This is a genomic window from Mycobacterium sp. E183 (assembly GCF_001667735.1).
GTDB lineage: Bacteria > Actinomycetota > Actinomycetes > Mycobacteriales > Mycobacteriaceae > Mycobacterium.
Genome location: NZ_LZJN01000201.1, coordinates 1 through 57,671 on the forward strand (window position 1 = coordinate 1; position 57,671 = coordinate 57,671).

Sequence of the window (57,671 nt, forward strand, 5' to 3'; positions counted from 1 at the left end):
CGCTGCGCACCGAATTCGATGGCGGCTTCGATCAGGACATCGCGATCGACGAAGTACCGGTACACCGTGCCCCGCGAGACCTTCGCCATGCGCGCCACGTCCTGCACACTGGTGCGCTGGATGCCCAGCTGGGCGAAGCATTCGTTTGCCGCGTCGAGAATCTGGTCACGGCGGTCGACGTCGGCGCGGGCCGCCGATTCGCTGGTGACCGGATCAGTCAACATCTCACTCCTACGAGGCCAAGGGCGGTGATCTCAGCTCTTCATGCTACGCGACGTGCGGCTTTGCGCCCGGGAGCCGCACCGGCCCTGCGAAGACGGCCGCACCCCCGGATCGTTCGCACGCGGGGGTCGAGGCGGGTGTACTAGGCACCGCCGCGGCGATCTGCAATCATTGGATAATTGAACGCTTAATGTTCCATTGTTACATCGCAGCAAGGAGTGGTCTTGTCTCGTCTCGAGGACAGATACGCGCTGGTTACCGGCGGGGCTCAGGGGTTGGGCGGGGCCATCGCCGAGGAGTTGGCCAGCCTGGGCGCTCACGTTTCGATCGTCGATCTCAACGGGGAGAAGGGCCTTGAGCGCGTCGAGCGAATTCGGGGCAATTCCGGGCGGGCCTCCTTCATCAGGGCCAACGTCGCCCACCGCGATGCGATTGAAGCCGCCGTTCAGGAGGCGGCGGAAACCGGGGGCGGCCGCATCGACGTCTTGGTCAACGCGGCGCAGTTCTTCGCGATGCCGAAGGCGCTGGAATTGGTCACCGATAAGGATTGGGAGCTTTCCGAGGCCACGGGGCCCAAGGCTACGTTCCGGTTCATGCAGCTCTGCTTTCCGTTCCTGCGCGAGTCGGGGCGGGCGTCGGTGATCAACTTCGTGTCGGGCTCCGCCCTCGCCGGCATCGCCTACACCGCTCCGTACTCGGCGGCCAAGGGCGCGGTGGCGGCGCTGACCAAGGTGGCCGCCAACGAGTGGGCTCGCCACCGCATCCGCGTCAACGCGGTGTGCCCGTTCGCCCTTACGGAGGCCCAGGAGAAACTGATCGGCACCGAATGGGACAACTACACGCGGACGGCCGCGGCTTCGCCGATGAAGCGCGGCGCCAGCCCCGTGGAGATCGCGCCCGCCGTGGCCTTCCTCGCCGGGGACGACGCGGCGTTCGTGACCGGCACGGTGCTCCACGTCGATGGGGGCATGACCGAACTGTCGACGGTGGACTACTCGCAATCGCCGGGAGTGTTTGGCTAGCAGTCGAATCGCCTATATACCCCATGACTCACATACCAGACACTTCCCGGCCGGTTCCGGCGCTGACGGCTCTAAGTCGGCCCTTCTGGACCGCCGGCGCCGACGGAGTGCTGCGCATGCAACGCTGCACCGACTGCGGGCGGCTGTGTCACCCGCCCGCGCTGCTGTGCCCTGCCGACCACGCGGCGACCGAGTATGTCGACCTCAGCGGCCGCGGGTTCGTCGAGTCCTGGACGGTGAATCGCCATCAGTGGTTCCCGGGGTTCGCGCCGCCCTATCTGATCGCATTCGTCACTCCGGTCGAGGACAGGAGGGCACGCCTGCTGACCAACCTGGTGAACGTTCATCCCGCCGAGGTCACCGCGAACATGCCCGTTCGCGTCACGTTCGATCGATGCCTAGACGGTGAAGACGAGGTGTTCATTCCATTGTTCGAGCCGGAGCGCTGGTGAATAACGGGGTGACCGATCGGGCGGTCATCAGCGGTATCGGTCAGTCGGCAATCGGCCGCCGGCTGGGGCGGGATCCGCTGGAGCTGACCGCCGAAGCGTGTCTGGCCGCGGTTGCCGACGCGGGTCTGTCGTTGGCCGACATCGACGGGCTCACAACATATCCCGGGTCGTCGCAACCGGGCGTCGGGTTCTCGGGGGCGTCGTTGCGGGACATCCACGACGCGCTGGGAATCCAGCCGAACTGGGTCGCCGGGGGAGTGGAATCCCCCGGGCAGCTGGGCGCCGTGGTGGACGCAATGCTCGCTGTCGCGGGCGGGCTTGCCGACCACGTCCTGTGTTGGCGCAGCATCTGGGAGGGCACGGCTCAGGGCGCCGGCCGGCGCAAGGGGTACGGGTCTGGCGGCGGCCGCCCCGCCGGGATGCTGGGCTGGCAGATGCCATTTGGTGCGACGGCGGCCAACCTGGCGGCGCTGCAGATTCGCGCGCGAATGCTGCGGTACGGCCTGACTCGGGAGCAACTCGCGTCGATAGCCATCGCGCAACGGGCCCACGCCGCCCGCAACCCCACGGCGATCTATCGCGACCCACTCGACCTGGACGCCTATCTGGGCGCGCGCATGGTTTCCGACCCGTTGTGCATGTTGGACTGTGACATCGCCTGCGACGGGGCGACCGCATTCGTCGTTTCGCGTGCCGAGCACGTCGCGGGGCTGGACCACCCGGGGGTGGCGGTCGAGGCCCTCGACTGCGCCCACCACGACCGGTTCACCTGGGAGGGAGGTGAAGACATCACCCGCATCAGTTCGCGCTGGTCCACGATCTGGGATCGCACCGACTTCACCATCGCCGACGTCGACGTGGCCTCGTTGTATGACGGGTTCAGTGTCTTTGTGCTCTGCTGGCTGGAGGACTTCGGCTTCTGCCCGGTCGGCGAATCCGGCGCGTGGGTCGCCGATCCGGGGCGCATCTCGCTGGGCGGACAATTACCCATCAACACTGCCGGAGGGCAGCTATCCGGAGGACGTCTGCACGGCTTCGGGCATCTGCATGAAGCGTGCCTGCAGATCCGTGGCGAGGCGGCCGCGCGACAGGTCGACGGCGCGAAGCTGGCCGCGGTCGGTGTCGGGGCGGCCAACAGCGGCACCACCGCGATGCTGCTGCGGCGGGCCTGAGCATGCCGTCGTGCACAATGATCATGCGACTCCGAGGAGGCAGTTGATGGCCGAAGATCAGGCGCCGAAGTTGGGCTTCATCGGGCTGGGCAATCTTGGTGCGCCCATGGCCAAGCGGCTGGTCGGCTGGCCGGGCGGGTTGATCGTTTTCGACGTAAGGCCGGATGCGACAACGTCATTCGCCGACGCGGGAGTGCAGGTCGCCGGCACCGTGGATGATGTGGCGGCCGCGGACATCATCAGTGTCATGGTGCTGAACGACGAGCAAGTGCGCGACGTGGTGGCACGGCTCGCCCCGCGAGCCAAGCGCGGCACCGTCATCGCGATCCACTCGACGATAGACCACAGAACCGCAGTCGAACTCGCGGCCGAACTGGAGCCGACCGGCATTCACGTCATCGATGCACCGGTCAGCGGCGGCGTGGAAGCGGTGAAGACGGGTGACCTGGCTGTCATGGTGGGTGCCGAACGGGACGTCTACGAGCGCGTCAAGCCGGCCTTCAAGCAGTGGGCGTCGATGGTGGTTCACGCGGGAGCACCCGGCTCGGGGACCCGGATGAAGCTGGCGCGCAACATGCTGACTTTCACCTCTTTTGCGGCCGCCTGCGAAGCGATGAAGCTCGCTGAGTTGGCGGGTCTTGATGTGCAAGCGTTCAGCCGGGTCGTGCGCCACACTGACGCACACAGCGGCGGCACCGGAGCGATGATGTTCCGCGACGACATGAGCAGGCCGCTGGCCCCGGATCACTTCCTCTACCAGCCCTTCCTGCACACCCGGGAATTGGGAGAAAAGGATCTCAGCCTGGCGCTCGGCCTCGGCGGCGAGGTGGGCGTCGACCTGCCGCTGGCGCAGATCGCTCTGCGGGATCTCGCCGAAGGGCTCGGCGTGCCCCACGCCGCTGCGACCGAGTCTCAGTGATCAAGACTTGGCGAGGCTGGTCGACGCGACCTATCCACCGATCCATCACGGCCTGATACCTCTGCTCGGCCACGCTCAACTCCCTCATCCAGGGAGTGTCACGGATCAACCGAAGTAGGTGTCACGCATCAACCGAAACACTGTCACCCATCAGCCGAAGACGAAATGTCACACATCAGCCGAGGTCATAGCAGGCCTTGAGTGCCCCCGGCAGGATTCGAACCTGCGACACCGGCTTTAGGAGAGCCGTGCTCTATCCCCTGAGCTACGAGGGCGGACCGCCTGAGCTTACCGGCCGCGTGCGCACCGACGGGCTCAGCGCAGCTCCGCGATGACGTTCGCGAAGTTCTTGATGTGGTTGTCCTGCACTGTGACGGACGTGACCCCGTACTTCTCGCGGTAGAAGTTCAGCCGGTCGGCCATCTCACGCGGCGTCCCACTCAGCACCGAGGTCTGCTCGAGCAGCTCCTCGTCGGACAGCTCCGGGGCATATTGCCGGGTCATCCTCAGGTCAGGCATGGTCTCACCTTCGGCCGGCAGAGCGGTGATCGCCAGGTTCAACTCCAGCGAGTCGAATCGGTCGCCGGCGGCGCTGCGGACGAACTCGATACGTTCGGTCAGCGGATCGTCGGCCTCCTTCACCCGCGAACCGGTCAGCCCGATGAGGTGGGCGTGCTGGGCGGCGATGGTCAACACCCGGTCGCCATTGCCGGCGATGAGGATCGGCGTCTTCGGGTGATGCTCTTCGAGATAGACCGTCATGTGTTTCAGGTAGTCGACCCGCGCGCCTGCGCTGGGATACGGCAGCTCGGCCGCCTCGAATTCCTCTCGCACGTAACCGGTTCCAAGCCCGATCTCGAGACGGCCGTCGCTCAGCTTGTCCACGTCGCCGAGGTCCCGGCTGAGCAGGGCCGGCTTGTAGAAGGCGGCGTTGAGCACATACATGCTGAGCTTGAGTCGTGTGGTGACCATGGCGGCCGCGGTCAGCGCGGCGATCGGGGAGGCCGCCCCCAAATGGTCCGGCACACAGAGAATGTCGAATCCGACGTCTTCGGCACGCTTCACCTTCTCGACGAATGCCTCGCGCGATTTGATGAAGCGCATGCTCATTCCGAAACGAAAATCCTTGGCCACCAACAACTCCATTCAACAGATGAGGACAATTACCAGCTACGAGCCGCTTCCGCCAGGCCGTGCACCAGGGCGCTGGTCACCGGTGACAGCCCGTCACCGCCGGGCAACGGGCTGCGCGGGCTGATGCCGCGCACGCGCGGGGACAGCTCCAGCTGGGTACCGCCGTCGCGCACCCGGTTCACCGGGTTGCCCGGATGCAGCCCGCGCAACTCCGGCGGGATGTCCTCGAGGTCGGTGATCACCTGATAGCCGGTCAACTGGATGTGCCGGGCCAGGTGCGCGGCCAACTCACGGTTGCGCCCGCCGGCCAGCAGCTGGGTGCTCCGCCCGATGCGGCCGTAGCCGTGCAGCGACACCGCAACGTCGACGTGGTCGAGGAATTCGGCGAGCCGTGGTGACTCGGCCGGGTCGAATCGCGCCGACGGCAGGTGGTGCGGGTAGTGGTCGGGGTGACGCAGGACGTACACTGACGCGTCGGCGGCGTCGGCCGCGCGTTCGGCGATCACGTCGGTCATCTCCTCCAGCCCGCCGCCGTGGATGGCGAGGAAGCCGAAGCGCGAACGCAATTGGCTGGCCTCGCTCACCCCGGGTTCACTCAGCAACGCTGAAAGGGATTGCGGCGCAGGCCCGGACGCCAACGCACGCCGCGGCCAGCGTGCGGGATCCCAGCGGCGCAAGAAGTCGATCCAGCGTGGCGGCAAACCATGCTCAACGGCACCGTCGATGATCTTGGGCAGGTAGCCAGGCCGGGGCGGACCCGGTGTCACGCGATGGTCGATGTAGACCCACGCCGGCGCCGGCCCGACGTCGCTGTGCACGGTCAGCCGGTCCCGCCGGTAGCGCACCGGCACGCCTTCGGCGCTGTCGAGGGTCGCCAGGTCACCGTCGGAGATCTGCCAGATCACGCCATGCACCTGATTGCCGGCGCACGGTTCGACCGTGGCCACACCGCGCTGGTTGATCAACCAGTCGTGATCGGACAGGACGGCCGGCCGCGGATCGGCGGCGTCGGGACACCGCAGCGCCATCTGCCTGACGCACAGGTTCGAGCCATATGCGAAGTAGGCATGCCGGCGGGCCGGCATTTAGCCGGTCACCGTCAGCCAGATGAGCACCACGTTAAGCAGACTAATCATTACGCCGACGGCCCAGCCAATAATCGTCGTGACGCGATGATTGGTGTCGTCACCCATCAGCGCGCGGTCACTGGTCAGCTTCACCAGGGGAAGGACCGCGAACGGTATGCCGAACGACAGCACGACCTGAGAGAGCACCAGGGCGCGCGTGGGGTCGAAGCCGAACGCGAGGATCGCCAGGGCGGGGCACACGGTGATCAAGCGGCGCAGCAGCATCGGGATCCGGCGGTGCAGCAGGCCTTGCATGATCATGGCGCCGGCGTAGGCGCCCACCGACGACGAGGCCAGCCCGGACGCCAGCAACCCCACGGCGAACAGCACCGCGATGGTCGGGCCCAGCGTGTGGTGGATCGCGGAGTAGGCGCCCTCGATGGACGCGCTGATGTCGCGGTGCTGCAGGTTGATCGCGGCGACCAGCAGCATCGCGGCGTTCACCGTTCCCGCGACGGCCATCGCCAGCACGACGTCCAACCGGGTCACCCGCAGCAGCAGGCGTCGATGCGCGCCCTCGGCGGGATGCCCGTGCCGGTCAAGCACCAGGCCCGAATGCATGTACACCGCGTGCGGCATCACGGTGGCGCCCAGGATGGCGGCGGCAAGCAGGACGCTCTCGGTGCCCCGGAATCGCGGCACCAGCCCGCCGAGCACGGCGTCGGGCGGCGGGGTCTTCACGAAGAAGCTGGCCGCGAACCCGATGGCGATGACCAGCAGCAGTCCGGTGATGACACGCTCGAAGATGATCTGCCCGCGCCGGTCCTGGATGGCCAGCAGCAGCAGGGACACCACCCCGGTGATGACCCCGCCGAGCAGCAGCGGCAAGTCGAACAGGATCCGCAATGCTATTGCGCCGCCGACGATTTCGGCCATATCCGTCGCGATCGCCACCAGTTCGGCCTGAGCCCAGTAGACCAGCCGGACCGGGCGGCTCATCCGCTTGCCGATGGCCGCGGGCAGCGAGCGTCCGGTCACCAGGCCGAGCTTGGCCGACAGGTACTGCACCAGGCCGGCCAGCGCGTTGGCCACCACGATGACCCACAGCAGCAGGTACCCGAACTGGGCGCCGGAGCTGACGTTGGCGGCGACGTTGCCCGGATCGACGTAGGCGATCGCGGCGACGAAGGCAGGCCCGAGCAGATACCAGCTGCTCTTGAGCGTGGCCTGGCTGCTCTGCGTCAACGTGCACCCTCGATTCATACGGCCGAATAAGAAAGTGAGGTTAGCCGAACACTGTGGGCACGCCGAAGGACACCCACTGGTGGTCCACGTCTCGCCGGGCGCCGGTGACGCCCTCGTCCCACGTGCACCCTGCTATACCCGCGGGTGCGGCCGCCTACTCGGGCAGGTAGAGCCCCTTGCCGGTGATCAGCGGCAGGTCGAGCGTCGTCACGATTCCCGGCTCGGCGGCCACCACGGCCGGAATCGCGTTGACCACCCGCATCGCGGTGGCGACCAGCCCGGCGTGGTTGTGGTCGCCCTTGCGGCTGCTCAGGCAGATGTCCATGGCGTAGGACGGTTCGCCGGTGATCTCGATGCGGTAGGACCCGCCGTGCTGGGCGGGCTGTGGCCACTCGGGGCACAGGTCCTCGCGCAGCCGGGTGACGTGTTCCAGGACGACGACGGGGTCGCCGTTGACCATGCCGAACACCTCGAAGCGCAGCGCGGCGGCGCTGCCCTTCGGGATATGCCCCGACGCGATGTCGAAGTCCTCGGGCGCCGGCACTCGCACGTACTCCTGCGCGACCGAGTCGAGCGAGATGCCCAGGCCCGCCGCCAGCTGGCGCACCACCGAGCCCCACGCCAGGCTCAGCACGCCGGGCTGCAGCAGCATGGGGATCTCGTCGAGCGGCTTGCCGAAACCCATCACGTCGAACATGACGGCGGCGCTGTCATAGGTGGCGTAGTCGACGATCTCCATGCAGCGAATCTGCTGGATGTTCTGACAGGTGCCGGCCAGCGCCATCGGCAGCAGGTCGTTGGCGAAGCCGGGATCGATCCCGTTGACATAGACGCTCGAATTGCCTTCGCGCGCAGCGTCTTCGATGGGCTTGATGAGCTCCTCGGGGATGACCTCCCAGGGGTATTGCAAGAAGACCGGGCCGCTTCCGACGATGTTGATGCCGGCCGCCAGGACCCGCCGGTAGTCCTCCAGCGCCTCGGGCAACCGGTTGTCGGCGAGCGCGTTGTAGACGGCGCATTGCGGTCCGGTGGCAAGCACGGCGTCGAGGTCGGCGCTGGCCAGCACGCCGGTCGAATCGGAAAGTCCGGCAAGCTCCGCCGCGTCCTTTCCGGCCTTGGCGTCCGATGACACCCAGACGCCCTTGAGGTCGAACGCCGGGTTGGTGATGAGCGCTCGCAGCGCGTGGACGCCGACGTTGCCGGTGCCCAATTGGACGACGGGGATTCCCATGACGGGCTCCTTAGTGGGTGGTTGGTTCATGACCGCGAGCAGACGCAAAGTCGCATGAACTGCGGGGCGCGCATGCGAGTTTGCGTCTGCTCGCGCGTCAAGCGGTCACAGATCCGGGACGGGGATGTCGAGGTTGGGATAGGTGAGGCCGCCGTCGACCTCCAGCGTCTTACCGGTCAGGAAGCTGCCGGCCGGGGACGCCAAATACACTGCGGCCGCCGCGATGTCGACGGGATCGCCGAGCCGGCGCATGGGGGTGGCCTTCTCCATCGGCGCGCGCAGCTCGTCGTTGGATGCGACCACGTCCAGCGCGGAGGTGAGGATCGATCCCGGCGCGATCGCGTTCACCCGGATGCGCGGGCACAGGTCCAGGGCGGTCAGCCGGGTGTAGTGGGACAGCGCGGCCTTGGCGGTGCCGTAGGCGGCGAAGCCGCGGCCGGCCAGCCGGCCCATGGTGGAGGTGATGTTGATGATGCTGCCCTCACCGGAGTGCTCGAGCATGAGGGGCACCGACGCGACGGTCAACGCGTGGGCGGTGGCGACGTTGAAGGTGAACGCGTCCTTGAGGTCCTTGGTCGAGGTGGTCAGCAGCGTGTTCGGCATGGTTCCGCCGACGTTGTTGACGACGATGTCTAGTCTCCCGAAGGCCTCCACCGCCTGGCCGGCCAGTTCCGCGGTGGCCTCCGGGTGGGCGAGATCGGCGGCGACGATGTGCGCCCGCCGGCCCGCGGCGCGAACCTGTTCGGCGACGCCTTCTAGTTGCGATTCCGTGCGCGAGGCGATGAGGACGTCGGCGCCCGCCTCGGCGAAAGCCAGCGCGATGGCCGCCCCGAGGCCGCGGCCGGCACCGGTGATGACGGCGACTTTGTCGTCGAGACGAAATCTGTCCAGGATCATTGCGGCCTCTCTTCGCCCAAGTTGTCAGCCGACACGGTAGCAAGCCGCGCCGTGTCGGATGCGGCATTTCTGGAACAGGTTCTACTTTTGCATATGGGCGAGGAGGCGCAATGCCCCACGCCCATTCCCGGCGGCCGGAACCGGCCGGTCGAAATTGTGTGTGAACACCGTGCCGGGACGGGCTCGGCGCATCTCGCGTCCACTGCGAGAACATTCACCCGGCGTTAGCCTCTTAGTGCCGACCGTTTGGCCGGCGCGCACGGCTATCGAATGGTGGCGATCATGTCCGAGTTTTTCCGTCGGGGAACATATTGGGGCTGAATCGATTTGGCGCCGCGCTGAGCGCCGCGACCGTCCTGGTGCTGTCCGGCTGTGGGAGTAACGACAACGCGGCGGGCGAACGTCCCGCGCCGGGCACGTCGGCCGCCAAGGTGACCTGTGGCGGGGCCAAGTCGCTGAAGGCGAGCGGGTCGACCGCCCAGGCCAACGCGATGACCCGCTTCGTCAAGGCGTTCGAGCAGGCCTGCCCGGGCCAGACGCTGAACTACACGCCCAACGGCTCGGGCGCGGGAATCGGTGAATTCACCGGTAACCAAACCGATTTCGCGGGGTCCGACTCGCCGCTGGCCCCCATCGAATACTTCGCGGCGCGCCAGCGCTGCGGTTCGCCGGCGTGGAATTTGCCGGTGGTGTTCGGTCCGATCGCGATCAGCTACCACGTCAACGGAGTGACGTCGCTGAATCTGGACGGTCCGACGGCCGCCAGGATATTCAAGGGGGACGTCACCGCCTGGAACGATCCGGCCATTGCGGCGCTGAACCCGGGCGTCGCTTTTCCCGCCGAGCCAATCCGGGTGATCTTCCGCAACGACCAGTCGGGCACCACGGACAATTTCCAGAAATACCTGGATTCCGCGGCCAACGGCGTCTGGGACAAGGGCGTCGGCAAGACGTTCAACGGCGGTGTCGGTGAGGGGGCCAAGGGCAACGACGGCACGTCGGCGGCGGTCAAGGCCACCGAGGGGTCGATCACCTACAACGAGTGGTCGTTCGCCCTGGCGCAAAAGCTCAACATGGCCAGGATCGTCACCTCGGCGGGCCCGGACGCGGTGGCGATCAGCGCCGATTCGGTGGGCAAGACGATCGCAGGCGCGGACTTCACCGAGGAGGGCAACGACCTGGTCGTCGACACCTTCTCCTTTTACCGGCCGACCCAGCCCGGTTCCTACCCGATCGTGCTCGCGACGTACGAGATCGTCTGTTCGAAGTACCCGGATCCCCAGGTCGCAGCGGCCGTGAAGGCGTTCCTGCAAAGCACCGTCGGCGCGGGGCAGAACGGCCTGGCGGACAACGGCTACATTCCCGTTCCCGAGTCGTTCAAGTCCAGGTTGTCGGCGGCAATCGACGCAATTTCGTGACCCCTCCCGCCCCGGCGTGCGGCTCGCCCGCAAGCCGCCTTGGCCAGCGACAATCGGCCGACGGCAATTTGCCCAACGTTAACCTTCTTGCTGTTAGCTTCCTTGCTGCGAGAGACGGCTCCTCGCCGGACAGCGGCTAAGAGAACGTCGCCAATCACGTTTCATCCCTACCGTTAGGAAGTGACTTGAAACTCAACCGATTCGGTGCCGGGCTGAGCGTCCTGACCGCTGCTGCGCTGGCGTTGTCGGGGTGCGGAAGCGACAACAATGCCAACGGCGGGAGCGGCGGGACGAGCGGCTCGCCGTCGGGCAAGGTCAGCTGCGGCGGAAAGAAGACCCTGAAGGCGAGCGGGTCGACCGCCCAGGCCAACGCGATGACCCGCTTCGTCAACGCCTTCGAACAGGCCTGCCCAGGCCAGACGCTGAACTACACCGCCAATGGGTCGGGTGCCGGAATCAGTGAATTCAACGGCAACCAAACGGATTTCGGTGGCTCGGACTCGCCGCTCGCGGCCAAGGAATACGCCGCGGCGCAGCAGCGGTGCGGCTCCCCGGCGTGGAACCTGCCGGTGGTGTTCGGCCCGATCGCCATCACCTACAACGTCAAGGGCCTGAGTTCGCTGAGCCTGGACGGTCCCACCGCGGCGAAGATCTTCAACGGCGCCATCACGACGTGGAACGACCCGGCGATCGCGGCGCTGAACTCCGGTGTCACGTTGCCCGCCGAGCCGATCCATGTGGTGTTCCGCAACGACGAATCCGGGACCACGGACAACTTCCAGAAGTACCTTGACGCCGCCTCGAACGGCGCGTGGGGCAAGGGCGCCGGCAAGACGTTCAAGGGCGGTGTCGGCGAGGGCGCCAAGGGCAACGACGGCACGTCGGCGGCCATCAAGGCCACCGAAGGGTCGATCACCTACAACGAGTGGTCGTTCGCCGAGGCGCAGAAACTGGACATGGCCAAGGTCGTCACGTCCGCCGGCCCGGACGCCGTGGCGATCAGCGCCGACTCGGTCGGCAAGACCATCTCCGGCGCCAAGATCAGCGGGCAGGGCAACGACCTGGTGCTGGACACGCTCTCCTTCTACAAGCCGACGCAGCCCGGGTCCTACCCGATCGTGCTGGCGACGTACGAGATCGTGTGCTCGAAGTATCCCGACTCCCAGGTCGGCACGGCGGTGAAGGCGTTCCTGCAAAGTACGATCGGTGCGGGGCAGAGTGGCCTGGCCGACAATGGGTACATTCCCATCCCGGATTCGTTCAAGTCGAGACTGTCGGCTTCGATCAACGCCATCACGTGATTTGAGGTGGTCGTGACCCGAGGAGCGGTAGCCAGCCCGTCGACCACGGAAAAGCCCGCGCTCAAGGCGCTGGGGACACCGTCAGGTCGGCGGGGTGACCGGCTGTTCAAGTCAGCGGCCGCCGCTGCCGGTTCGACGATCGTGGCCGCGATCGTGCTGATCGCGGTGTTCCTGCTGATTCGAGCCGTTCCGTCGTTGCGGGCCAACCACGCGAACTTCTTCACCAGTGCCCAATTCAGCACCACCGAGCCGGGCAAGCTCGCGTTCGGCATCCGCGACCTGTTGATGGTCACGGTGCTCAGCTCGCTCACCGCGCTGGTGCTGGCGGTGCCGATCGCGGTGGGAATCGCGGTGTTTCTCACCCAATACGCACCGAAGCGGCTGGCTCGCCCGTTCGGGGCGATCGTCGACCTGCTGGCCGCGGTGCCCTCGATCATCTTCGGGTTGTGGGGCATCTTCGTGCTGGCGCCCAAGATCGAGCCCGTCGCGGCGTTCCTCAATCGCCACCTGGGCTGGTTCTTCCTGTTCAAGCAGGGCAACGTGTCGCTGGCCGGTGGCGGCACCATCTTCACCGCGGGCATCGTGCTTTCGGCGATGATCCTGCCGATCATCACGTCGGTATCGCGTGAGGTGTTCCGGCAGACCCCGCCCATACAGATGGAAGCGGCGCAGGCGCTGGGGGCCACCAAGTGGGAGGTGGTGCGGATGACCGTGCTGCCGTTCGGCCGCAGCGGCGTGATCGCGGCGTCCATGTTGGGATTGGGCCGCGCGCTCGGCGAAACCGTGGCGGTGCTGATCATCTTGCGTTCCGCCGCCCGCCCCGGAAACTGGTCGCTGTTCGACGGCGGCTACACGTTCGCCTCGAAAATCGCCTCGGCGGCAGCCGAATTCAGCGAACCGCTGCCCACCGGCGCCTACATCGCCGCGGGATTCGCGCTGTTCGTCTTGACGTTCGTCGTCAACGCGCTGGCCCGCGCCGTCGCCGGCGGGAAGGTCAACGGATGACGGTCAACGTGTTCGACCGGCCGGTCAAAGCACAGGCGTTCCGGCCCGTCAGCGTCCGGCGGCGGCTCACGAATGACGCGGCGACGGTCTTCTTCGTCGCCTCCTTCCTCATCGCCCTGGTGCCGCTGGTCTGGGTGCTGTCGGTCGTGATAGCCCGGGGCTGGTACGCGGTCACCCGGACGGGTTGGTGGACTCACTCGCTGCACGGCATCCTGCCGGAGCAGTTCGCCGGCGGGATCTACCACGCGCTGTACGGGACCGTGGTGCAGGCCGGGGTGGCCGCGCTGCTGTCCGTGCCGCTGGGGCTGATGACCGCGGTCTTCCTGGTGGAATACGGGTCGGGCCGGCTGGTACGGCTGACGACGTTCATGGTCGACGTGCTCGCCGGGGTGCCCTCGATCGTCGCCGCGCTGTTCATCTTCAGCCTCTGGATCGCCACGCTGGGATTCCAGCAGAGCTCGTTCGCCGTCTCGCTGGCGCTGGTCTTGCTGATGCTGCCGGTGGTGGTGCGGTCCGCCGAGGAGATGCTCAGGTTGGTGCCCGACGACCTGCGGGAGGCCAGCTACGCGCTCGGCGTACCCAAGTGGAAGACCATCTTGCGGATCGTGTTCCCGATCGCCATGCCCGGCATCGTCTCCGGCGTCTTGTTGTCCGTCGCGCGGGTCATCGGCGAAACCGCTCCCGTGCTGGTGCTGGTGGGCTACAGCCGCTCGATCAACGTCGACATCTTCCACGGGAACATGGCCTCGCTGCCGCTGCTGATCTACACCGAACTCACCAATCCCGAGCACGCCGGCTTCCTGCGCATCTGGGGTGCGGCGCTGAGCCTGATCATCATGGTCGCCGTGATCAACCTGATCGCGGCGGCGACCCGGTTCCTGGCGGCCCGCAGGCGCTGAGCACGCGCCCGGTCGGGTTCAGGACTTCGCCGCGGCCTTCTTGGCGGTTGTCTTCTTCGCCGCCGTCTTCTTCGCGGTGGTCTTCTTGGCGGCCGTTTTCTTGGCCGGTGCCTTCTTGGCGGGAGCCTTGCCGTCACCCGAACGCGCCTTCACGCTGGCCTCCAGCTTGGCCAGTAGGTCGGACACGTCCTCGGTCTCGTCGAGTTCCTTCGGCTGTTCCTCGGTGGTAAAGGCCTCGCCGCCTTCGAGTTTCGCGTCGATCAGCTCCTGGAGCTGCTCCTGGTAGGTGTCGTGATAGCGGTCCGGGTTGAACTCTTCGGCCATCGACTCCACAACCTGACCGGCCATTTTCAGTTCCGCCGGCTTGATCTCGACCTCCTTGTCTAGCACCGGGAAGTCGGGGTCACGGATCTCGTCGGGCCACAGCAGGGTGTGCACCATCATCACGTCGCGTTTGCCGAAGTCCTTGACGCGCAACGCCGCCAGCCGCGTCTTGTTGCGCAGGGTGAAGTGGACGATCGCCATCCGATCGGTCTCGGCGAGCGTCTTCGCCAGCAGCACATACGATTTCGACGATTTTGAATCCGGCTCCAGGAAGTAGCTGCGGTCGAACAGCATCGGGTCGACCTCTTCGGCCGGAACGAATTCCAGCACCTCGATCTCCCGGCTGCGTTCTTCGGGCAAGGTGGCGATGTCGTCGTCGGTGATGATGACCATCTGGCCGTCGTCGGATTCGAAGGCCCGGGCGATGTCTCGGTATTCGACGACCTCCCCGTCCACCTCGCACACGCGTTGGTATCGGATGCGGCCGTTGTCCTTGGCGTGCACCTGATGGAACTTGATGTCGTGGTCCTGGGTGGCGCTGTACACCTTGACCGGGACGTTGACCAGCCCGAACGCGATCGAGCCCTTCCAGATGGAGCGCATGTAAGTCAGTATGCCCATACTGTTCGCCGGCTAACAGGACGCGGGGCCGTTGCGCCCAGCTCGTGACCGCATCGAAGCCGGCCGGGAAGCTAGCGCCGGTTTGCCTGCGCCCGCAGCTCGGCGCGGTCGGGCAGCTGCGCCCCGGCGCGGCCCACGGTCGCCGCAGACGACAGCGTGGCCGCCTCGAGCGCTCCGGTCAGGGCGTCGATCGAGATGCGGCGCAGGGCGGCGCGCCGGTCGGCGCCCAACAAGTCCATCCCCCAGAGCGCGTCCAGCAGGCCGACCGTGAAGGCGTCGCCGGCGCCCACGGTGTCCACCACCTGGACCGGCCTGGCGGCCACGCGCGCCTCGCCGGCCGAACACAGCGCAACCGCGCCGCGGGCCCCCATCGTCACCACGACGATCGCCGGCCCCGACGCCAGCCACGCCCGGGCCGTCTGCTCGGGCTCGTGCTGGGGATCGATCCAGCGCAGGTCCTCGTCGCTGACCTTCACGACGTCGCTGCGCTCGGCCAGGTGCTCGATGCGCGCGCGGGCCGAATCGCGGTCGGTGATCAGCGACGGACGCACGTTGGGATCGAAGGTGATCGTGGCCGACAGGCGGTAGGCGTCGACCAACGCCGCGACCGCCAGGCAGCCCGGCTCGCGTACGGCGGCGATGGACCCGGTGTGCACCAACACCGGCGGGGGGACCTCGGGCGTGCCGGAAAGTCGCCACTGTAGGTCAAACGTGTAGGTGGCCGAGCCATCAGCGGACAGAGTCGCTACCGCGGTCGGCGTCCGGGTGGCCGAAACGCTGCCCGGGACAAGCTGTGCGCCAGCAGTTTTCACGTAGTCGGCGATGCGCCGCCCCTGTCGGTCGTCGGCGATGTGGGTCAGGAAATCGATATCGCGGCCCAGCAGGCCGAGCCCGACGGCGACGTTGAGCGGACTGCCGCCGACATGCTCGTCGCCGTTGACGATGTCGATCAGCGATTCGCCGATCACCAGGCCGCGGGTCATCGCACCAGAGCCTCCAGCGTCGCCCGAGCTCCCTTGTGGTGCAACGAATCCAGGGCCCAGCAATACGCCTCGACAAAGCGTGGTTGGTGGGCCAGATCGCAGAACACGGCGGTCACTTCGATGAACGCGGTGGGGTTCCGGTTCTGCGATCGGGCGATCGGGATGAGCGAATCCGCGAGCTGGTCCACCACCTCATACGGCTTTCCCCATTCGTCGGTGCCCTCCGCGTAGCGCGCCCAACTCGCCACCGCCGCGGCCGCCAGTTGAACCGGACCGCCGTTGGCCAGGTTGTCGCAGATGACGGGGAACAGCCATTTCGGGATGCGGTCCGACGAGTAGGCGCAGATGCGCGCGACGGTGTCGCGCACGGCCGGGTTGGCGAACCGCTCGACCAGCGTGCGGCCGAATTCGTGCAGGTCGATTCCGGGCACCGGCGGCAGGGTGGGGATGGCCTCGGCGTCGAAGTAAGAGAGCAAGAATGTGGCGAAGAGTGGATCGCGCGCCGCCTCGTGGACGAACTGGAAGCCGCACAGATGGGCGAAGTAGGCCAGGCACTGATGCCCCGCGTTGAGTAGCCGCAGCTTCATCAGCTCGTATGGGCGCACGTCGTCGACCATCAGCACCCCGGCCCGCTCCAGTGGAGGCCTGCCGTCGGCGAAGTCGTCTTCGATCACCCACGCGGTGAACGGTTCGGCCACCACCGGCCACCGGTCGTCGACGCCGAAGTCGCGCCGCACCTCCGCGGCCATCTCCAAAGTCGTTGCCGGGGTTATGCGATCGACCATCGAACTGGGGAAGCGGGCGTTCTCCGCCACCCACTCGGCCAACGCGGGATCCCTGCGTTCGGCGCTGGCGAGCACGGTGCGCTTGGCGACCTCGCCGTTGTTCTCGATGTTGTCGCAGGAAACGACCGTCGGTGCGGGGACTCCGCGATCGCGCCGCCTGGCGAGCGCCTCGGTGATCAACGCGAACGCCGGCCCGTCGGGATCGCGGTACCCACCTTCGGTGATGGTCAGCGAAATGATCCGGGTGGAGGCCGCGGCGAGCACCTCCAACGCTGATTCGGGATCGTCCGGGGCGTAGCGGTAGTCGACGATCGACCCGATCACTTGCGCGTCCCGGCTGCCGTCGGGGTTCTCCAAAATCAGCGTGTACAGCCCGTCCTGACCGTTGAGGACGTCGCGCATCGTCCAGTCGGCGGGCATCACGCCCACGCCGCAGATACCCCATTCGCGTGCCAGCCCCTGCTGCAGCAGCAGGTTGATGTACGCAGCCTGATGCGCGCGGTGGAAATGACCGGCGCCGATATGCGCGATGCCGACGGTCACGTCCCCGCGGTCATAGTTCGGCGCCTCGATCGGCAGTTCGGACAGCGACGCATTGTTCAGGTTGATCGCGCCAGCCACCATTGGCCAACTCCTCACCGGGCCACGGCCCCGATCGTTACCGGGCTCGCGGCACCTCTCGACGGTATGACGGCCCCGGGCCGAAGCCCAGCGGCTTGGACCATCCGATGCCCCTAGGTGAGCGGGGGACCCCCCGCCGGCACGGCCGACGACAGCAGGACATCGGCGAGCGCACGCCACGAATCGGTTATCGCGACTGCCCCGGCATCGATCAAATCCTCTCGGCGGCAATCCCGTTCGTCAGGTGGCACAAACATCAGGTTGCCCACCGTGGCGTAGCCGGCCGCGACCGCGGAGCTCACGCCGGCGACGGAGTCTTCGATGGCGAGGCCTTGTTCTGCCGCGACGCCCATCACCTGACCGGAATGCAGATAGACCGCCGGGTCGGGTTTGCTTGTCGGTACCGGAAGCGAATCCTCCGCGCTGAAGGTCAGCGCCTCGGGTATCAGCGAGTCGATGCCGGTGGCGGCGAAGCAGGCGCGCAGGCGCTTGGTGGCGCTGGAGCTCACGGCCGCGAGCGCGTAGCGCGGCTCGAGGTCGCGCAGCGGTTCGAGCACCCGCGGGTCGGGGGTCAGCGTGACGGCGAGATGCGCGGTGACCCGTTCGCGCTCTTCGCGCACCCACTGCTCGAGTTCGTCGGCGGACAACGCGTTGCCCTTCGCCGCGTCCTGGGCTGAGGCAACCACCGCCGCGGGAAGGCCGTGCGCCAACGTCTGATCGAGCGGCAGCCGGCACTGGGTCGCCAGGTCGAGGGCCATCGCGCGGAAGTTCTTCCCAACGGCCCGCTTACGCAACTCCTCCGAGTCGAGCGGGGCGGTCACGCCGAACCTGGCCAGGAAACGATTCATCACATCGGTCGACGCTTCGAACGCCGGCCTTTCCGAAGCGAACAGGTTGTCGTCGGCGTCACACAGCAAGGTGGTGATCGGCGCCGGGTCGAACGCGCGCACAAAGGTCAGGTGAGCGTTCATCGTGACACCAACTCTCGCTCGTCGTTGCGCATCGCGTCACGCAACGTGGGCACCACGCCGCGCGTGTCGATATCGGCGATCATGTCGCCCAGGCGCCGCGCGAAACCGGGAACGGCGCGTAGCTCAGCGAACATCGCATGCCGCAGCAGGGGGTCAGGGTTGTTGCCGGCCATGTTCGCCAATTTAGCCACCGGTATCGCCTGCGAGTCCTCGAGGCGGAGCCGGCGGCCCTGCAGGTCGTGGCCCCGCATGTACCGGGCCCACCCGGCAACAGCCAACGTCAGCAGCGTGTGCGGTCTGCCCTGCGCGATCGCCTCCTGCAGGGACGGCAGCACGAAGGAAGTGATTTTGGTCGTCCCCCGCCGGGCCAGCCGCGACAATTGGTCGCTCATGCTGGGATTGCTGAGCCGATCGAGCAGGGTGGCGCGGTACTGCGGGGTGTTCATCCCCGGCACGGCCGGCAGCAACGGCTGAATCTCCTCGCGCAGCAGTGTCTCGACGTAGTCGCTTATGACACGGTTCCGCATCGCTTCGTCGGTGCGCTGGTAACCGGCCAGCGTCGCCAAACACGCTAGCGCGATATGGGTTCCGTTGAGCAGGCGCGTCTTGATCAGCTTGTGGTCGCTGACGTCGGCAACGAATTCGGCCCCGACCTCCTCGAGCGGCGGCCGACCGTTGCTGAACGAATCCTCGATCACCCATTGGCGATACGGTTCGGTCACGACCGGACACTTGTCGGCCACGCCGAACGTCTGCTCGACGAACTCGCGCTCCGAAGTCGACGTTTGCGGGGTGATGCGATCGACCATCGTCGACGGGAACGCGACGTGCCTTTCGATCCAGCGGGCAAGCCCCGGGTCCTTGCACGCCGCGAACGAGATCAACGCGGTTCTCGCCGGCCGGGTGTCGCCGGGAATGTTGTCGCAGCAGAGCACGGTGAACGGTGCGAACCCTGCGCGGCGGCGCCGGTCGAGAGCCTCGGCCAGGTACCCCCACGCGGTGGCGTAGCCACCGGACGCGACCAGGTCGGCGCGCACGTCGGGATGATCGGCGTCGAATTGGTCGGTGACCGGATCCAGGAAGTATCCGTTGTCGGTGATCGTCAGGCTGACTATTCGGGTTTGCGGATCTGCCAGCGCCGCGCGCACGGCCGCGCCGTCGTGCGGCGCGAAATGAACCGACCCGATCGAACCCACCACGCGGGCGGTCTGGCCGTCGTGGCCGCGCTGAACCACTGTGTAAAGCCCGTCCTGTGCCGACAGCAGGTCTTTGGCCCCCGGCGAGTGGAGGCTCACACCGGTAACGCCCCAACGGTGCGAAATCCCCGAGCGGGCAAGGTCGTCGAAGTACACGGCTTGATGGGCGCGATGAAAGTTGCCCGCGCCGATGTGAACGACACCGCGCTGCAGGGCCGACCTCTCGTATGTGGGTACCGCGATTCGCTGGGAGTGCAGTCGCAGGGTGGCATTGCTGAGGGGGACGCCGCTTGCTGGACGTCTGGACGTTGTGCGCATCGCTATCCCGTGCCCGTGGTGCCCGCGGGTCTAACGTCTTCGTAACCGATGTCACAGAAATTTACGTTTGAGACATAATCCGTGGTGGGTAACGATGATCACTGGTCAGACGCGTAAGTTGACAACATGGCACCGCGGGTGAAACTCACCAACGCCGACAAGGTGCTCTACCCCGCCACCGGGACGACCAAGCGGGACGTCTTCGACTATTACACCCGGATCGCCGAGGTGATGATCCCGCATATCGCGGGGCGCCCGGCCACCCGCAAGCGCTGGCCGAATGGCGTTGAGGAGTCGTCGTTTTTCGAAAAGCAGCTGGCTTCCTCTGCGCCGGAATGGTTGCCCCGCGCCAGCGTCAAGCACCGTTCGGGAACTACGACGTACCCGATCATCGACAGCCCCGACGGGCTGGCCTGGATCGCGCAACAGGCCGCGCTGGAAGTGCACGTGCCGCAATGGCGGTTGGTCGCCGAGTGGACGCGAAGCAAGGCGGAAGAGCTCAAGCCCGGGCCGGCGACCCGACTGGTGTTCGATCTCGATCCCGGTGAAAGCGTGACCATGGCCCAGCTGGCCGAAGTGGCCCACGCCGTTCGCGACCTCATCGACGGCATCGGGCTGACCCTGTTCCCGCTAACCAGCGGCAGCAAGGGCCTGCACCTCTACGCCCCGCTGGCGGAACCGGTGAGCAGCAAGGGCGCGACCGTGTTGGCGAAACGTGTTGCCCAGCAATTGGAAAAGTCGATGCCCAAGCTGGTCACCTCGACCATGACGCGAAGCCTGCGCGCGGGCAAGGTGTTCCTCGACTGGAGCCAGAACAACGGCGCCAAAACCACGATCGCGCCGTATTCGCTGCGCGGACGCGAACACCCGACGGTCGCGGCCCCGCGCACGTGGGAGGAGATCGACGACCCTGCGACGCTGCGGCAGTTGCGCTACGACGAGGTGCTGGACCGGGTCGCCCGCGAGGGCGATCTGCTGGCGGCGCTGGACAACGACGTCGCCGTCGCGGACCGGTTGACCAGGTACCGCAGCATGCGGGACGCGTCGAAGACCCCGGAGCCGGTTCCGCGGACGAAACCTCGTACCGGCCACGGCAATTCATTCGTCATCCAGGAGCACCACGCCCGCCGGCTGCATTACGACTTCCGGCTGGAGAAAGACGGCGTGCTGGTGTCGTGGGCGGTGCCGAAGAACCTCCCCGAAACCACATCGGTGAACCATCTGGCGGTACACACCGAGGACCATCCGCTGGAATACGCCACGTTCGAGGGCAACATCCCCAGGGGAGAGTACGGCGCCGGGAAGGTGCTCATCTGGGACGCCGGAACGTATGAGGCGGAGAAATTTCACGACGACGAGGTGATCGTGAATCTGCACGGCAACAAGGTCACCGGGCGCTACGCGCTGATCCAAACCAAAGGCGACCAGTGGCTGGCGCACCGCATGAAGGACCAGAAGACCTTCGACTTCGACGGGATCGCGCCGATGCTCGCCACCCACGGTTCGATCGCGGCGTGCAAGGCGAGCCAGTGGGCGTTCGAAGGCAAATGGGACGGCTACCGACTGCTCGTCGAAATCGACCACGGCGGCCTGCGGGTGCGGTCCCGCCGCGGTCGCGAGGTCACCAACGAATACCCCCAATTACGTTCGTTGGCAACCGATCTGGCCGAGCATCACGTGGTGCTCGACGGGGAGGCCGTCGTCCTGGACGCCGCCGGGGTGCCCAGCTTCCACGCAATGCAGAACCGGGGGCGCGGCAGCCGCGTGCAATTCTGGGCGTTCGACCTGCTCTACCTCGACGGTCGCTCGCTGCTGCGGGCGCGTTACCAAGATCGTCGAAAGCTGTTGGAAACGCTCGCCGGCGGCAGCGAGCTCATCGTGCCCGAGTTGCTGCCCGGCGACGGGAAACAGGCGCTGGAGCACTCCGGCAAGCATGGCTGGGAGGGCGTGGTCGCCAAGAGGCGGGACTCCACCTACCAACCGGGCCGACGCTCGGCGTCCTGGATCAAGGACAAACATTGGAACACCCAGGAAGTGGTCATCGGCGGCTGGAAGGCCGGCGAGGGCGGCCGCAGCAGCGGCATCGGCTCCCTGTTGATGGGCATCCCCACCGACGGCGGCCTGCACTTCGCCGGGCGGGTCGGTACCGGGTTCACCGAACGTGACCTGGCGAGCCTGAAGAAGACGCTGGCTCCCCTGCACACCGAGCAATCCCCGTTCAACCCACCGCTTCCCCGCAGCGAGTCCAGGGGTGTGACGTTCGTCGAGCCGGTGCTGGTGGGAGAAGTGCGCTACAGCGAGTGGACGCCGGATGACCGCCTACGCCAATCGAGTTGGCGGGGCCTACGGCCGGACAAGGAACCGAGTGAGGTGGTGCGGGAATGAAATGGGTGACCTACCTCGACGCCGGCGGCGAACGCACCGGGGTGCTCGCCGACGAAGATATCTACGCGATGCCCGCCGGCGTGACCCTTCTCGACCTGATCGGCGATGGCGCGGAAGGCTTGCGCGCCGCCGGCGAAGAGGCCTTGCGTGCCCCCGCGGCGACCGTGCGGCTGGACGCGGTGCGGCTCTTGGCGCCAATCCCGCGCCCGCCGTCCATCCGCGACTCGCTGTGCTTTCTGGATCACATGCGCAACTGCCAGGCCGCGCTCGGTGCCGGGCGCACCCTCGCCGACACCTGGTATCGCATACCCGCGTTCTACTTCGCCTGTCCGGCAACGGTCTTGGGTCCATACGACGACGCTTCCGCCGCCCCCGGAAGCGCGTGGCAGGACTTCGAATTGGAGATCGCCGCGATCATCGGAACCGGTGGACGCGACCTGACCGTCGACCAAGCCGAGCGGGCCATCATCGGCTACACCATCTTCAATGACTGGTCGGCACGCGACCTGCAACAGCTGGAAAGCCAACTCGGGATCGGGCAGGGCAAGGGCAAGGACAGCGGCGTCACGCTGGGCCCCTACCTGGTGACACCCGACGAGCTCGCGCCGTACCGTCGCGCCGGCCGACTGGACCTGCGGGTGACCGCCCTGGTCAACGACGCTGTGATCGGTTCGGGGTCGACTGCTCAAATGGATTGGAGCTTCGGCGAAGTCATCTCCTACGCCTCGCGCGGCGTGACCCTCGCCCCCGGCGACGTCATCGGCTCAGGCACGGTCCCGACGTGCACGCTCGTCGAGCACCTGAACCCGTCGGCGCCGGGCTCATTCCCCGGCTGGCTGCACGACGGCGACGTGGTCACGCTCCGGGTGCAGGGACTCGGGGAGACCCGGCAGACGGTGCGCGCCAGCGCCGCGCCCCACCCGTTGGCGGCCCGACCCAATCCGGACGCCGCGCCCGCGGCGCCGCGGGTGAACCGCGCACCCGCGAAGGTGCCCTATACCCGCGGCCTGCACCAGGTCGCCGATCGGGTATGGGCTTGGACGCTGCCCGACGGAGGCTACGGGTGGAGCAACGCCGGACTGGTCGCCGGCGACGGCGCGTCGCTGCTCGTGGACACGCTCTTCGATCTGGCGCTGACCCGGGAAATGCTTGCGGCGATGCGGGATATCACCTCGGCGGCGCCCATCACCGACGCGCTGATCACCCACTCCAACGGGGACCACACCCACGGCAACCAGCTGCTCGGCGCCTCGGTGCGGATCATCGCCGCGCGGGGGACCGCCGAGGAGATCGCGCACGGCATGGCGCCCGAGATGCTGGCGATGGCGCAGACCGCGAACCTCGGTCCCGTCGCGACCCCCTACACGCGAGACCGCTTCGGACACTTCGACTTCAGCGGCATCACTGTGCGCAACGCCGACCAGACGTTCGACCGCGAAATGACGATCGAGGTCGGTGGGCGGCGCATCGACCTGTTGAACCTCGGCCCCGCGCACACCGCCGCCGATTCGGTGGTGCACGTGCCCGACGCGGGCGTGCTCTTCGGCGGCGATCTGCTGTTCATCGGCTGCACCCCGATCGTGTGGGCCGGCCCGATCTCGAACTGGATCGCCGCGTGCGACACGATGATCGCGCTCGACGCGGCGACGGTCGTGCCCGGACACGGCCCCGTCAGCGATCCCGACGGAATCCGTGCGGTGCGTGGATATCTCGCCCATGTCTCCGAACAAGCTGAGGCCGCATACCGCCGCGGGCAGTCGTGGTCCGAGGCCGCCGATACCATCGATCTCGGTGAGTACGCCTCCTGGCTGGATGCCGAGCGCGTCGTCGTCAACGTCTATCAGCGGTACCGCGAACTCGACCCGCAGACCCCGCAGCTGGAGGTCATGGCCCTGCTGGTGATGCAGGCCGAATGGCTGGCCAAGCGGGGCTAAAGCCGCACGGCCCGCACGAATTTGATCGTGGTCGCCGGCACCTGGTCTGCGGCCTGCCCCAGGTCCGGCAGCCCGGCCGCGGAGAACAGATCGGTGAGCCGCGATTCGGTAATCTCCCAACCGTTCTCATGCAGATGCGCGGCGACATCGGTGTGCTCGCCCGGATACGTCAAGGTGCTCAGGTCCATTTCGAGTCCGTGCCGTCGCCAGCCCTCGGTCATCCGCCGCGCTTGTTCCTCGGCCGCCGGGGACGTGCCGGTCACGGTGCCGTAATCCGCGGCGAACCGGCTGCCCTCGGCGGACAGCGGGATGATGGAGTCCAGCAGCCGGATCTCGGCGTCCGGCGGGAGCCACCCGATCAGCACGCCCTCGGCGAGCCATGCCGTGGGATGGGCCGGATCGAAGCCCTGCTCCTGCAGCGCGGCCGGCCAATCGTCGCGCAGGTCGATCCCGACGTCGCGAAGCTTGGCGGTCGGCGCCGCCCCGATCTCCGACATCGTCGCCGCCTTGAACGCGATCACCTCGGGCTGATCGATTTCGTACACCGTCGTCCCGATCGGCCAGCGCAGCCGGTAGGCGCGCGCGTCGAGCCCTGACGCCAGGATCACCACCTGGAGCAGCCCGGCCTGCCCCGCCGCTGCGAAATAGTCGTCGAAATACCGGGCGCGGGCGGCGAACGTGTCGACCATCCGGTGAAAGCCGACGCTCTGCTCGAGCTCATCGGGATCGAGCTCGCCGCTGGCGAGCCGGGTGAACACCTCCAATCCCACGGCACGCACCAGCGGCTCGGCGAAGTCGTCCGTGATGACCGGCTGCGGACGCTTGCTTGCGGCGGCCCGGGCGGCGGCGACCATGGTGGCCGTCGCTCCCACGCTGTTGGCCAGGTCCCAGCTGTCACCCTCGGTTCGTGCCATGGCTTCTCCTTCAGTTGTGGCGGCCAAACCACGGTATGCCCCGCCGGTGAACACTGGCGTCGCCTACGGTTCCCCCTATGCCCGCAGTGGAATTCGAAACCCTCGAAGACGACATCGCCCGTATCACGCTGAACCGCCCCGAGCGCCTCAACGCCATCGACGGATCGCTGATCGACGGCGTGCACCACGCCCTTGACCAGCTCGGTGGCGGCGAGTTCAGGGCCGCGATCCTGACCGGCGCCGGACGCGGATTCTGCGCCGGGGCGGATCTGAGCGGCACCGGTGAACCGTGGACCAAGCCCAAACCGACGACCCCGCCCTTCAAGGTCAACTACGACTCCCAGGTTCGCCTGGCCGACCTGTTCACCCGGATCTACGAGCTGCCCATTCCGGTTATCGCCGCCGTCAACGGCGTGGCGGTCGGGGGAGGGTTGGCGTTCACGCTGGTGTCCGACGTCCGGGTCGCGTCCGAGCACGCCCGGTTCGGGTCCGCGTTCATCAAGGCGGGCTTCTCGTCGATGGACATGGGCACCAGTTACCTGCTGCCGAAAATCGTCGGCGCAGGCGTGGCGCGCGAACTGATGCTCTCCGGCCGCATCATCGACGCGGCCGAGGCCTACCGCATCCATCTGGTGCACGAGGTGGTGGCCCCCGACGACCTGATGCCGGCCGCGCTGCGGGTGGCCCGCTCGATCACCGAGAACAACGCCTACGGCGTGTGGCAAACCAAGATCGGCCTCAACGCGGCGCTGGACGCGCCCAGCCTGCGGCACGCCATCGAGATCGAGAACCGCACCCAGATCCTCAGCGGCTTCACCAACAACCCCGTCGAGGCGGCCACCGCCCACATGGAGAAGCGGGCGCCGAAGTGGGATCCGCTGTGAGGGCTAGACCTTCGCGATGACGTTTTCGGCGAACATCTCGAGGTTGCGGATCTTGTTCTCCAGCGGCTCGGTGTCCTTGCCCTTGATGTAGGGGATGCGAAAGCCGACGATGGCGTCGGTGACGCCTTTGTCCTCGAGGCGTTTGATCCCGTCGACGGTGTAGGCGTCGGCCGAGATGACGTGAATCTGGAACGGTCCCGTCTTACCCGCCTCTTCGCGATACCGCTTGAGCTTGGCGATGAGCCCGTCGAGTTCCTCCGGGTCGCCGCCCCCGTGCATCCAGCCGTCCAGGCGGGCCGCGCGGCGCAGGGCCGCGTCGGCGTGCCCGCCGATCAGGATCGGGATCGGCTGGGTGGGAGCCGGCGTCATCTTCGTCTTCGGGATGTCATAGAACTCGCCGTGGAACTCGAAATAGTCGCCGGTGGTCAGGCCCTGGATGATCTCGATGCATTCGTCCATGCGCTTGCCGCGTTTGGCGAATGGGACGCCCAGCAGTTCGTAGTCCTCCGGCCACGGGCTGGTGCCGACACCGAAGCCCACCCGGTTGTTGGTCAGCGCGGCCAGCGAACCGATCTGCTTGGCCACCAGCGCAGGCGGCCGGATGGGCAGCTTGAGCACGAAGAAGTTGAAGTGCAGCTTCGTCGTCACCGCACCCAACGCCGCTGTCAGCACGAAGGTTTCGATGAACTCCTTGCCGTCCAGGAACTCGCGATCGCCGTCGGGGGTGTACGGGTACTTCGAATCCGACTCGAAGGGGTAGGCGATGCTGTCAGCGATCGTCATCGCGTGGTACCCGGCCGCCTCGGCCGCCTGGGCCAGCGGGATGTAGTACCTGTGGTCGGTCATCGCCTCCGCGTAGGTGAACCGCACGTCATCTGCCTTCCTGGAAACCGGTCGTCACACGAGATTAGAACGTGTTCTAGTTCTACCCGCGGCCGGGTTCCCAGCACAATAAGGCGTCAGAGCTGGTTTTCGGGGCCGATGACCGCCCAGACCGTCTTGCCGCTTGCGGTGGGCGTGCTGCCCCACGCGCGTGACAGCGCTTCGACGATCGCCAGGCCGGAGACGTCGATCCCGGTCGTCGGCGACGGCAGCCGAACGGCCGGGGCATGGCTGCTGTCGGACACTGCGATGGTCGCCGTCGGCCCGTGGCTCTCGAGCCGCATCACGGGAACGCTCGGGGTGTGTTCGAGGACGTTCTCGACGAACACATTGACCACCACCAGGGCGACCGGGATGAGCGTGGATTGGGACCAGGTGGTGAGCCATTCGCGGACCAGGCGGCGCGACTCGCGCAGGCTGGTCAGGTCGGCGGGCAGCTGAGCGTCGGCGCGACGCACGGCGCGCCGGCTCTGCTGGCCGAGCGCCTTCAGCGCCGCCTTTTCGGTCGAGTACACCGGCATGAAGTAGGCGACGCCGCTGCGGGAGATGGCCTCGCGCGTTCCGCGGTGCGCGCAGACCAACACGATCGGAACATCCGGATTGCTGCGGACCTGCCAGTGCGCGCCGATGAAGGTGGACCACGCCAATTCGGCGAGCACCTTGAGCGCGGAGATGTTGACGATGACGGCAGCCGGCTCATCCAGCGTGGCCTGCAGGATGTGTTCGCGGAGCGTCGCGGAGTTGGTGGCGTCGAGGACACCGTCCACGGTCAGGACGGTCGCCGACTGATCGGTCCGCGTCGCGACGGCCAGCGAGCTGGGGGACTCAGCTACCGAGCTCACCACAGCAACCCCTTTCCCTGCGGGGGCCTCTGGTGTCGAGGCGCCCGGACGCCCGGCTGCGTCGCGTCGTCCGGTTCCATCCCTGCTCCTCGAATCACACCCGGGCCAACTGCTTGAGTATCCGCCCTCAGCGGCAAAAGTCTAATTGGGGGCAAGCGCCCCGGACGCCACCGGAAAGCGCAGCCCACGGGCGTGACATTGAAAACGCGCGCGGCGGGGAGCGCGGTGTGAGTGAGGCGCGTGCCCGTCCCCACCCGTGCGAGGCCCCCGCCTCTACCGCGCCGAACAGATTGTTCGTTTTCGCTGCGCAGCACGCGCATCCCCCGGGACTACCACCTTCTGCGTTCCGCCAAACGCAATGACGAGGCCGGGGAAACCGTGGGTCGGGCGGGAAAGGTGGGTGGGTCAGCGCGACGCGTACGGCGGGGCGCCAACCCCGGCGACCGAGTGCGTGCCCCACGGCGTCCGTTCCACGATGCGGGCGGCGGCGCTGCGCCGGCCCACGGTCAACGTCGCGGTCCGTGCTTGCCCGAGCGCCTCGTCGGGCAGCGGCTGCGACGGCGATGCGGACACCGTCCCCTGCCAGTGGTAGCGGCCGTCGATCGGGTCGAGGTGTCCGGTGAGCCGGACCCGGACCGGATGGCGGACGCCGGCGATCTCCAGCGTCGCGGCGCCGTCATAGGTGTCGTCGCGCTCCGGTGCGCCGGCCGACAGGTCGAAGGCGGAGGCGACCGGCGGGGCCTGGTCGGGCGACAGCTGTGCGCGCTCGTTGAACACCCGCAGGCTGCTGGCGCGCACTTCTATGCGGCTGCTGGACGTGCGCTCCATCAGGCGCAGGCACTCGGCGATGTAGCGCGCCTGCGCGCCGGTGTCGGGCCCGGTGATGAAGAAGTAGTTGGGAAAGCCGCGAACCGCCACACCGTAGAACGGCTCCATCCCGTCGTGCCAGGCCTGCCGGATGGTCAGACCGCCGGCGCCGACGAACGCTTGATCGGCCGACTCCTCGGGAATGGAGAATCCGGTGCCGTAGATGATGGCGTCGACGTGATGGTCGGCGCCGTCGCGGGTGCGGATGCCCGACTCGGTGACCGCCGCTATCGGCGACCTTGCGACCGAAGGGCGATGGGCGTCGGCCGGTCGGAGTGGGTGCCGCAGCCGGCGTTTGGCGCGGGTGGACCACAGCGGTACCTCGGTGACGACCCTGCGCGGCGAGTGGGCGAAGACGGTGACCGACGCGGCCGCCCGGGTCAGCCGGCCGATCTGGTGGCCGGCGCTCGCGTCCGTGCCGACGATGGCGATGCGCTTGCCGTACGGATCGAACTCGGGTGCCCACGTCGCCGCGTGAAATGACTGTCCCGGGAAGGCGTCGCGGCCCGCGATGTCCGGCAGCCAGGGGACGAACGGCGGCTCGGCGGTGATGACGGCCCGCGCCCGCACGGCCTCGCCGTCGGCCGTCGTCAACAGCCAGGTGTCTGTCGCGTCGTCGAACACCGACTGGACCCGCGCGACGTGCTCGTCGAGGACGACGAAGTCTGTGACGCCCGCGGCCGCCAACGCAGTGGGAGCGTCGGCGCGCGGGCCGAGGACGGCTACAAGGTGGCGGGAGTCAGCGAGGCCGCCCGGCCGCGTCACAGAAACCTGCTGCGCTTCCAGCCGCGGCGCGCGATCGGGCCGAGCAGGCCCACCTCGCTCAGGAACCCCGCCAGCGGGGCGAATCCGGCCACCTGCATCTCGCGGCGGTGCGGGCTGGTGCGCGCGATGTGTCGCGCCCGCCTCGGGTCCAGACCCGTGCGCGCGTACGGGATCGGATTGCTGAACAGGTAGTTGAAGAAATAGCCGCCCAGCCCGTTGATGTTGGCCATGAACCAGCGGTTGATCCGGGGCATTTCGGCCACGCGTTTACGGGCGCCGTCGCGGGCGAACTGGATGTGGCGCGCCTCCTCGGTGACGTGAATCCGCATGAGGCGCTGGATGATTGGCTGCAGCTCCGGGTCGTCCATCATCTGCCGCTGCAGCGAATCGAAGATTTCTTCACCGATCAGCGCGGCCACCCACAGCATCGAGCCGCGCTGAAACGCCAGCGGAAGCGCGTTGATGATCATCCGGTGAAACAGCCGCGGCCGCACCGGCTTTGCGCCGATGCGCTCGATGGCCTTGCCGAACATGACCATGTGGCGGGTCTCGTCGCCCAACTCGGTCAGCTTGTAGTGGGTCGACTTGCTGGTGGGGTCCTCGTGCAGGATCGTTCGCAGCAGCGATTGATTGAGCATGTTCTCGAACCAGATCCCGGCCGACAGCGTGTTGACCAACTCCTGGCGCGAGAGCTCGATTTGTTGCTCGCGGGTCATCTCGTCCCACATCGGCGTGCCGTACAGCGACACCAGGCGCGGCGGCAGGTAGAACTTGTCCGGATCCAGCGGGGCGTCCCAGTCGATGTCAACGACCGGCTCGTAGGACTTTTTGACCGAGCCCCTCAGCAGGCGCTCCGAAAACTCTTCACGACTCGGCCCGCCTGGCTTCACCGCAGTTGTCATGCGCTGGCGTCCCTTCATTGGGTGCTTCAGACGGTACCCATGGTACTGGGTACTTTTGGCCCCGACTAGGCCCTTCAGGTTTCGATTCGGCAGTCTGATGCAAGAGACGAGGAGGGTTTCTTGGGCCGGCATATCCACGTCATCGGCATCGGCGCCGGCGACCCCGACTACGTGACCGTCCAGGCGATCGAGGCGCTGAACGACACCCAGGTGTTCTTCGCGATGGACAAGGGCGAGGCGAAAAGCGACCTGGTGGCGCTGCGACGGGAGATCTGCTCCCGGTTCATCCGCGGGCCCGGCTACCGCTTCGTCGAGCTGCCCGACCCCAAACGCGCGGCCGGCTCCGACTATCGCGAGGCCGTCTCGGACTGGCACGCCGCGCGGGCGCGGGTCTGGGCCGACGCGATCGCCGCCGAGCTGGGACCCGACGGTGTCGGCGCCTTCCTGGCCTGGGGGGACCCGTCGCTCTACGACAGCACCCTGCGCATCCTGGAGGCGGTGGCCACCGAGCTCGAGTTCACCTTCGATGTGATTCCGGGCATCACCGCGGTGCAGGCGCTGACCGCCCGGCATCGCATCCCACTCAACGAGGTCGGGGAACCGGTGCTCATCACCACCGGTCGGCAGCTGCGCGCGCACGGGTTGACCGGATCGGCGGTCGTCATGCTCGACGCCGAATGCTCCTTCCAGGCGTGCCCGCCCGACACCCGCATCTGGTGGGGCGCCTATCTGGGCACCGCCGACGAGCTGCTGGCGGCCGGCACCGTCGGCGAGGTCGCGGCGCGGATCGTGTCGCTGCGCGCCGACGCCCGCGCGCGGCACGGCTGGATCATGGACACCTATTTACTCAGACCGGCAGACTGAAGGGCGTGCCGGAACTGCCCGAGGTCGAAGCCCTGGCCGACCATCTGCGCCGCCATGCCGTCGGCCTGACGATCGGCCGCGTCGATGTCGGCGCGCTCTCCGTGCTGAAAACGTTCGATCCGCCCCTCAGTGCGCTGCACGGCCAAGCCGTGACCGGGGCCCACCGCTGGGGCAAGTACCTGGGGCTGCAGGCGGGAGAGCTGTCCTTGATCACCCACCTGTCGCGGGCGGGGTGGTTGCGGTGGTCGGACAAGCTGGCCGCGGCGCCGCTGCGGCCGGGCAAGGGCCCGATCGCCTTGCGCGTGCACCTCGGCACGCCCGGCGATGCGCCCGGCTTCGACCTCACCGAGGCCGGCACCCAGAAGCGTCTGGCCGTGTGGCTCGTCGGTGATCCGCAGTCCGTCCCCGGCATCGCCGCCCTCGGACCCGACGCGCTGGAGCTGACCGTCGACGATCTCGCCGGCCTGTTGGCCGGCAACACCGGCCGGATCAAGACGGTCATCACCGACCAGAAGGTGATCGCCGGCATCGGCAACGCCTACAGCGACGAAATCCTGCACGTTGCCAAGATTTCCCCGTTCGCCACCGCCGGCAAGCTGACCGATGAGCAGCTCACCGCCCTGCACGACGCGATGGTGTCGGTCCTGCGCGATGCGGTGAGCCGCTCCGTAGGCCAGGGCGCGGCCACGCTCAAGGGGGAGAAGCGCTCCGGACTGCGGGTGCACGCCCGCACCGGCCTGCCCTGCCCGGTGTGCGGGGACACCGTGCGCGAAGTCTCCTTCGCGGACAAGTCTTTTCAATACTGTCCGACGTGCCAGACCGGCGGCAAGGTGCTGGCCGACCGGCGGATGTCGCGGCTGCTCAAGTAGGCGGCGACCCGCGACTTGACACCTGTCGATATGCTGCCCGGATGACTCGTCAGAAGATCCTCATCACGGGTGCCAGCTCCGGCCTGGGCGCCGGCATGGCGCGGGCGTTCGCCGCGAAGGGCCGCGACCTGGCGCTGTGCGCCCGGCGCACCGACCGGCTCGACGAGCTGAAAGCCGAACTTTCCCAACAGTATCCGGGCATCAAGATCGCCGTGGCGGCGCTGGACGTCAATGACCACGAGCAGGTGCCGAAGGTCTTCGGTGAACTCAGCGACGAGCTCGGCGGCGTCGATCGTGTCATCGTCAACGCGGGCATCGGCAAGGGCGCGAAACTCGGCTCGGGCAAGCTGTGGGCCAACAAGGCGACCCTCGAGACCAACCTGGTTGCCGCGCTGGTGCAGATCGAGACCGCGCTGGAGATGTTCAACAAGGCCGGTTCGGGACATCTGGTTCTCATCTCGTCGGTGCTCGGCAACAAGGGCGTGCCGGGCGTCAAGGCCGCCTACGCGGCGAGCAAGGCCGGCTTGAGCTCGCTGGGGGAATCCCTGCGCGCCGAATACGCCAAGGGCCCCATCAAGGTTTCGGTCATCGAGCCCGGCTACATCGAGTCGGAGATGACGGCCAAGTCGAACAGCACGATGTTGATGGTGGACAACGAGACTGGCGTGAACGCTCTCGTCACCGCCATGGAGCGCGAGCCCGGCCGGGCGGCGGTGCCGTGGTGGCCGTGGGCGCCGCTGGTGCAGGTGATGCGGGTGCTGCCGCCCCCGCTCACCAAGTGGTTCGCCTGAATCAGTGCGGCACCGGCGTGTAATGCTCTGCGTCGCTCGTGAATTCGGGCTTGCCGTAGGTTGCCAGCCGTAGCTTGAGGAGCCCGATCACGTACGCGTCGGTGATGTCCCTGAGCACGGGGACGCGGCTGGCGTGGCTCACTGCGGTAAAACGTCCGATGATGAAGGGCGCGGTGAGGGCGACGCGCACGAGGTCCGTCGGCCCCATCGAGACACCCATCGCCTCGGCGACCTCACGATTCCCGTTGCAGAAGGTGCGAACGAAAGTGAGCTTGCTGAAACTCTTTTCGACCGCCTCCGCGCAACGGTCGAACAGCGTGGTGTCGGGGCGCAAGTAGGCCGCCATCGTGCCGCGGACGAGTTCTTGGCAGATGCTGTCGAACCCGTCGCGCAGCAGTGCCGAGCGCGCGTGCATCACGTGGACGATGTCGGCCGGTTCAGAGGGCAGCAGTTCTTCCGGTAGGCCGAGCAAAAAGCAGCGGTACCTGGCGAATTCGACGACCGCGCGCTCCTCGGGGGTGAACTCCGTCCGGCCCTGTTGGCGCGCCTTACGGGCCAGCAGGTACTGGCCGATCATGCCGGCCGGCATCTGGTCGACCTGCGGCACGGGCATGCCGTATACGGCGGCATCCCACTTGTCGGATTTCTTCAGGGCGTTGTAGCGGACCATGGAGTGCATCAGCCGGACCATGGCGGCCGCCTCGAAACCGGGGCCGAATCGATCCAGCGCACCGGGGAGGGTGGTGACGGCGAAGAAACTGGCGGTCTCGTTCACCCGGCGCGCGGCCCGCTTACCCGAGAGTGCGCCGGTGAGGGCCATCGGCAGCGCGGCATAGGTGTTGGTGAAGGTCGCGATGAAGGCCCCGCGCGTGATGAAGGGTGCCAGCAGCGCTGCGGGAATCCGCTCTTGGCGGGCGCCCTCCCGGACCAGATCGAAGTCGATCCACTCCGGGGTCGCCTCCATGGCGGCGATGAACGAAACCAGTTCGGGGGGCGCGTCGGGCACCGACTCGATTCCCTCTCGGCAGGCCTTCTTGAGCATGTCGATCAGCTGGGCGACGCTGCGCGAAGTCATCAGTGCCGCATAGGGATCGGCGACGACGTCGCCGAGCAGGGTCGCCGTGCTCATCAACTCGACCACGCGGTCGTCTTGCAGAATCGGTGCGCGGTCGGCGATCCAGGCGGGCAGGGCCGAGTCGACGTTCGGTTCCGTGGCCAGACGGTCCGGCCGCCGGTCGAAGTCGAAGTCTCCATACAGGTCGGGCTGCAAATCGCGCTGGCTGCGCACTCGCGCGGCGAGCTCGGGGTAGTACGTGACCATCGCTGCCTCCGATTAACTAACAGTTCGTGAGCAATACTCACAAGTTGTTAGTTATGCTGTCAAGCATGAGTGCGGGCAGCCCGAAGCGGCGCATGACCGGCGAGGGCCGGCGCGAGCAGATCCTCGACGTCACTCACGCGATCGTCGACGCCGAGGGTTTCCACGCGGCCACGCCCAACCGCATCGCCGGGGCCGCCGGCATCAATCGGTCGTTGATCTATCAGCTGTTCGGCGACCCGGCGGGACTCTTCGTCGCACTGATCGACCGTGAGGCGGCGCGGGCCGGCGCCCAATTCGCCGAGGCGGTCTCGGGGTTGGATGCCGTCGCCGGGGACCAGTCGCTGGTCGTCGCGTTCGACGGGGTGCTGGCCGCGGTCGACGCCCATCCGGCGACGTGGCGGCTGTTCCTGTTTCCGCCGCAGGGCGCTCCGCCGGAGTTGTATACGCGGCTGGCGCAATCGCAGGCCGTCGTGCTGGAGTTCTTCGTCACCGAATTGCTGCGCATCAATCCTCACGTGCACGACCCGGAGTACACCGCGCGGATCCTGCACGCGGCCGGACGCGAACTGCTGCAGTTGCACCTGAGCGAGCCGCAGACCGCGACGGTGGAACGTTTGCGTACCTTTGTACGGCGATTGGGCTCCGACGTCATGAGCCGCACGGGCTGACTAGCTGGTGCGCCCGCGTTCGGTCCGGTAGCGGCGCACCAGCGCGTCGGTCGAGCTGTCGGACTGGGGGTCCGGCGAGCCGCCCGACGTGATCACCGGCAGCAGCGCCTTGGCCTGGGTCTTGCCCAGCTCCACCCCCCACTGGTCGAACGAGTCGATGCCCCAGACGACGCCCTCGGTGAAGACCTGATGCTCGTAGAGGGCGATCAGCTGGCCCAGCACCGACGGCGTGAGCCGGTCGGCCAGGATCGAGGTCGACGGCCGGTTGCCGGGCATCACCTTGTGCGGCACGATGTCGGCCGGCGTGCCTTCGGCGGCGATCTCCTCGGCCGTCTTTCCGAACGCGAGCACCTGGGTCTGGGCGAAGAAGTTGCTCATCAACAGGTCGTGCATGCTTCCGGTGCCCTCGACCGTGGGCAGGTCGTCGAGGGGCTGGCTGAAGCCGATGAAGTCGGCCGGCACCAGCCGGGTGCCCTGGTGCAGCAACTGGTAGAAGGCGTGCTGGCCGTTGGTTCCCGGTTCGCCCCAGAAGATTTCGCCGGTATCGGTGGTGACCGGGGTGCCGTCCGCGCGCGTCGACTTGCCGTTGGATTCCATGGTCAGCTGTTGCAGATAGGCGGCGAAGCGGGACAGATCGTTGGAATACGGCAGCACCGCGCGCGACTGAGCTCCCATGAAGTTGGAGTACCACAGCCCGATCAGTCCCAGCAGCGCCGGCGCGTTGGACTCCAGCGGGGCGGTCTTGAAATGCCGGTCCACGATGTGGAATCCGGACAGGAAATCGGCGAACGCCTCCTTGCCGATCGCCGCCATCACCGACAGGCCGATCGCCGAGTCGACCGAGTACCGTCCGCCGACCCAATCCCAGAAGCCGAACATGTTGTCGGTGTTGATGCCGAAGTCGTCGACCAGGCGTTTGTTGGTGGAGACCGCCACGAAATGCTTGGACACCGCGGCGTCGCCGAGCGCGTCGGTCAGCCAGCGGCGCGCGGCGGTCGCGTTGGTGAGGGTCTCCAGCGTCGAGAACGTTTTCGATGCGACGATGAAAAGCGTTGTGGCAGGGTCTAAGTCGGCCAGGGTGGCGATGAGGTCGGCGGGGTCGACGTTGGAGACGAAGCGGGCCGAAATACCTGCGTCGGCGTAATGACGCAGCGCCTGATACACCATCACCGGGCCCAGGTCCGACCCACCGATGCCGATGTTGACCACGGTGCTGATTCTTTGTCCGGTGGCCCCGGTCCATTCACCGCTGCGTAACCGGTCGGTGAAGTCACCCATCCGGTCCAGCACGGCGTGCACGTCCTCGACGACGTTGTGGCCGTCGACGATCAGCTCGGCGTCGCGGGGCAGCCGCAGCGCGGTGTGCAAGACCGCCCGGTCCTCCGAGACGTTGATGTGCACGCCCGCGAACATCTGGTCACGACGCTCCTCGAGGTTAGCGGCGCGCGCCAAATCGATGAGCAGCCGCAGCGTTTCTCGGGTGATGCGGTGTTTGCTGTAGTCGATGTAGAGGTCACCGACCGAGACGGTGAGTTCGCAGCCTCGGTCGGGATCCTCGTCGAAGAACTGGCGCAGATGCGTCGCGCCGATCTGTTCGTGATGCCTGCGCAGGGCGTCCCACGCTGGGGTGGCGGTGATGTCGGGGAGGCTTTGCGCGGAGGTCATACTCCGACCCTAGTGACGGTCGCAAGCGCGGTGTAGCCGGGCGCGGCGGGCCGTCACCGTGGGTTTGGTGACGGTCGCAAGCGCGGTGTAGCCGGGCGCGGCGGGCCGTCACCGTGGCGCAACGCGGATGCGCGGCGACCCAGCCAGGCGTGACTGGCGGCCTCAGTGACCCAGCCGGCCCCTGCCCAACCGCAGCAGCAGGATCGCGAGGTCCTTGCCGTCGGGACCGAGCTCGCTGTAGCGCTCGATGACCTTCATCTCGCGGCTGTGCACCAGCCGCGTGCCGCCGGATGCCATCCGGACCTTGCCGATCGCCTGGGACACCTCGGTGCGCCGCTTCACCGCGGCCAGGATCTCGGCGTCCAACCGGTCGATCTCGTGGCGCAAGTCGTCGATGCTCAACTCTTCGGCGTCGGTCGTCTGTGGGGGTTCCACCGTCTCAACCTTCATCTCTGCTAACTCCGCGTTCTCGGGATGTGGGGGTTGTGGTCTCATCCTGTTTCGGGCCTCACAAAAGAGAAGAGCCCCGGTCTTGAGGAAGCGGACCACGGGGCTCTGACGAAAGCAGCTAGACCACGGGGACCGCGAACCGGTACCCGTAGAAAAATCGGCGGCAGTTCGGGGTGAAGGACTGCCGACGGCACTGCGCGTTGAGCACCAAACGAGTGTGCCACTAAAATCGGTTCCCGCGCAAAAACGTCGGCGTGAACTGGCCATTACGCGCCGAGTGGCCGAGCCGGACGCGGTTGAGCCGGCGCACCGGGACATGGTTGCTTACCGGTGTGGATTGCATTAACGCCGGGGGAAATTGAGCGCCGACGGCGTATTTGGCGGCATTGGCCCGGCGCAAATCCCGGTCCGATTATCGGCCACTTTTAGACGTGGGTGCAATTATTTTCCATCGCAAATGCGGTCGCTTATCGGATTGCGAAACTCCCATTGTGTCGGCGTGGATTTGGCCGGTGCGGGGCGTCGGAGGGACTAGCCTGATCTGACGCCTGGACGTGTTGCGTCGGTGGGCGGCGGTAAGTTTGGACCAACATGAGTGTGTATGTAACCGATGCCAATCTGGCCTCCGAGGCAGATCAGCTACTCGAAGGCCTCAACCCGCAACAGCGCCAGGCGGTGGTGCACGAGGGCTCGCCGCTGCTGATCGTCGCGGGGGCCGGTTCGGGCAAGACTGCGGTGTTGACGCGCCGCATCGCCTACCTGATCGCGGCGCGCGGTGTCGGGGTGGGCCAGATCCTGGCCATCACGTTCACCAACAAGGCGGCGGCCGAGATGCGCGAACGCGTGGTGCGGCTGGTGGGCAACCGGGCCCGCGCCATGTGGGTGTCCACCTTCCACTCGACGTGCGTGCGCATCCTGCGCAACCAGGCGTCCCTGATCGACGGCCTCAATTCCAACTTCTCGATCTACGACGCCGACGACTCCCGCCGCCTGCTGCAGATGATCGGGCGCGACATGGGGCTCGACATCAAGCGCTACTCGCCGCGGCTGTTGGCCAACGCCATCTCCAATCTGAAGAACGAGCTGATCGACCCCGCCGAGGCGGTGGCCAAGCTGACGGACGATTCCGATGACCTCGTTCGCACCGTGGCCTCCGTATACGGCGAATACCAGCGGCGGCTGCGCGCGGCCAACGCCCTGGACTTCGACGACCTGATCGGCGAGACCGTCGCGGTGCTGCGGGCCTTCCCGCAGATCGCCCAGCATTACCGGCGGCGGTTCCGTCATGTCCTGGTCGACGAGTACCAGGACACTAATCACGCCCAGTACGTGCTGGTTCGGGAACTGGTCGGCCACGACGCCACAGAAGAATCGCCCGACGACGTTCCGCCTGCGGAATTGTGCGTGGTGGGTGACGCCGACCAGTCGATCTACGCGTTCCGCGGCGCCACAATTCGCAACATCGAGGACTTCGAGCGCGACTACCCGGACGCGACAACCATTCTGCTGGAACAGAATTACCGCTCGACGCAGAACATCCTGTCGGCGGCGAACTCGGTGATCGCCCGCAACTCCGGCCGCCGCGAGAAACGGCTCTGGACCGACGCCGGTGCCGGCGAGCTGATCGTCGGCTACGTCGCGGACAACGAGCACGACGAGGCGAGGTTCGTCGCCGAGGAAATCGATGCGCTCGCCGACCGCGGCGAAATCACCTACAACGACGTGGCCGTGTTCTATCGCACCAACAACTCCTCGCGGTCGTTCGAAGAGGTGTTCATTCGCGCTGGGATTCCCTACAAAGTCGTTGGGGGAGTGCGCTTTTACGAGCGCAAGGAGATCCGTGACATCGTCGCCTATCTGCGGGTGCTGGACAACCCGGGTGATGCGGTCAGCATGCGGCGGATCCTCAACACCCCGCGTCGGGGCATCGGTGATCGCGCCGAGGCCTGCGTGGCCGTCTACGCCGAGAACACCGGCGCGAGTTTCAACGACGCGTTGGTGGCGGCCGCCGAAGGCAGAGTGCCGATGCTCAATTCGCGTGCGGAGAAGGCAATCGCGGGCTTCGTCGAGCTGCTCGACGAGCTCAGGGGCCGACTGGACGAGGATCTCGGTGATTTGGTCGAGTCGGTCCTCGAACGTACCGGCTACCGCCGCGAGCTGGAGTCCTCCACCGATCCGCAGGACCTGGCCAGGTTGGACAACCTCAACGAACTCGTCAGCGTGGCACACGAATTCAGCACCGACCGGGCCAACGCCGCCGCGCTGGACGAGTCGTTGGAGGCCCCGGACGACGAGGACGTGCCGGACACCGGTGTGCTCGCGGAGTTCCTGGAACGGGTCTCCCTGGTTTCCGACAGCGACGAGATTCCCGACGACGGCGCCGGCATGGTCACCCTGATGACTCTGCACACCGCCAAGGGGCTGGAATTCCCCGTGGTGTTCGTCACCGGCTGGGAGGACGGCATGTTCCCGCACATGCGGGCGCTGGACGACCCGACCGAGCTGTCCGAGGAGCGGCGGCTGGCCTATGTCGGCATCACCCGCGCCCGTCAGCGGCTGTACCTGAGCAGGGCCATCGTCCGATCCTCCTGGGGGCAGCCGATGCTGAACCCGGAATCGCGCTTCCTGCGCGAGGTTCCGCAGGAACTCATCGAGTGGCGGCGCACCGCGCCGGCGTCGTCGTTCAGCGCGCCGGTGAGCGGTGCCGGCCGGTTCGGCACCCCGCGCGCGGCGCCGACCCGCTCGGGTGCGGGCAAGCGGCCGTTGCTGGTGCTCGAGCCCGGTGACCGGGTGACCCACGACAAGTACGGGCTCGGGCGCGTCGAGGAAGTGTCCGGCGTCGGCGAATCGGCCATGTCGCTCATCGACTTCGGCAGCGCGGGCCGGGTCAAGCTCATGCACAACCACGCGCCGATCAGCAAGCTCTAGTCGCAACCTCCCGGCCGTCGGAAGGCCTGCCAACGTGAGGTGATCCGGGAATTTGATATCGCGGGTGATATCGGATTCCGAAGTCGCTTATTGGTCGGGCCGCGGTGAACCGGGTGATCACCCTGCGGTCGCGACGACCCGGCCATCAGGCCGGCGGGTCAGGCCTCCAACCAGCGTTTGGTGCGCGGGTGCATCGCCAGCACCACGCTGGCGATCGGTAGCAACGGCAGCAGGTGCACGATCCATGCCACGCGGGCACCGGCGATGAACACGCCCAGGTACGTCAGCACGGCGACCACGGCGCCGACGACGATGAGGAAGCGCCCAAACGGCCGGTGCTGCAGCAGCATGATGACGCCCGAGACCGTGGTCACGGCGAACACCAGGGCCAGGAACGCGACCGCGACGCAGAAGAGCCGGTCGGACCGCCACCAGCCGGCGACCAGGTCGGTCGCCACCACCGACGTGGCCCACCCGCTGACGATGCTGACGGCGCAGGCGGCGACGGCCGTCCGGTCGCTCGGCCCATCGGCCGGCGCACCCGGCGTGCCTGGCAGCCCCGCGCGAGACGGGCCCTGGTAGGGCGGTGGTTGTGCGGCGATGTGCGTGGTCGGGGTTTCCGGCGCTATGGGGACGGGTCCGGTGGGTGCCCGGCGGATGATGCGGGTCTTCGGGTCCGACGGCGACGCGGATTCGGGCGATGGCGGACCGGGAGGTGGCTGATCGGGCGCGGTCACCTCAACCAGCGTAGTTACCGACCATAAGACCCCGCTTAGCCAGCCATGGGACGGGATCGATTCGCTCGGTGCCCCCCTGGAGCACCTCGAAATGCAGGTGAGGGCCGGTGGAGTTACCCCGGTTGCCCATGGTGGCGATCTGGTCGCCGGCCATTACGCGCTGGCCGACGCTGACCAGCGTGGTGTTGACGTGGCCGTAGAGCGTGACCGTGCCGTCGGCGTGGCGCAGTTTGACCAGCATGCCGTAGCCGGCGGCGGGACCCGAGTCGATGACCACGCCGTCGGACACCGCGTAGATCGGCGTCCCGATCGAGTTGGCCAGGTCGATGCCGGCGTGCAGCACTCCCCAGCGGTAACCGAAGTTGGAGGTGAAGATGCCCTTCGTCGGCATCACGTAGAGCGGCTGCTGCAGCCGTGCCTCACGCTGAGCGCGGTCGTTGGCGAACGCGACGCCCTTGGCGAGCTCCTGGTTGTGCACCGCGGCGGTCGCCGCCGGCTGCAGCGCGACGACCTGGGCACCGCGGATGGTGTTGTTGGCCGAACCGCCGGTGAGCGCCGACGCGTTCGCGGTCAGCACGGCCTCGGTCTTCGGCGTGTCGGCGTGGCTGGTGGCGGTGTGCGCAGCCGCGGCGGCCGCGCCCGCGGCCATCGCCGAGATCAGCAGGCGGCCCCGGGCCGCGCTGGTCGGCTCCTTGCGGTGCGCTCCGCCGTGCCGGGCGACGGCGACGACGTCGGTGGTGTGCACGCGACGGGGACGGGGCTCGGCGGCGGGCGCGATGACCACCCGCGGCAGCACCTCGGTGACGGGCGCGGCCAGCCACAGCGGGGTCGGGTCGTCGGCCTCGTTCAGGTCGTCGAGCTCGGGGGCCAGCAACACCTGCGCCTCGTTGTCGAAGGTGGAGTCGTTGCTGTAGTCGAGGTCGCCAAGATCGCAGACCTCGTCGCGCCAATCCAGGTCATCGAAATCGAACCCGTCGAGCGGGAGGATTTCGGTGACTTCGTTGCGATGGGGCTCGGTACCCCGGCCGCCTGCCGCGCGACCAACCCTCACCACACCTGCTGTTTCAGCAGTAGAAGGAGCAAAACGGTGCTGGGACAAGCTGAAATGTCCTCGTATCGTGACCATAACGTTATCTGGACCCTGAGACGGTATCCGCTAACTCGCGGAACTGGCAACCTCGTCGAGCAATCCCGCCGAAATTGTGATTTGGGTCACGAACGGGGTACGCCGCTGAGCCGTGAGCTGTGCCACATCGCCGGACGCGCCGGAAAGGGGCGGTTGGCCAGTGGATACAGTTCGTCCGTGCGAGTTGCCGATCGCGGCACCGCCCATCAAGAGGCCTAGCAGTTGAGTCGAGCGAAGACAGAGAGTCCATGGACCTTTTCGAGTATCAAGCCAAAGAATTGTTCGTCAAGCACAACGTACCGACCACGCCGGGGCGGGTGACCGACACCGCTGAGGGCGCAAGGGAAATCGCGACCGAGGTTGGCGCTCCGGTGATGGTCAAGGCGCAGGTGAAGGTCGGCGGCCGCGGCAAGGCGGGCGGCGTCAAGTACGCGGCCACCCCCGACGACGCCTACGAACACGCGAAGAACATCCTCGGCCTCGACATCAAGGGCCATGTCGTGAAGAAGCTGCTGGTCGCCGAGGCCAGCGACATCGCCGAGGAGTACTACATCTCCTTCCTGCTCGACCGGGCCAACCGCACCTACCTCGCCATGTGCTCGGTCGAGGGCGGCATGGAAATCGAAGAGGTCGCCGCCACCAAGCCCGAGCGGCTCGCCAAGGTGCCGGTGGACGCGGTCAAGGGCGTCGACCTGGCGACCGCGCGTTCCATCGCCGAGAAGGGCCACCTGCCCGCCGAGGTGCTCGACGCCGCCGCGGTGACCATCAACAAGCTGTGGGAGCTCTTCGTCGCCGAGGACGCCACCCTGGTCGAGGTCAACCCGCTGGTGCGCACCCCCGACGACCAGATCCTGGCGCTGGACGGCAAGGTCACCCTGGACGCCAACGCCGACTTCCGTCAGCCCGGCCACGCCGAGTTCGAGGACCGCGACGCCACCGACCCGCTAGAGCTCAAGGCCAAGGAGCACGACCTCAACTACGTCAAGCTGGACGGTGCAGTCGGCATCATCGGCAACGGCGCGGGCCTGGTCATGTCCACCCTCGACGTCGTCGCCTACGCCGGCGAGAAGCACGGCGGGGTCAAACCGGCCAACTTCCTCGACATCGGGGGTGGCGCCTCGGCTGAGGTGATGGCCGCGGGCCTCGACGTCATCCTGAACGACAAGCAGGTCAAGAGCGTGTTCGTGAACGTGTTCGGCGGCATCACCTCGTGTGACGCCGTCGCCAACGGCATCGTGACCGCACTCAACATGCTCGGCGACGAGGCCAACAAGCCGCTCGTGGTGCGCCTGGACGGCAACAACGTCGACGAAGGCCGGCGCATCCTGGCCCAGGCCAACCACCCGCTGGTGATCCAGGCCGACACGATGGACGCCGGAGCCGACAAAGCCGCCGAGCTGGCGAACAAGTAAGGGAGCCAACACATGTCGATCTTCCTGAACAAGGATTCCAAGGTCATCGTCCAGGGCATCACGGGCGGCGAGGGCACCAAGCACACCGCGCTGATGCTGAAGGCCGGCACCCAGGTGGTGGGCGGGGTGAACGCCCGCAAGGCGGGCACCACCGTCTCGCACGTCGACCCGGTCGGCAAGGACGTCGAGCTGCCGGTGTTCGCCACCGTCGCGGAAGCGATGAAGGAGACCGGCGCCGACGTGTCCGTCGTCTTCGTGCCGCCGAAGTTCGCCAAGGACGCGATCATCGAGGCGATCGACGCCGAGATCCCGCTGCTGGTCGTCATCACCGAGGGAATTCCGGTGCAGGACACCGCTTATGCGTGGGCCTACAACGTCGACAAAGGGCAGAAGACCCGCATCATCGGGCCGAACTGTCCCGGGATCATCACGCCGGGCGAGGCGCTGGCCGGTATCACGCCGGCCAACATCACCGGCCCGGGCCCGGTCGGCCTGGTGTCCAAGTCGGGCACGCTGACCTACCAAATGATGTACGAGCTGCGCGATTTCGGGTTTACCACCTCGATCGGCATCGGCGGCGACCCCGTGATCGGGACCACGCACATCGATGCCATCGAGGCGTTCGAGAAGGACCCCGACACCAAGGTCATCGTGATGATCGGTGAGATCGGCGGCGACGCCGAGGAGCGCGCGGCCGACTACATCAAGGCCAACGTCTCCAAACCGGTCGTCGGCTACGTCGCGGGATTCACCGCCCCGGAAGGCAAGACGATGGGCCACGCCGGTGCCATCGTGTCCGGCTCGTCGGGCACCGCGGCCGCCAAGAAGGAAGCCCTGGAGGCCGCCGGCGTCAAGGTGGGCAAGACCCCGTCGGAGACGGCGGCCCTGGCGCGGGAGATCCTGCAGAGCCTGTAGTTCCAATCGCGGCCGCGGTTTCGTTCCGTCCCCGGCCATCGGTTAGCCTGTCGAACTAACAGTTGCCAGGAGGTTCGTCATGCCGGTGGATCCGCGTACTCCGGTGCTCGTTGGGGTCGGACAGTTCACCGAGCGCATCGACGACCCCGACTATCGGGGCATGTCGGCGGTCGACCTCGCGACCGCGGCCACGCAGGCGGCTCTCGCGGACGTCGGCGCCAGAGGCGTTGCCAAGGCGGTCGACACGGTCTTCGGGCTGCGGCAGTTCGAGATCTCCGGACCTATGCCGGCGACCCTGGGTAAGTCCAACAACTACCCGCGTTCGGTGATGAAGCGGCTGGGCGGCGACCCGGCCCGCGTGGTACTCGAACCGGTCGGGGGGCAGGGCCCGCAGAAGCTGGTCACCGAGGCGGGCAACACGATCGCGGCCGGCGCAGCTGATGTCGTGCTGATCATGGGCTCCGAGCCGGGGTCGACGGCTCGTTACTTCGCGAACCGTGATGACAAGCCCGACTTCACCGAACACGTCGAGGGTCAGCTGGAGGATCGCGGCCACCAGATCTCCAGCTATATCGACGAATACACGATCCAGCACGGCTTGACCGGCGCACCCGTGCAGTACGGGCTCCTGGAGAACGCCCGGCGCGCACGCCTTAGGCGGGGGGTGGCCGACTATCGGCGCGAAATGGCCGAACTGTTCGCCCCGATGTCGAAAGTGGCTGCCAAGAACCGGTTTTCGTCATCGCCGGTCGAACGGTCGATCGACGAGATCATCACTATCACTGACGACAACCGGATGATCAGTGACCCGTATCCGCGTCTGCTCGTCGCCCGTGACCAGGTCAACCAGGGCGCCGCGGCGGTGCTGATGTCGGTGGAGGCGGCGAGGAGCCTCGGGGTGGCCGAGGACAACTGGGTTTATCTGCACGGCCATTCGGACATGGTCGAGCAGGCGATGCTCGACCGCGCCGACCTGGGCGCCAGCCCGGCCGCCGTCCATGCGGCGCACGAAGCGTTGCGGGTGGCCGGAATCGGTGTCGACGACATCGCCACCTTCGATCTGTACAGCTGCTTTCCGTTTCCGGTGTTCGTCATCTGCGAAGCCCTGGGCATCGACGGCGACGACCCGCGCGGCCTGACCCTCACCGGAGGGTTGCCGTATTTCGGCGGCCCCGGCAACAGCTATTCGCTGCACGGCATCGCCGAGACGGTCGCCCAGATGCGGGACAGGCCAGGGGAATTCGGGTTCGTCGGTGCCAACGGCGGCATCATGAGCAAGTACTCGGTCGGTATCTACTCGACCACGCCGGTGGAGTGGCGCGCCGACAACTGTGCGGAGCTGAACAAGGAGGTCGCCGCGCTGCCCAAGGTCGACGTCACGAAAAAGCCGGACGGTGCGGCAACCATCGAGACGTACTCCGTGCGCTACGACTGGCCGGTCCGCACCGGCATCATCGTCGGCAGGCTCGCCGCGGACCACACGCGATTCATGGCCACCACCGACGACGACGATCTCGTGGCTTTGATGTGCGACGGCGACCCACTCGGTGCGGAGATCTTCGTGTGGTCAACCGACAACGGCAATCGGGCTTCGCTGGGGTAGACCCGGTCGGACTCCCGCCGCCGGCCGCGCGACACATAAACCACGGAGGCGACACGCCGTGGACGGTCGCCGTGGTTTATGTCTCGCGGGGGTGAATGACGTCGGGGGTGGACCCGGGCGTTAAACCAGGGCGGCCAGCTTGCCCGCCAGCCGCTCGACGTAGGCGGCGACCTCGTCCTCGGACTTGTCCGGCAGGCCGAACAGCACCTCGGTCACCCCCAGCTCGGCCCACTTGGCCAGCTTCTCGGGGATCGGCTTGAAGTCCAGCGCCACGATCTGCGGGGCGCCGTCGCGGCCGGCGGCCGCCCAGATGTCCTGCAACAACTTCACCGGCTCGTCGATGTCGAAGTCGCGCGGCGTGGTGATCCAGCCGTCGGCACTGCGGGCGATCCACTTGAAGTTCTTCTCGTTGCCCGCGGCACCCACCAGCACCGGAATGTGCGGCTGCACGGGCTTGGGCCAGGCCCAGCTCGGGCCGAACTTGACGAACTCGCCGTCGTAGGAGGCTTCCTCTTGGGTCCACAGCGCGCGCATCGCTTCGAGGTACTCGCGCAGGCAGGTGCGGCGGCGTCCGGCCGGCACGCCGTGGTCGGCGAGCTCGTCGGTGTTCCAGCCGAACCCGACGCCCAGGCTCACCCGTCCGCCGGACAGGTGGTCGAGGGTGGCAATGCTTTTCGCCAACGTGATCGGGTCGTGTTCGACGGGCAGCGCGACCGCCGTGGACAGCCGCACCCGCGAGGTGACGGCAGACGCCGCGCCCAGACTTACCCATGGGTCTAGCGTCCGCATGTAGCGGTCGTCGGGCAGCGACGCGTCGCCCGTCGTCGGGTGCGCCGCCTCCCGCTTGATCGGGATGTGCGTGTGTTCTGGCACGTAAAAGGTCGTGAAGCCGTGTTCGTCGGCAAGCTTCGCCGCCGACGCCGGAGAGATGCCGCGGTCACTGGTAAAAAGCACAAGCCCGTAATCCATGGGGAGAATTAGAACGTGTTCTACCTCCGCTGAGCAAGCGGCCGCCGCGCCTGCCGTCCCGGGCGAGGCCCGCAGCACGGATCGCGGTCCAAGCCGGTGGCCACGGCACGGGCGTTCCGAAGTGCGCTAGCGTGGTTGATCGATCGCGTCGCAACGCAACCGCCGGGCACGGCGTTTATGGAACGGCGCGCCCGCAAGCACAGCGTCGCGACCCGACCGTCGCGCCCGGCAAGGCACTTCACAGGCAAAGCAACAGGAGGAGCCAATGACCTACTCGCCCGGTAGCCCCGGATACCAACCCTCGCCGCAGGGCGGCTCCTACGCAGGCGGCACTCCGTCGTTCACCAAGGACGACGACGGCGCCACCAAGCTCCCGCTCTACCTGAACATCGCGGTGGTCGTGCTCGGCCTGGCGGTGTATCTGCTGAACTTCGGGCCGACGTTCACCATCGGCGCCGACCTGGGCCCGGGCGTCGGCGGACGCGCCGGGGACGCGGGCACCGCGGTCATCGTGGCGGTCCTGGCCGCACTGCTGGCCGGCCTGAGCCTGGTGCCCAAGGCCAAGAACTACGCCGGCATCGTCGCGGTCATCGCGGTCCTCGGGGCGTTGCTGGCCATCACCGAGACCATCAACCTGCCCACCGGCGTCTCGATCGGCTGGGCGATGTGGCCCCTGGTGGCGTGCGCCGTGCTGCAGGCGATCGCCGCCGTCGTCGCCGTGTTGTTGGAGGCGGGCGTGATCACGGCGCCTGCGCCGCGGCCCAAGTACGACCCCTACGCCCAGTACGGCCAGTACGGGCAGTACGGGCAATACGGCCAGCAGCCCTATTACGGTCAGCCCGGCCAGCAGCAGTCCCCGCAGCATCCGGGATACGGCTCGCAGTACGGGGGTTATCCCAGCCAGGCCCCGACCCAAACCGCCGTCCAGACGGGCGGTTTCGGCGCCCAGCCCGCGCCGCAGTCCGGCCCTCAGCAGGCCGCGCAGCAAGGACCGTCCACGCCGCCGACGGGGTTCCCCAGCTTCAGCCCGCCGCCCGCGGCCGGTGCGGGCTCCGAGGGTTCGGCGCCCAATTACTCCGGCCAGCCCGGCCAGCAGCCCTACGGCCAGGAGCAGCAGCCGCCTTCGTCGCCGTCTGGTCCAGCGCCGTCCTAACCGTGCGGTTCCGCGCCTAGTCGGGACGTGCGCCGAGAGTGACACGGGTGGAAAACAACCGGCCGGCGGGCGCTCGCCAGGCTCGTGACCTTGTCCGGGTCGCATTCGGCCCTGCGGTGGTGGCCCTGGTCGTCATCGCCGCGGTCACGCTGTTGCAGTTGTTGATCGCCAACAGCGACATGACCGGCGCGTTGGGCGCGATCGCGAGCATGTGGCTCGGCGTCCACCAGGTGCCGATTTCGATCGGCGGCCGCGAACTGGGCGTGATGCCGCTGCTGCCGGTGCTGTTGATGATCTGGGCCACCGCGCGCAGCACGGCCCGCGCCACGTCGCCGTATTCCTCGTGGCTGGTGATCCGCTGGGTCGTCGCGTCGGCCCTCGGGGGTCCCCTGCTGATCGCCGCGATCGCCTTGGCGGTCATCCACGACGCGTCGTCGGTGATCACCGAGCTGCAAACGCCCAGCGCCCTGCGCGCGTTCGCCAGCGTTCTGGTGGTGCACGCCATCGGTGCCGCGTTCGGCGTGTGGTCGCGGGTGGGACGACGGGCCTTGGCGGCGTCGCCGCTGCCGCTGTGGCTGGGCGACGCCCTGCGCGCCGCGTCCGCCGGCGTGCTGGCGTTATTCGGGCTCTCCGGCTTGGTCACCGCCGCCTCGCTGGTGGTGCATTGGGCGACGATGCAGGACCTCTACGGGATCACCGAATCGATATTCGGCCAGTTCAGCCTCACCGTGCTGTCGATGTTGTACGCGCCGAACGTCATCGTCGGCACGTCAGCGATGGCGGTCGGGTCCAGCGCTCACCTCGGCTTCGCGACGTTCAGTTCGTTCACCGTCTTCGGGGGCGACATCCCGGCGCTGCCGATCCTGGCCGCGGCCCCTAGGCCGCCGCTCGGGCCGGTGTGGGTCGCCCTGCTCATCATCGGCGCCTCGTCCGGGGTGGTGGTCGGGCAGCAATGCGCCCGTCGCGCGCTGCCGCTGATCCCGGCGATGGGCAAGCTCCTGGTCGCGTCGGCCGTCGGCGCGTTGGCGATGTGCCTGCTCGCATACGGCGGCAGCGGGCGGCTGGGCAACTTCGGCGATGTCGGCGTCGACCAGGGCGCCTTGTTGATCGGGGTGTTCTTCTGGTTCTCGGTCGTCGGCGGCATCACGCTGGTGATGAGCGGCGGCGTCAGGGCCCGGCCCCGCCGGCCCAGGCCCGCGCCGGCCGCCGCGGAAGAACCGGCGGACTTTGCCGAGGTCTTTGAAGAGCCGGACGCCGACGCCGACGACGAGCCGCCGGTCGGACCTCCCGACCACGACGACGTCGACGGGCCTGGCGCACCGGTCAGCGACGACGACGCATCGCAGGGCGACGACGTCGGCGCCCCGCCGCCCGACGACGCGGAGCCGAGCGCGACCGACCGCGAGTCCGGCGAGTAGCTGCCACTAGGCTCTGTGCTTGTGGCCGAACCGCTCCATGTGCCCCCGAGTGCGCCGGCACGGGTGGTGGTGCTGGCATCGGGCACCGGATCACTGCTGAGCTCGCTGCTCGATGCCGCCGTCGGCGAGTACCCGGCCCGCGTGGTTGCCGTCGGCGCCGATCGCGACTGCCTGGCCACCGAGATCGCCGCGCGGGCGGCGCTGCCGACCTTCACCGCCCGGCTCGGCGACCATCCCGGCCGCGCCGCCTGGGACGCGGCCATCACCGAAGCCACCGCCGCGCACTCACCCGACTTGGTCGTGTCGGCGGGCTTCATGAAAATACTTGGGCCACAGTTCCTTTCGCGCTTCTATGGACGGATCATCAACACCCATCCGGCGTTGTTGCCGGCGTTCCCGGGTGCGCACGGAGTGGCCGACGCGTTGGCCTACGGCGTCAAGGTCACGGGTTGTACGGTGCATCTGGTGGACGCCGGGACGGACACCGGGCCGATCTTGGCCCAGCAATCCGTGCCGGTGCTCGACGGCGACAGCGAAGAGACCCTGCATGAACGCATCAAGGTCACCGAACGGAAGCTCCTGGTGGACGTGGTGGCCGAGATCGCGACCGGAGGCCTGACCCTGGTCGGAAGAACAGCGACGATCGGACGAAAGGCGACCACACGATGAGCACCGACGACTGGCCGGAGACGGCGAAAAGGCCGATCCGCCGCGCGTTGATCAGCGTCTACGACAAGACCGGCCTGGTCGACCTCGCCCGGGGCCTGACGGACGCGGGCGTCGAGATCGTCTCGACCGGATCGACGGCGAAGACCATTGCCGACAAAGGCATTCCGGTCACCCGGGTGGAGGAGCTGACCGGCTTTCCCGAGGTGCTCGACGGCCGGGTCAAGACGCTGCACCCCCGGGTGCACGCCGGCCTGCTCGCCGATCTCCGCAAACCCGAGCACGCCGCGGCGCTCGAGGAACTCGGTGTCGCCGCCTTCGAACTCGTCGTCGTCAACCTGTATCCGTTCAGCGAGACGGTTGATTCCGGCGCCAGCATCGACGAGTGCGTCGAGCAGATCGACATCGGCGGACCGTCGATGGTCCGCGCGGCCGCGAAAAACCATCCCAGCGTGGCGGTGGTCGTCGACCCGCGCGGTTACGACGGCGTGCTCGCCGCGGTGCGGCACGGCGGCTTCACCCTTGCGGAGCGGAAAAAGCTGGCGGCGCTCGCTTTTCAGCACACCGCGGAGTATGACATCGCCGTCGCGGGCTGGATGGAGTCGACGCTGGCGCCCGAACACCCGCCGACCGCGTTCCCCAAGTGGTTGGGGCGCAGCTGGACCCGATCGACGATGCTGCGCTACGGCGAGAACCCGCATCAGCAGGCGGCGCTCTACGCCGACCCCGGCGCCTGGCCGGGGCTGGCGCAGGCCGAGCAGCTGCACGGAAAAGAGATGTCGTACAACAACTTCACCGACGCGGACGCGGCCTGGCGGGCCGCCTTCGACCACGAACAGACCTGTGTCGCGATCATCAAGCACGCCAACCCCTGTGGGATCGCGATCTCGGCGGAATCGGTGGCCGACGCGCATCGCAAGGCCCACGAATGCGATCCGCTGAGCGCCTTCGGCGGGGTCATCGCGGCCAACACCGAGGTCAGCCTCGAGATGGCCGAGTACGTGAGCACCATCTTCACCGAGGTGATCGTCGCCCCGGCCTACGCGCCGGAGGCGCTCGAAGCCCTGACGCGGAAGAAGAACATCCGGGTGCTCGTGGCCTCCGAGCCGCTGACCGGCGGCACGGAGCTGCGGCCGATCAGCGGTGGGCTGCTGGTCCAGCAACGTGACGAGCTCGACGCGCACGGCGACAATCCCGCGAACTGGACGCTGGCGACGGGATCGCCCGCCGACCCGGCCACGCTGACCGACCTGGTCTTCGCCTGGCGGGCGTGCCGCGCGGTCAAGTCCAACGCCATCGTGATCGCCGGCGGCGGCGCGACCATCGGTGTCGGCATGGGACAGGTGAACCGGGTGGACGCCGCCCGGCTCGCCGTCGAGCGGGGCGGCGACCGCGTCCGCGGCGCGGTGGCCGCGTCGGACGCGTTCTTCCCCTTCCCCGACGGACTCGAGACGCTGACCGCCGCCGGGGTCAGGGCGATCGTGCACCCCGGCGGCTCGGTCCGCGACGACGAGGTGACCGCCGCGGCAGCCAACGCCGGCGTCACGCTGTACCTCACCGGCGCCCGCCACTTCGCCCACTGAACGCTCGGCGCGTGGGGCATTCACGCAACGCGTAGCGTGGAGAGGTGCCATCACCCAGCAATCTGCCCCGCACCGTCGGTGAGCTGCGCGCCGCCGGCCATCGCGAACGGGGAGTCAAACAGGAAATTCGGGAAAACCTGCTGACCGCGTTGGCCGAGGGTGACGAGGTCTGGCCGGGCATCCTGGGTTTCGACGACACCGTCCTGCCGCAGCTGGAGCGGGCGCTCATCGCCGGGCACGACTTCGTCCTGCTCGGCGAACGCGGTCAGGGCAAGACGCGGCTCCTGCGCGCCCTGGTCGGCCTGCTCGACGAGTGGACGCCGGTGATCGCCGGGGCCGAATTGGGCGAGCATCCCTATTCGCCGATCACGCCGGAGTCGATCCGCAAGGCCGCGACCCTGGGCGACGACCTGCCGATCGAGTGGCGGCACCGCAGCGAGCGTTACACCGAGAAGCTGGCCACCCCCGACACCAGCGTCGCCGACCTGGTCGGTGACATCGACCCGATCAAGGTCGCCGAGGGCCGCAGCCTGGGAGACCCCGAGACCATCGCCTACGGCCTGATCCCGCGCGCACACCGCGGCATCGTCGCGGTCAACGAGCTGCCCGACCTCGCCGAGCGCATCCAGGTGTCGATGCTCAACGTCATGGAGGAGCGCGACATTCAGGTGCGCGGGTACACCCTGCGCCTGCCGCTGGACGTGTTGGTGGTCGCCAGCGCCAACCCCGAGGACTACACCAACCGCGGCCGCATCATCACCCCGCTCAAGGACCGGTTCGGCGCGGAGATCCGCACGCACTACCCGCTGGAGCTCGACGCCGAGGTCGGCGTCATCGTCCAGGAGGCGCATCTGTCCGCGCAGGTCCCCGACTACCTGATGCAGGTGATCGCCCGGTTCGCCCGGTATCTGCGGGAATCCAACTCGGTCGACCAACGCTCCGGGGTGTCGGCGCGGTTCGCGATCGCCGCGGCCGAGACCGTGGCCGCCGCCGCCCGGCACCGCGGCGCGGTGCTGGGGGAGACGGATCCGGTGGCCCGCGTGGTCGACCTCGGCACGGTGATCGACGTGCTGCGCGGCAAGCTGGAATTCGAGTCCGGTGAGGAGGGCCGCGAGCAGGCGGTGCTCGAGCACCTGCTGCGCCGGGCGACGGCCGACACCGCGTCGCGGGTGCTCGGCGGCATCGACGTCGGGTCCTTGGTTTCCGCGGTCGAGGGCGGTTCGGCGGTCACGACCGGCGAGCGAGTGTCGGCCAAGGACGTGCTGGCCGCGGTTCCCACGTTGCCGGTGGTCGACAAGATCGCCGCCAAGGTCAACGCCCAGTCCGAGGGTGAGCGCGCCGCGGCACTGGAGCTCGCCCTGGAAGCGTTGTATTTGGCCAAGAGGATCGACAAGGTGTCCGGGGAGGGCCAAACCGTCTATGGCTAGAGGGCATTCGTCGCGCTATTCGGCGTATACCGGCGGGCCGGACCCGCTGGCCCCGCCGGTGGATCTGCGCGAGGCCCTCGAGCAGATCGGGCAGGACGTGATGGCGGGCACGTCGCCGCGCCGCGCGCTGTCCGAGCTGCTGCGCCGCGGCACCAAGAACACACCCGGCGCCGACCGGCTGGCCGCCGAGGCGAACCGGCGCCGGCGGGAGTTGTTGCGCCGCAACAACTTGGACGGCACGCTGCAGGAGATCAAGAAGCTGCTCGATGAGGCGGTGCTGGCAGAGCGCAAGGAGCTGGCGCGCGCGCTCGACGACGACGCCCGGTTCGGTGAACTGCAGCTCGACGCCCTGCCGTCGTCGCCGGCCAAGGCCGTTCAGGAGCTCTCCGACTACAACTGGCGCAGCAACGAGGCGCGCGAAAAGTACGACCAGATCAAGGATTTGCTCGGCCGCGAAATGCTGGATCAGCGTTTCGCAGGCATGAAGGAGGCGCTCGAGGGCGCCACCGACGAGGACCGTCAGCGGGTCAACGACATGCTGAACGATCTCAACGACCTGCTGGACAAGCATGCCCGCGGCGAGGACACCCAGCAGGATTTCCAGGACTTCATGGACAAACACGGCGAGTTCTTCCCGGAGAACCCCCGCAATGTCGACGAGCTGCTGGACTCGCTGGCCAAGCGCGCCGCGGCCGCGCAGCGCTTCCGCAACAGCCTGAGCCCGGACCAGCGTGCCGAACTGGATGCGTTGGCGCAGCAGGCATTCGGCTCCCCGTCGCTGATGCAGGCTCTGAACCGGCTGGACGCGCATCTGCAGGCTGCCCGGCCGGGGGAGGATTGGACGGGATCCGAACAGTTCTCCGGCGACAACCCGTTCGGGATGGGGGAAGGCACCCAGGCGATTTCGGACATCGCCGAGCTCGAGCAGCTGGCCGAGCAGCTCTCGCAGAGTTATCCCGGTGCCACCATGGACGACGTCGATCTCGATGCGCTGGCACGCCAACTCGGCGACCAGGCCGCCGTGGACGCGCGCACGCTGGCCGAATTGGAACGCGCACTTGTCAATCAGGGCTTTCTGGACCGGGGTTCCGACGGCCAGTGGCGGCTCTCGCCGAAGGCCATGCGCAGGCTCGGTGAGACCGCGCTACGCGATGTGGCGCGACAGCTTTCCGGGCGACGCGGCGAGCGGGACCACCGGCGCGCGGGCGCGGCAGGTGAGCTCACCGGCGCCACCCGGCCGTGGCAGTTCGGCGACACCGAGCCGTGGAACATCTCGCGCACGCTTACGAACGCGGTGCTGCGGCAGGCGGGAACGGCCAGCCTGGACACCACCGGGTCGCTGAACATCACCGTCGACGACGTCGAGGTCTCCGAGACCGAGACGCGCACCCAGGCCGCGGTGGCGCTGCTGGTGGACACCTCGTTCTCGATGGTGATGGAGAATCGCTGGCTGCCGATGAAGCAGACGGCGCTGGCGCTGAATCACCTGGTGTGCACCCGATTTCGCTCGGACGCCTTACAGATCATCGCATTCGGCCGATACGCCCGGACGGTGACGGCCGCCGAGCTCACCGGCCTCGAGGGCGTCTACGAGCAGGGCACCAACCTGCATCACGCTCTGGCGCTGGCCGGTCGGCACCTGCGGCGGCATCCCAACGCGCAGCCCGTCGTGCTGGTGGTGACCGACGGTGAGCCCACCGCCCACCTGGAGGACTTCGACGGCGACGGCACGACCGTGTTCTTCGATTACCCGCCGCACCCGCGGACCATCGCGCACACGGTGCGCGGGTTCGACGACATGGCCCGCCTCGGCGCGCAGATCACCATCTTCCGGTTGGGCAGCGACCCCGGCCTGGCCCGCTTCATCGACCAGGTCGCCCGGCGCGTCGAGGGACGCGTCGTGGTCCCCGATCTCGACGGCCTGGGCGCGGCCGTGGTGGGCGACTACCTCCGGTCTCGCCGCCGCTAGCCCCTCGCGGGGATATGTGCGCGCCCGACCGGGTACATGGACCGGAGAAGGAGGAGATGCATGAGCAAGGTTCCCACGATCGAACTGAACGACGGTGTGCGCATTCCGCAGCTCGGCTTCGGCGTTTTTCAGATCAAGCCCGACGAGACGGCGGCGGCGGTCAAGACCGCGCTGGAGATCGGCTACCGGCACATCGACACCGCCGAGATGTACGGCAACGAAAAGCAAGTGGCGCAAGGCATCCGCGACGCCGGTCTCGACCGCGCCGACGTGTTCGTCACCAGCAAGCTCAACAACGGCTTTCACAAAGCCGACGACGCGCGCCGCGCCTTCGACCGGACACTGCAGGCTCTGGATTCCGACTACGTCGACCTGTTTCTCATTCACTGGCCGCTGCCCACTCTTTACGACGGTGACTTCGTCTCGACCTGGAAGGTCCTCGAAGAGTTCGCCCGCGACGGGCGCGCCCGCAGCATCGGCGTGTCGAATTTTCAAGTCGCACACCTTCAGCGGCTCGCCGAAGAAACCGACACCGTCCCGTCGGTCAACCAGATCGAGCTTCATCCGTACTTCGGTAACACGGAGGTTCGGTCGTACGGGCGCGAGCACGGCATCGCCACCGAGGCGTGGGCGCCGATCGCTCAGGGCAAGGTGCTCGACGACGCGGTGATCAACCGCATCGCCGCGGCGCGCGGCAAATCAGCGGCGCAGGTGGTGTTGCGCTGGCACATTCAGCGCGGCGACATCGTGTTCCCCAAGTCGGTGACGCCGGAGCGGGTCCAGGAGAACTTCGAGCTTTTCGACTTCGAGCTGGACGACTCCGACATGGACGCGATCTCGGCCCTGGACAAGGGTGAAGCCGGCAGGAACGGGCCCAACCCCGACAAGTTCGACTACGTGCCCGGCTGACGCTATTCGCGCGGCCGGCGGGCCTTGCGAATGATGCCGACAGCGCCCCACAGCGAGAAGCCGCGGATGTTCACCTTGGGTGCGCCCGGGGTGCCCTGGCCGAGGACGCTGCGGTCGAAGTTGCCCATGACGCCGCGGCCGTGGATCTCGACGTTCACTTCGGGCGGCAGCAAAATCTTCGTCGCCCCCATGATCGACATCGCGTGGATGTCGACCTCTGTCGACGTGAAGTCGGCGTAACGCAGATCCACCACGCCGTTGCCCCAGAAGGCGAAGGTGGTGAGCTTCTTGGGCACGTTCCACCGGCCGCGCCGTTCGAAGCCGCTCAACAGGGCCAGCAGCAGCGTGGACGGCGCCGGGTTCGGCTTGGCACCGCGGCGCAGGTTGATCTGTGAGCCCGGCAGATCCGCCCGCAGCTGGTCCAGCTCCTCGTACGTGGTCGCCGCGTACGCCCTGGTCAGGCGGTCTTCGTAGTCCTTCATCTGCAGCCGGCCCTGCTCGGCCGCATACGCCAGCAACTGTGCGAGCTGGATGCGATCAGTGTCGGCCGCGCGCGACGATTCGTCGCGCGTGTCCTTCGCGTCGCGTTGCGCAGAGTTGCTCATTACCCACGAGCCTACGACGTCCGGGTCTTGGTGCAAGACGATTGGTCAAACTGCAACCTTGCGCCGCGCCGGCAGGCTTGCCCGGCCGCCTTTGTTTGACACCTGGCTAACTTGCCCAGCTCGGGGGGCGTTTTTGCAGGAACGCCAGCATGCCCTCGCGCGCTTCGTCGGACACGAAGAGCCGGGCCGATTCTTCGGCGAGGCGCTCGGCGTCGCGGTCGAACGCTTCCAGCACCGCAGCCGTGGTCAACGCCTTGGAGGCGGCCAGCCCCTGGGGCGAACCGCGGCCCACGTCGGCGAGCAGCGCAGCCACCGCCGCGTCGACGTCGTCGGCGGCCATCGTGATCAGCCCGATCGCCGCCGCTTCGTCGGCCCCGAAAGTCTCGCCGGTCAGGTAGTAGCGCGCCGCCGCGCGCGGCGCCAGCTTCGGCAGCAGCGTGAGCGAGATGACCGCGGGGGCGACGCCGATCCGGGCCTCGGTCAGGGCGAAGGTGCTGCGCGGTCCGGCGACGGCGATATCGCACGCGCCGACGAGTCCGAACCCGCCCGCGCGGACGTGCCCGTTGATCGCGGCGATCACCGGCAGGGCCGAGGAGACGATGGCCCGCATCACCGCGGTCATCTCGCGGGCCCGGGCGACGGCCATCTCGAAGGGGTCGTCCCCCGAGCCGGCCGCACTGAGGTCCGCGCCCGCGCAGAACGTGTTGCCGGTATGCCCCAGCACCACCGCGCGCACGGCGGGGTCCGTCGCGGCGTCACGCAAGCCCTGATGCAGCTGCTCGACGAGCGTGGTCGACAGCGCGTTGCGGTTGTGGGGCGAGTCCAGCGTCAGCCGCGCGAACGGTCCGCCGGTATCGGCCGGACCGGCGTAGTCGACCAGCGTTTCCATCAGTACGACCGGGGCAGGCCCAGCGACGTCTGCGCCACGAAATTGAGCACCATCTCGCGGCTGACGGGGGCGATCCGCCCGAGCCTGGCCGAGGCGAGCATGGCGGCCACGCCGTACTCCTTGGTCAGCCCGTTGCCGCCCATCGATTGCACGGCCTGGTCGACCGAGCGCGTAGCCGCCTCGGCGGCAGCGTATTTGGCCATGTTGGCCGCCTCCGCCGCACCCGCGTCGTCGCCGCTGTCGTACAGCGCGGCGGCCTTCTGCATCATCAGCTTGGCCAGTTGCACCTCGATGTGGCACTGCGCCAACGGGTGCGACAGTCCTTGGTGTGCGCCGATCGGCGTGCCCCACACCTGCCGGGTCTTGACGTAGTCGGCGGCCTTCTCCAGAGCGAACCGTCCCATCCCGACCGAGCTGGCGGCGCCCATGATCCGCTCGGGGTTCAGGCCCGCGAACAGCTGCGCGATCGCGGCGTCCTCGGAACCGACCAGCGCGTCCGCCGGCAGCCGGACATCGTCGAGGAAGACCTGGAACTGCCGTTCGGGGCTGATCAGCT

The 57,671-nt window shown here is 67.7% G+C and carries 50 protein-coding genes, 1 tRNA gene and 3 pseudogenes (1 of these 54 running past the window's edge); 28 read left to right on the plus strand and 26 right to left on the minus strand.

Translation table 11 applies throughout. The annotated features are described in order from the left end of the window. Positions 1 to 224: helix-turn-helix domain-containing protein (locus A5691_RS24355; protein WP_156734817.1), on the minus strand; the 224-nt coding region annotated here is incomplete at its 3' end. 222 nt (positions 225 to 446) lie between these two features. Here A5691_RS24355 and A5691_RS24360 point away from each other — a divergent pair. The 4 genes from A5691_RS24360 to A5691_RS24375 are packed head-to-tail and all read left to right on the plus strand — an operon-like array spanning position 447 to position 3,787. Next, entirely contained in the window at positions 447 to 1,244 is a 798-nt protein-coding gene (locus A5691_RS24360) for an SDR family NAD(P)-dependent oxidoreductase (protein WP_067277377.1), read from the plus strand. Between the two features lie 23 nt (positions 1,245 to 1,267). Continuing rightward, entirely contained in the window at positions 1,268 to 1,696 is a 429-nt protein-coding gene (locus A5691_RS24365; protein ID WP_067783651.1) for a Zn-ribbon domain-containing OB-fold protein, read from the plus strand. Next, positions 1,693 to 2,868, plus strand: coding sequence for a thiolase family protein (locus A5691_RS24370; protein ID WP_067760402.1), 1,176 nt, complete (start codon positions 1,693 to 1,695; stop codon positions 2,866 to 2,868). The genes A5691_RS24365 and A5691_RS24370 overlap by 4 nt, the downstream gene beginning before the upstream one ends. Before the next feature lie 46 nt (positions 2,869 to 2,914). Further along, the gene (locus tag A5691_RS24375; protein WP_067760400.1) at positions 2,915 to 3,787 is read left to right on the plus strand and encodes an NAD(P)-dependent oxidoreductase; all 873 of its coding nucleotides are present in this window, start codon (positions 2,915 to 2,917) and stop codon (positions 3,785 to 3,787) included. A 202-nt stretch (positions 3,788 to 3,989) separates the two neighbouring features. On the opposite strand, the gene A5691_RS24380 is transcribed toward A5691_RS24375, so the two are convergent. The 6 genes from A5691_RS24380 to A5691_RS24405 form a co-directional block, all read right to left on the minus strand. Next, positions 3,990 to 4,062: transfer RNA gene (locus A5691_RS24380), tRNA-Arg, on the minus strand. Between the two features lie 40 nt (positions 4,063 to 4,102). Beyond that, positions 4,103 to 4,927 carry an LLM class F420-dependent oxidoreductase gene (locus A5691_RS24385; protein ID WP_082950483.1) on the minus strand — a complete coding sequence of 275 codons (825 nt, stop codon included), beginning with the start codon at positions 4,925 to 4,927 and terminating at the stop codon, positions 4,103 to 4,105. Positions 4,928 to 4,950: 23 nt separating this feature from the next. Then, positions 4,951 to 6,006 carry a poly-gamma-glutamate hydrolase family protein gene (locus A5691_RS24390; protein WP_068019300.1) on the minus strand — a complete coding sequence of 352 codons (1,056 nt, stop codon included), beginning with the start codon at positions 6,004 to 6,006 and terminating at the stop codon, positions 4,951 to 4,953. Continuing rightward, on the minus strand, positions 6,007 to 7,233 hold the full coding sequence (locus A5691_RS24395; RefSeq protein ID WP_068019305.1) for an Nramp family divalent metal transporter: 1,227 nt from the start codon (positions 7,231 to 7,233) through the stop codon (positions 6,007 to 6,009). A 154-nt stretch (positions 7,234 to 7,387) separates the two neighbouring features. Further along, positions 7,388 to 8,464 carry a diacylglycerol kinase gene (locus tag A5691_RS24400; RefSeq protein ID WP_067888263.1) on the minus strand — a complete coding sequence of 359 codons (1,077 nt, stop codon included), beginning with the start codon at positions 8,462 to 8,464 and terminating at the stop codon, positions 7,388 to 7,390. A 105-nt stretch (positions 8,465 to 8,569) separates the two neighbouring features. Then, positions 8,570 to 9,361, minus strand: coding sequence for an SDR family oxidoreductase (locus A5691_RS24405; RefSeq protein ID WP_067753703.1), 792 nt, complete (start codon positions 9,359 to 9,361; stop codon positions 8,570 to 8,572). 311 nt (positions 9,362 to 9,672) lie between these two features. Here A5691_RS24405 and pstS (A5691_RS24410) point away from each other — a divergent pair, with 311 nt between their 5' ends. The 4 genes from pstS (A5691_RS24410) (at position 9,673) to pstA (ending at position 13,984) form a co-directional block, all read left to right on the plus strand. Beyond that, complete coding sequence (gene pstS, locus A5691_RS24410) at positions 9,673 to 10,779, plus strand: phosphate ABC transporter substrate-binding protein PstS (protein WP_067888267.1); 1,107 nt, start codon at positions 9,673 to 9,675, stop codon at positions 10,777 to 10,779. A 185-nt stretch (positions 10,780 to 10,964) separates the two neighbouring features. After that, positions 10,965 to 12,080 carry a phosphate ABC transporter substrate-binding protein PstS gene (gene pstS, locus A5691_RS24415; RefSeq protein WP_067888270.1) on the plus strand — a complete coding sequence of 372 codons (1,116 nt, stop codon included), beginning with the start codon at positions 10,965 to 10,967 and terminating at the stop codon, positions 12,078 to 12,080. Positions 12,081 to 12,086: 6 nt separating this feature from the next. Then, complete coding sequence (gene pstC, locus A5691_RS24420) at positions 12,087 to 13,085, plus strand: phosphate ABC transporter permease subunit PstC (RefSeq protein WP_067888273.1); 999 nt, start codon at positions 12,087 to 12,089, stop codon at positions 13,083 to 13,085. Beyond that, a complete protein-coding gene (gene pstA / locus A5691_RS24425; RefSeq protein WP_067753691.1) occupies positions 13,082 to 13,984 on the plus strand; it encodes a phosphate ABC transporter permease PstA in 903 nt (300 codons plus the stop codon). The genes pstC and pstA overlap by 4 nt, the downstream gene beginning before the upstream one ends. 18 nt (positions 13,985 to 14,002) lie before the next feature. Here the strand turns inward: pstA and A5691_RS24430 are convergent, their stop codons facing one another. The 5 genes from A5691_RS24430 to A5691_RS24450 form a co-directional block, all read right to left on the minus strand. After that, a complete protein-coding gene (locus A5691_RS24430; RefSeq protein ID WP_067753687.1) occupies positions 14,003 to 14,911 on the minus strand; it encodes a Ku protein in 909 nt (302 codons plus the stop codon). Between the two features lie 89 nt (positions 14,912 to 15,000). After that, positions 15,001 to 15,912: a carbohydrate kinase gene (locus A5691_RS24435; RefSeq protein WP_067888277.1), complete on the minus strand. Its 912-nt coding sequence runs from the start codon at positions 15,910 to 15,912 to the stop codon at positions 15,001 to 15,003. Then, positions 15,909 to 17,321 carry a mannitol dehydrogenase family protein gene (locus A5691_RS24440; RefSeq protein ID WP_067888280.1) on the minus strand — a complete coding sequence of 471 codons (1,413 nt, stop codon included), beginning with the start codon at positions 17,319 to 17,321 and terminating at the stop codon, positions 15,909 to 15,911. The genes A5691_RS24435 and A5691_RS24440 overlap by 4 nt, the downstream gene beginning before the upstream one ends. Before the next feature lie 110 nt (positions 17,322 to 17,431). Beyond that, the gene (locus A5691_RS24445; RefSeq protein ID WP_067888284.1) at positions 17,432 to 18,289 is read right to left on the minus strand and encodes an HAD family phosphatase; all 858 of its coding nucleotides are present in this window, start codon (positions 18,287 to 18,289) and stop codon (positions 17,432 to 17,434) included. After that, positions 18,286 to 19,803, minus strand: a complete 1,518-nt coding sequence (locus A5691_RS24450; RefSeq protein WP_067888287.1) for a mannitol dehydrogenase family protein — start codon at positions 19,801 to 19,803, stop codon at positions 18,286 to 18,288. The genes A5691_RS24445 and A5691_RS24450 overlap by 4 nt, the downstream gene beginning before the upstream one ends. Before the next feature lie 126 nt (positions 19,804 to 19,929). Between A5691_RS24450 and A5691_RS24455 the strand changes: the two genes are divergently transcribed. Together A5691_RS24455 and A5691_RS24460 are read left to right on the plus strand one after the other, a co-directional pair. Next, on the plus strand, positions 19,930 to 22,188 hold the full coding sequence (locus tag A5691_RS24455) for an ATP-dependent DNA ligase (protein ID WP_068019307.1): 2,259 nt from the start codon (positions 19,930 to 19,932) through the stop codon (positions 22,186 to 22,188). After that, positions 22,185 to 24,122 (plus strand): fumarylacetoacetate hydrolase family protein, encoded by a 1,938-nt coding sequence (locus A5691_RS24460; RefSeq protein ID WP_068019310.1) that lies wholly within the window; start codon positions 22,185 to 22,187, stop codon positions 24,120 to 24,122. The genes A5691_RS24455 and A5691_RS24460 overlap by 4 nt, the downstream gene beginning before the upstream one ends. Here the strand turns inward: A5691_RS24460 and A5691_RS24465 are convergent. After that, positions 24,119 to 25,036 carry an SAM-dependent methyltransferase gene (locus A5691_RS24465; protein WP_068019312.1) on the minus strand — a complete coding sequence of 306 codons (918 nt, stop codon included), beginning with the start codon at positions 25,034 to 25,036 and terminating at the stop codon, positions 24,119 to 24,121. The two genes, A5691_RS24460 and A5691_RS24465, sit on opposite strands and share 4 nt — an antisense overlap. 86 nt (positions 25,037 to 25,122) lie before the next feature. Here A5691_RS24465 and A5691_RS24470 point away from each other — a divergent pair, with 86 nt between their 5' ends. Beyond that, positions 25,123 to 25,920, plus strand: a complete 798-nt coding sequence (locus A5691_RS24470) for an enoyl-CoA hydratase/isomerase family protein (RefSeq protein WP_197498969.1) — start codon at positions 25,123 to 25,125, stop codon at positions 25,918 to 25,920. A 3-nt stretch (positions 25,921 to 25,923) separates the two neighbouring features. On the opposite strand, the gene A5691_RS24475 is transcribed toward A5691_RS24470, so the two are convergent. The 3 genes from A5691_RS24475 to A5691_RS24485 form a co-directional block, all read right to left on the minus strand. Further along, positions 25,924 to 26,790: an LLM class flavin-dependent oxidoreductase gene (locus A5691_RS24475; RefSeq protein WP_067753658.1), complete on the minus strand. Its 867-nt coding sequence runs from the start codon at positions 26,788 to 26,790 to the stop codon at positions 25,924 to 25,926. Positions 26,791 to 26,879: 89 nt separating this feature from the next. After that, entirely contained in the window at positions 26,880 to 27,644 is a 765-nt protein-coding gene (locus A5691_RS24480; protein ID WP_067753730.1) for an STAS domain-containing protein, read from the minus strand. Positions 27,645 to 28,049: 405 nt separating this feature from the next. Further along, entirely contained in the window at positions 28,050 to 29,033 is a 984-nt protein-coding gene (locus A5691_RS24485; RefSeq protein ID WP_231968920.1) for a DUF4873 domain-containing protein, read from the minus strand. Between the two features lie 207 nt (positions 29,034 to 29,240). Between A5691_RS24485 and A5691_RS28850 the strand changes: the two are divergent. Beyond that, positions 29,241 to 29,333: pseudogene (locus A5691_RS28850) on the plus strand (hypothetical protein); the annotation flags it as partial. 50 nt (positions 29,334 to 29,383) lie between these two features. Here the strand turns inward: A5691_RS28850 and A5691_RS24490 are convergent. Continuing rightward, positions 29,384 to 30,310: pseudogene (locus tag A5691_RS24490) on the minus strand (diiron oxygenase); the annotation flags it as partial. On the opposite strand from A5691_RS24490, the gene cobF reads away from it, so the two are divergent. The 4 genes and pseudogenes from cobF (at position 30,299) to A5691_RS24505 (ending at position 32,702) form a co-directional block, all read left to right on the plus strand. Continuing rightward, positions 30,299 to 31,042, plus strand: coding sequence for a precorrin-6A synthase (deacetylating) (gene cobF / locus A5691_RS24495; protein ID WP_067753648.1), 744 nt, complete (start codon positions 30,299 to 30,301; stop codon positions 31,040 to 31,042). The pseudogene A5691_RS24490 and the gene cobF overlap by 12 nt on opposite strands. Before the next feature lie 5 nt (positions 31,043 to 31,047). Next, positions 31,048 to 31,290, plus strand: a pseudogene (locus A5691_RS28855) (DNA-formamidopyrimidine glycosylase family protein); the annotation flags it as partial. Positions 31,291 to 31,416: 126 nt separating this feature from the next. Continuing rightward, a complete protein-coding gene (locus A5691_RS28860; RefSeq protein ID WP_369807418.1) occupies positions 31,417 to 31,911 on the plus strand; it encodes a zinc finger domain-containing protein in 495 nt (164 codons plus the stop codon). A gap of 41 nt (positions 31,912 to 31,952) precedes the next feature. Further along, positions 31,953 to 32,702, plus strand: a complete 750-nt coding sequence (locus A5691_RS24505; protein ID WP_067753641.1) for an SDR family oxidoreductase — start codon at positions 31,953 to 31,955, stop codon at positions 32,700 to 32,702. Between the two features lies 1 nt (position 32,703). On the opposite strand, the gene A5691_RS24510 is transcribed toward A5691_RS24505, so the two are convergent. Then, a complete protein-coding gene (locus A5691_RS24510) occupies positions 32,704 to 34,023 on the minus strand; it encodes an oxygenase MpaB family protein (protein WP_067888307.1) in 1,320 nt (439 codons plus the stop codon). A gap of 92 nt (positions 34,024 to 34,115) precedes the next feature. Between A5691_RS24510 and A5691_RS24515 the strand changes: the two genes are divergently transcribed. After that, positions 34,116 to 34,691, plus strand: a complete 576-nt coding sequence (locus A5691_RS24515; RefSeq protein WP_067753727.1) for a TetR/AcrR family transcriptional regulator — start codon at positions 34,116 to 34,118, stop codon at positions 34,689 to 34,691. Here the strand turns inward: A5691_RS24515 and pgi are convergent, their stop codons facing one another. Then, positions 34,692 to 36,356 carry a glucose-6-phosphate isomerase gene (pgi, locus tag A5691_RS24520; protein ID WP_068019318.1) on the minus strand — a complete coding sequence of 555 codons (1,665 nt, stop codon included), beginning with the start codon at positions 36,354 to 36,356 and terminating at the stop codon, positions 34,692 to 34,694. Positions 36,357 to 36,518: 162 nt separating this feature from the next. Next, positions 36,519 to 36,851 carry a chorismate mutase gene (locus A5691_RS24525; RefSeq protein ID WP_082950482.1) on the minus strand — a complete coding sequence of 111 codons (333 nt, stop codon included), beginning with the start codon at positions 36,849 to 36,851 and terminating at the stop codon, positions 36,519 to 36,521. Between the two features lie 546 nt (positions 36,852 to 37,397). On the opposite strand from A5691_RS24525, the gene pcrA reads away from it, so the two are divergent. Then, positions 37,398 to 39,734, plus strand: a complete 2,337-nt coding sequence (gene pcrA, locus A5691_RS24530; RefSeq protein ID WP_067758166.1) for a DNA helicase PcrA — start codon at positions 37,398 to 37,400, stop codon at positions 39,732 to 39,734. A 158-nt stretch (positions 39,735 to 39,892) separates the two neighbouring features. Here pcrA and A5691_RS24535 read toward each other — a convergent pair whose 3' ends face one another. Both A5691_RS24535 and A5691_RS24540 read right to left on the minus strand, forming a co-directional pair. Beyond that, positions 39,893 to 40,471 (minus strand): hypothetical protein, encoded by a 579-nt coding sequence (locus tag A5691_RS24535; protein ID WP_067758163.1) that lies wholly within the window; start codon positions 40,469 to 40,471, stop codon positions 39,893 to 39,895. Between the two features lies 1 nt (position 40,472). Then, positions 40,473 to 41,522 (minus strand): M23 family metallopeptidase, encoded by a 1,050-nt coding sequence (locus A5691_RS24540; RefSeq protein WP_156670187.1) that lies wholly within the window; start codon positions 41,520 to 41,522, stop codon positions 40,473 to 40,475. 323 nt (positions 41,523 to 41,845) lie between these two features. On the opposite strand from A5691_RS24540, the gene sucC reads away from it, so the two are divergent. The 3 genes from sucC to A5691_RS24555 all read left to right on the plus strand — a co-directional run bounded on the left by sucC (position 41,846) and on the right by A5691_RS24555 (position 45,527). Continuing rightward, entirely contained in the window at positions 41,846 to 43,009 is a 1,164-nt protein-coding gene (gene sucC, locus A5691_RS24545) for an ADP-forming succinate--CoA ligase subunit beta (RefSeq protein WP_067758160.1), read from the plus strand. A 12-nt stretch (positions 43,010 to 43,021) separates the two neighbouring features. Next, positions 43,022 to 43,924: a succinate--CoA ligase subunit alpha gene (gene sucD, locus A5691_RS24550; RefSeq protein WP_067758157.1), complete on the plus strand. Its 903-nt coding sequence runs from the start codon at positions 43,022 to 43,024 to the stop codon at positions 43,922 to 43,924. Between the two features lie 79 nt (positions 43,925 to 44,003). Beyond that, positions 44,004 to 45,527 carry an acetyl-CoA acetyltransferase gene (locus A5691_RS24555; protein WP_068016120.1) on the plus strand — a complete coding sequence of 508 codons (1,524 nt, stop codon included), beginning with the start codon at positions 44,004 to 44,006 and terminating at the stop codon, positions 45,525 to 45,527. Positions 45,528 to 45,647: 120 nt separating this feature from the next. Here A5691_RS24555 and A5691_RS24560 read toward each other — a convergent pair whose 3' ends face one another. Further along, complete coding sequence (locus A5691_RS24560; protein ID WP_067758152.1) at positions 45,648 to 46,496, minus strand: LLM class F420-dependent oxidoreductase; 849 nt, start codon at positions 46,494 to 46,496, stop codon at positions 45,648 to 45,650. A gap of 265 nt (positions 46,497 to 46,761) precedes the next feature. Between A5691_RS24560 and A5691_RS24565 the strand changes: the two genes are divergently transcribed. From A5691_RS24565 to A5691_RS24595, 7 genes are read left to right on the plus strand one after another with little or no spacing between them, the layout of a single operon-like run. After that, on the plus strand, positions 46,762 to 47,649 hold the full coding sequence (locus A5691_RS24565; protein WP_067758149.1) for a DUF5336 domain-containing protein: 888 nt from the start codon (positions 46,762 to 46,764) through the stop codon (positions 47,647 to 47,649). 47 nt (positions 47,650 to 47,696) lie between these two features. Beyond that, positions 47,697 to 49,067 (plus strand): DUF6350 family protein, encoded by a 1,371-nt coding sequence (locus A5691_RS24570; RefSeq protein WP_068016117.1) that lies wholly within the window; start codon positions 47,697 to 47,699, stop codon positions 49,065 to 49,067. Positions 49,068 to 49,088: 21 nt separating this feature from the next. After that, complete coding sequence (gene purN, locus A5691_RS24575; RefSeq protein WP_068016123.1) at positions 49,089 to 49,736, plus strand: phosphoribosylglycinamide formyltransferase; 648 nt, start codon at positions 49,089 to 49,091, stop codon at positions 49,734 to 49,736. Further along, positions 49,733 to 51,316: a bifunctional phosphoribosylaminoimidazolecarboxamide formyltransferase/IMP cyclohydrolase gene (purH, locus tag A5691_RS24580; protein ID WP_068266826.1), complete on the plus strand. Its 1,584-nt coding sequence runs from the start codon at positions 49,733 to 49,735 to the stop codon at positions 51,314 to 51,316. The genes purN and purH overlap by 4 nt, the downstream gene beginning before the upstream one ends. 44 nt (positions 51,317 to 51,360) lie before the next feature. Then, positions 51,361 to 52,743, plus strand: coding sequence for an ATP-binding protein (locus tag A5691_RS24585; protein WP_067758140.1), 1,383 nt, complete (start codon positions 51,361 to 51,363; stop codon positions 52,741 to 52,743). After that, positions 52,736 to 54,712 (plus strand): VWA domain-containing protein, encoded by a 1,977-nt coding sequence (locus tag A5691_RS24590; protein WP_068016113.1) that lies wholly within the window; start codon positions 52,736 to 52,738, stop codon positions 54,710 to 54,712. Before A5691_RS24585 ends, A5691_RS24590 begins: the two co-directional genes overlap by 8 nt. A gap of 60 nt (positions 54,713 to 54,772) precedes the next feature. Then, positions 54,773 to 55,621: an aldo/keto reductase gene (locus A5691_RS24595; protein ID WP_067758135.1), complete on the plus strand. Its 849-nt coding sequence runs from the start codon at positions 54,773 to 54,775 to the stop codon at positions 55,619 to 55,621. A gap of 2 nt (positions 55,622 to 55,623) precedes the next feature. On the opposite strand, the gene A5691_RS24600 is transcribed toward A5691_RS24595, so the two are convergent. The 3 genes from A5691_RS24600 to A5691_RS24610 form a co-directional block, all read right to left on the minus strand. Then, positions 55,624 to 56,226: a DUF1707 domain-containing protein gene (locus tag A5691_RS24600; protein ID WP_068016110.1), complete on the minus strand. Its 603-nt coding sequence runs from the start codon at positions 56,224 to 56,226 to the stop codon at positions 55,624 to 55,626. A 106-nt stretch (positions 56,227 to 56,332) separates the two neighbouring features. Then, positions 56,333 to 57,115 (minus strand): enoyl-CoA hydratase family protein, encoded by a 783-nt coding sequence (locus A5691_RS24605; protein ID WP_068016108.1) that lies wholly within the window; start codon positions 57,113 to 57,115, stop codon positions 56,333 to 56,335. Beyond that, positions 57,115 to 57,671, minus strand: partial view of an acyl-CoA dehydrogenase family protein gene (locus A5691_RS24610; protein ID WP_067758127.1) — the final stretch only. The gene runs 610 nt beyond the window's last position; the window shows 557 of its 1,167 coding nt (coding positions 611–1,167); its start codon lies beyond the right edge, outside the window — the gene reads right to left on this strand; it ends in the stop codon at positions 57,115 to 57,117. Before A5691_RS24610 ends, A5691_RS24605 begins: the two co-directional genes overlap by 1 nt.

Bases quoted from the DNA above. Each gene is read 5' to 3' on its own strand.
- purH (WP_068266826.1), top strand. From the start codon at position 49,733: ATGAGCACCGACGACTGGCCGGAGACGGCGAAAAGGCCGATCCGCCGC.
- A5691_RS24405 (WP_067753703.1), bottom strand. From the start codon at position 9,361: ATGATCCTGGACAGATTTCGTCTCGACGACAAAGTCGCCGTCATCACC.
- sucD (WP_067758157.1), top strand. From the start codon at position 43,022: ATGTCGATCTTCCTGAACAAGGATTCCAAGGTCATCGTCCAGGGCATC.
- A5691_RS24510 (WP_067888307.1), bottom strand. From the start codon at position 34,023: ATGGTCACGTACTACCCCGAGCTCGCCGCGCGAGTGCGCAGCCAGCGC.
- A5691_RS24460 (WP_068019310.1), top strand. From the start codon at position 22,185: ATGAAATGGGTGACCTACCTCGACGCCGGCGGCGAACGCACCGGGGTG.
- A5691_RS24435 (WP_067888277.1), bottom strand. From the start codon at position 15,912: ATGACCCGCGGCCTGGTGATCGGCGAATCGCTGATCGACATCGTCAAC.
- A5691_RS24430 (WP_067753687.1), bottom strand. From the start codon at position 14,911: ATGCGCTCCATCTGGAAGGGCTCGATCGCGTTCGGGCTGGTCAACGTC.
- A5691_RS24555 (WP_068016120.1), top strand. From the start codon at position 44,004: ATGCCGGTGGATCCGCGTACTCCGGTGCTCGTTGGGGTCGGACAGTTC.
- A5691_RS24505 (WP_067753641.1), top strand. From the start codon at position 31,953: ATGACTCGTCAGAAGATCCTCATCACGGGTGCCAGCTCCGGCCTGGGC.
- sucC (WP_067758160.1), top strand. From the start codon at position 41,846: ATGGACCTTTTCGAGTATCAAGCCAAAGAATTGTTCGTCAAGCACAAC.
- A5691_RS24450 (WP_067888287.1), bottom strand. From the start codon at position 19,803: ATGCGCACAACGTCCAGACGTCCAGCAAGCGGCGTCCCCCTCAGCAAT.
- pcrA (WP_067758166.1), top strand. From the start codon at position 37,398: ATGAGTGTGTATGTAACCGATGCCAATCTGGCCTCCGAGGCAGATCAG.
- A5691_RS24440 (WP_067888280.1), bottom strand. From the start codon at position 17,321: ATGGTGGCTGGCGCGATCAACCTGAACAATGCGTCGCTGTCCGAACTG.
- A5691_RS24400 (WP_067888263.1), bottom strand. From the start codon at position 8,464: ATGGGAATCCCCGTCGTCCAATTGGGCACCGGCAACGTCGGCGTCCAC.
- A5691_RS24605 (WP_068016108.1), bottom strand. From the start codon at position 57,115: ATGGAAACGCTGGTCGACTACGCCGGTCCGGCCGATACCGGCGGACCG.
- A5691_RS24595 (WP_067758135.1), top strand. From the start codon at position 54,773: ATGAGCAAGGTTCCCACGATCGAACTGAACGACGGTGTGCGCATTCCG.
- A5691_RS24455 (WP_068019307.1), top strand. From the start codon at position 19,930: ATGGCACCGCGGGTGAAACTCACCAACGCCGACAAGGTGCTCTACCCC.
- A5691_RS24515 (WP_067753727.1), top strand. From the start codon at position 34,116: ATGACCGGCGAGGGCCGGCGCGAGCAGATCCTCGACGTCACTCACGCG.
- pgi (WP_068019318.1), bottom strand. From the start codon at position 36,356: ATGACCTCCGCGCAAAGCCTCCCCGACATCACCGCCACCCCAGCGTGG.
- A5691_RS24375 (WP_067760400.1), top strand. From the start codon at position 2,915: ATGGCCGAAGATCAGGCGCCGAAGTTGGGCTTCATCGGGCTGGGCAAT.
- A5691_RS24590 (WP_068016113.1), top strand. From the start codon at position 52,736: ATGGCTAGAGGGCATTCGTCGCGCTATTCGGCGTATACCGGCGGGCCG.
- A5691_RS24560 (WP_067758152.1), bottom strand. From the start codon at position 46,496: ATGGATTACGGGCTTGTGCTTTTTACCAGTGACCGCGGCATCTCTCCG.
- A5691_RS24465 (WP_068019312.1), bottom strand. From the start codon at position 25,036: ATGGCACGAACCGAGGGTGACAGCTGGGACCTGGCCAACAGCGTGGGA.
- A5691_RS24365 (WP_067783651.1), top strand. From the start codon at position 1,268: ATGACTCACATACCAGACACTTCCCGGCCGGTTCCGGCGCTGACGGCT.
- A5691_RS24390 (WP_068019300.1), bottom strand. From the start codon at position 6,006: ATGCCGGCCCGCCGGCATGCCTACTTCGCATATGGCTCGAACCTGTGC.
- A5691_RS24565 (WP_067758149.1), top strand. From the start codon at position 46,762: ATGACCTACTCGCCCGGTAGCCCCGGATACCAACCCTCGCCGCAGGGC.
- A5691_RS24525 (WP_082950482.1), bottom strand. From the start codon at position 36,851: ATGAGACCACAACCCCCACATCCCGAGAACGCGGAGTTAGCAGAGATG.
- pstA (WP_067753691.1), top strand. From the start codon at position 13,082: ATGACGGTCAACGTGTTCGACCGGCCGGTCAAAGCACAGGCGTTCCGG.
- A5691_RS24445 (WP_067888284.1), bottom strand. From the start codon at position 18,289: ATGAACGCTCACCTGACCTTTGTGCGCGCGTTCGACCCGGCGCCGATC.
- A5691_RS24600 (WP_068016110.1), bottom strand. From the start codon at position 56,226: ATGAGCAACTCTGCGCAACGCGACGCGAAGGACACGCGCGACGAATCG.